This is a genomic window from Bacillus sp. ISL-7, assembly GCF_018613065.1.
Genome location: NZ_JAGGQW010000066.1, coordinates 1 through 57,671 on the forward strand (window position 1 = coordinate 1; position 57,671 = coordinate 57,671).

The 57,671-nt window shown below is 38.2% G+C and carries 66 protein-coding genes and 1 riboswitch (1 of these 67 running past the window's edge); of the genes, 14 read left to right on the forward strand and 52 right to left on the reverse strand.

Going from position 1 to position 57,671, the window contains the following annotated elements:
* On the forward strand, positions 1-147 hold a 147-nt coding region (locus J7E66_RS25205; RefSeq protein WP_215005232.1), incomplete at its 5' end, for an IS3 family transposase.
* Between the two features lie 46 nt (positions 148-193).
* Here the strand turns inward: J7E66_RS25205 and J7E66_RS25210 are convergent.
* From J7E66_RS25210 to J7E66_RS25225, 4 genes are read right to left on the reverse strand one after another with little or no spacing between them, the layout of a single operon-like run.
* The gene (locus tag J7E66_RS25210) at positions 194-907 is read right to left on the reverse strand and encodes a LysM peptidoglycan-binding domain-containing protein (RefSeq protein WP_215005009.1); all 714 of its coding nucleotides are present in this window, start codon (positions 905-907) and stop codon (positions 194-196) included.
* Complete coding sequence (locus J7E66_RS25215; RefSeq protein WP_215005012.1) at positions 904-1,509, reverse strand: CPBP family intramembrane glutamic endopeptidase; 606 nt, start codon at positions 1,507-1,509, stop codon at positions 904-906. Before J7E66_RS25215 ends, J7E66_RS25210 begins: the two co-directional genes overlap by 4 nt.
* Positions 1,506-3,020, reverse strand: coding sequence for a RecQ family ATP-dependent DNA helicase (locus J7E66_RS25220; protein WP_215005015.1), 1,515 nt, complete (start codon positions 3,018-3,020; stop codon positions 1,506-1,508). The genes J7E66_RS25215 and J7E66_RS25220 overlap by 4 nt, the downstream gene beginning before the upstream one ends.
* Positions 3,020-4,057, reverse strand: coding sequence for a YpbB family protein (locus J7E66_RS25225; RefSeq protein ID WP_215005017.1), 1,038 nt, complete (start codon positions 4,055-4,057; stop codon positions 3,020-3,022). Before J7E66_RS25225 ends, J7E66_RS25220 begins: the two co-directional genes overlap by 1 nt.
* Before the next feature lie 261 nt (positions 4,058-4,318).
* Here J7E66_RS25225 and J7E66_RS25230 point away from each other — a divergent pair, with 261 nt between their 5' ends.
* Positions 4,319-4,567: a ferredoxin gene (locus J7E66_RS25230; protein WP_024030326.1), complete on the forward strand. Its 249-nt coding sequence runs from the start codon at positions 4,319-4,321 to the stop codon at positions 4,565-4,567.
* Between the two features lie 114 nt (positions 4,568-4,681).
* Here J7E66_RS25230 and J7E66_RS25235 read toward each other — a convergent pair whose 3' ends face one another.
* From J7E66_RS25235 to J7E66_RS25320, 18 genes are all read right to left on the reverse strand, one after another.
* Entirely contained in the window at positions 4,682-5,266 is a 585-nt protein-coding gene (locus tag J7E66_RS25235) for an ECF transporter S component (RefSeq protein ID WP_214718958.1), read from the reverse strand.
* 166 nt (positions 5,267-5,432) lie between these two features.
* A riboswitch (FMN riboswitch) is annotated at positions 5,433-5,564 on the reverse strand.
* Between the two features lie 142 nt (positions 5,565-5,706).
* Positions 5,707-6,462 carry a peptidoglycan DD-metalloendopeptidase family protein gene (locus J7E66_RS25240; RefSeq protein WP_251033132.1) on the reverse strand — a complete coding sequence of 252 codons (756 nt, stop codon included), beginning with the start codon at positions 6,460-6,462 and terminating at the stop codon, positions 5,707-5,709.
* Positions 6,463-6,630: 168 nt separating this feature from the next.
* Positions 6,631-7,806 carry a negative regulator of sigma-X activity gene (locus J7E66_RS25245; RefSeq protein WP_215005019.1) on the reverse strand — a complete coding sequence of 392 codons (1,176 nt, stop codon included), beginning with the start codon at positions 7,804-7,806 and terminating at the stop codon, positions 6,631-6,633.
* Positions 7,781-8,332, reverse strand: a complete 552-nt coding sequence (gene sigX / locus J7E66_RS25250) for an RNA polymerase sigma factor SigX (protein ID WP_215005022.1) — start codon at positions 8,330-8,332, stop codon at positions 7,781-7,783. Before sigX ends, J7E66_RS25245 begins: the two co-directional genes overlap by 26 nt.
* Before the next feature lie 222 nt (positions 8,333-8,554).
* Positions 8,555-10,333, reverse strand: coding sequence for an ATP-binding protein (locus J7E66_RS25255; RefSeq protein WP_215005025.1), 1,779 nt, complete (start codon positions 10,331-10,333; stop codon positions 8,555-8,557).
* Complete coding sequence (locus J7E66_RS25260) at positions 10,330-11,046, reverse strand: response regulator transcription factor (RefSeq protein WP_088088835.1); 717 nt, start codon at positions 11,044-11,046, stop codon at positions 10,330-10,332. Before J7E66_RS25260 ends, J7E66_RS25255 begins: the two co-directional genes overlap by 4 nt.
* A gap of 186 nt (positions 11,047-11,232) precedes the next feature.
* Positions 11,233-12,417, reverse strand: coding sequence for a c-type cytochrome biogenesis protein CcsB (gene ccsB, locus J7E66_RS25265; RefSeq protein ID WP_215005028.1), 1,185 nt, complete (start codon positions 12,415-12,417; stop codon positions 11,233-11,235).
* The gene (gene resB, locus J7E66_RS25270; protein WP_215005031.1) at positions 12,418-14,052 is read right to left on the reverse strand and encodes a cytochrome c biogenesis protein ResB; all 1,635 of its coding nucleotides are present in this window, start codon (positions 14,050-14,052) and stop codon (positions 12,418-12,420) included.
* Positions 14,053-14,071: 19 nt separating this feature from the next.
* The gene (resA, locus tag J7E66_RS25275) at positions 14,072-14,596 is read right to left on the reverse strand and encodes a thiol-disulfide oxidoreductase ResA (RefSeq protein WP_214718946.1); all 525 of its coding nucleotides are present in this window, start codon (positions 14,594-14,596) and stop codon (positions 14,072-14,074) included.
* Between the two features lie 98 nt (positions 14,597-14,694).
* Positions 14,695-15,432, reverse strand: a complete 738-nt coding sequence (gene rluB, locus J7E66_RS25280) for a 23S rRNA pseudouridine(2605) synthase RluB (protein WP_088088839.1) — start codon at positions 15,430-15,432, stop codon at positions 14,695-14,697.
* Positions 15,433-15,652: 220 nt separating this feature from the next.
* Positions 15,653-16,189: a spore maturation protein gene (locus J7E66_RS25285; RefSeq protein WP_215005034.1), complete on the reverse strand. Its 537-nt coding sequence runs from the start codon at positions 16,187-16,189 to the stop codon at positions 15,653-15,655.
* Positions 16,190-16,195: 6 nt separating this feature from the next.
* Positions 16,196-16,783: a nucleoside recognition domain-containing protein gene (locus J7E66_RS25290; protein WP_215005037.1), complete on the reverse strand. Its 588-nt coding sequence runs from the start codon at positions 16,781-16,783 to the stop codon at positions 16,196-16,198.
* On the reverse strand, positions 16,776-17,921 hold the full coding sequence (locus J7E66_RS25295; RefSeq protein WP_215005040.1) for a D-alanyl-D-alanine carboxypeptidase family protein: 1,146 nt from the start codon (positions 17,919-17,921) through the stop codon (positions 16,776-16,778). Before J7E66_RS25295 ends, J7E66_RS25290 begins: the two co-directional genes overlap by 8 nt.
* 173 nt (positions 17,922-18,094) lie before the next feature.
* Positions 18,095-18,985 (reverse strand): superoxide dismutase, encoded by an 891-nt coding sequence (locus tag J7E66_RS25300; protein WP_215005043.1) that lies wholly within the window; start codon positions 18,983-18,985, stop codon positions 18,095-18,097.
* A 127-nt stretch (positions 18,986-19,112) separates the two neighbouring features.
* Positions 19,113-19,601 (reverse strand): YpuI family protein, encoded by a 489-nt coding sequence (locus J7E66_RS25305; RefSeq protein ID WP_215005046.1) that lies wholly within the window; start codon positions 19,599-19,601, stop codon positions 19,113-19,115.
* Between the two features lie 36 nt (positions 19,602-19,637).
* Positions 19,638-20,057, reverse strand: a complete 420-nt coding sequence (locus tag J7E66_RS25310; RefSeq protein ID WP_215005049.1) for a hypothetical protein — start codon at positions 20,055-20,057, stop codon at positions 19,638-19,640.
* Between the two features lie 121 nt (positions 20,058-20,178).
* Positions 20,179-20,766 carry an SMC-Scp complex subunit ScpB gene (gene scpB / locus J7E66_RS25315; RefSeq protein WP_088088847.1) on the reverse strand — a complete coding sequence of 196 codons (588 nt, stop codon included), beginning with the start codon at positions 20,764-20,766 and terminating at the stop codon, positions 20,179-20,181.
* Positions 20,753-21,523: a segregation/condensation protein A gene (locus J7E66_RS25320; RefSeq protein ID WP_215005052.1), complete on the reverse strand. Its 771-nt coding sequence runs from the start codon at positions 21,521-21,523 to the stop codon at positions 20,753-20,755. The genes scpB and J7E66_RS25320 overlap by 14 nt, the downstream gene beginning before the upstream one ends.
* A gap of 202 nt (positions 21,524-21,725) precedes the next feature.
* Between J7E66_RS25320 and J7E66_RS25325 the strand changes: the two genes are divergently transcribed.
* Together J7E66_RS25325 and J7E66_RS25330 are read left to right on the forward strand one after the other, a co-directional pair.
* On the forward strand, positions 21,726-21,818 hold the full coding sequence (locus J7E66_RS25325; RefSeq protein ID WP_215005055.1) for a YjcZ family sporulation protein: 93 nt from the start codon (positions 21,726-21,728) through the stop codon (positions 21,816-21,818).
* Positions 21,819-22,007: 189 nt separating this feature from the next.
* Positions 22,008-22,529 (forward strand): DUF309 domain-containing protein, encoded by a 522-nt coding sequence (locus J7E66_RS25330; RefSeq protein WP_168244963.1) that lies wholly within the window; start codon positions 22,008-22,010, stop codon positions 22,527-22,529.
* Between the two features lie 31 nt (positions 22,530-22,560).
* On the opposite strand, the gene J7E66_RS25335 is transcribed toward J7E66_RS25330, so the two are convergent.
* Positions 22,561-22,911 (reverse strand): GNAT family N-acetyltransferase, encoded by a 351-nt coding sequence (locus J7E66_RS25335; protein WP_168244964.1) that lies wholly within the window; start codon positions 22,909-22,911, stop codon positions 22,561-22,563.
* A gap of 509 nt (positions 22,912-23,420) precedes the next feature.
* Between J7E66_RS25335 and J7E66_RS25340 the strand changes: the two genes are divergently transcribed.
* Positions 23,421-24,284 carry a DUF1002 domain-containing protein gene (locus tag J7E66_RS25340; RefSeq protein ID WP_215005058.1) on the forward strand — a complete coding sequence of 288 codons (864 nt, stop codon included), beginning with the start codon at positions 23,421-23,423 and terminating at the stop codon, positions 24,282-24,284.
* Positions 24,285-24,329: 45 nt separating this feature from the next.
* Here J7E66_RS25340 and lysA read toward each other — a convergent pair whose 3' ends face one another.
* The 18 genes from lysA to J7E66_RS25430 all read right to left on the reverse strand — a co-directional run bounded on the left by lysA (position 24,330) and on the right by J7E66_RS25430 (position 40,053).
* Positions 24,330-25,634, reverse strand: a complete 1,305-nt coding sequence (lysA, locus tag J7E66_RS25345) for a diaminopimelate decarboxylase (protein WP_215005061.1) — start codon at positions 25,632-25,634, stop codon at positions 24,330-24,332.
* A 157-nt stretch (positions 25,635-25,791) separates the two neighbouring features.
* Complete coding sequence (locus tag J7E66_RS25350) at positions 25,792-27,282, reverse strand: spore germination protein (RefSeq protein WP_215005064.1); 1,491 nt, start codon at positions 27,280-27,282, stop codon at positions 25,792-25,794.
* Positions 27,269-27,838 carry a stage V sporulation protein SpoVABEA gene (spoVAEA, locus tag J7E66_RS25355; protein ID WP_308162587.1) on the reverse strand — a complete coding sequence of 190 codons (570 nt, stop codon included), beginning with the start codon at positions 27,836-27,838 and terminating at the stop codon, positions 27,269-27,271. The genes J7E66_RS25350 and spoVAEA overlap by 14 nt, the downstream gene beginning before the upstream one ends.
* 77 nt (positions 27,839-27,915) lie before the next feature.
* Positions 27,916-28,338, reverse strand: a complete 423-nt coding sequence (locus tag J7E66_RS25360; RefSeq protein ID WP_215005070.1) for a stage V sporulation protein AB — start codon at positions 28,336-28,338, stop codon at positions 27,916-27,918.
* Entirely contained in the window at positions 28,328-28,948 is a 621-nt protein-coding gene (locus tag J7E66_RS25365; protein ID WP_215005073.1) for a stage V sporulation protein AA, read from the reverse strand. Before J7E66_RS25365 ends, J7E66_RS25360 begins: the two co-directional genes overlap by 11 nt.
* A 113-nt stretch (positions 28,949-29,061) precedes the next feature.
* Complete coding sequence (sigF, locus tag J7E66_RS25370; RefSeq protein WP_215005076.1) at positions 29,062-29,820, reverse strand: RNA polymerase sporulation sigma factor SigF; 759 nt, start codon at positions 29,818-29,820, stop codon at positions 29,062-29,064.
* A gap of 12 nt (positions 29,821-29,832) precedes the next feature.
* Positions 29,833-30,273 (reverse strand): anti-sigma F factor, encoded by a 441-nt coding sequence (gene spoIIAB, locus J7E66_RS25375; RefSeq protein WP_088088858.1) that lies wholly within the window; start codon positions 30,271-30,273, stop codon positions 29,833-29,835.
* Entirely contained in the window at positions 30,274-30,624 is a 351-nt protein-coding gene (gene spoIIAA, locus J7E66_RS25380) for an anti-sigma F factor antagonist (protein ID WP_168244969.1), read from the reverse strand.
* A 143-nt stretch (positions 30,625-30,767) separates the two neighbouring features.
* Positions 30,768-31,958, reverse strand: coding sequence for a D-alanyl-D-alanine carboxypeptidase family protein (locus J7E66_RS25385; RefSeq protein WP_215005079.1), 1,191 nt, complete (start codon positions 31,956-31,958; stop codon positions 30,768-30,770).
* A 143-nt stretch (positions 31,959-32,101) separates the two neighbouring features.
* Positions 32,102-33,406: a pyrimidine-nucleoside phosphorylase gene (locus J7E66_RS25390; RefSeq protein WP_215005082.1), complete on the reverse strand. Its 1,305-nt coding sequence runs from the start codon at positions 33,404-33,406 to the stop codon at positions 32,102-32,104.
* A 76-nt stretch (positions 33,407-33,482) separates the two neighbouring features.
* A complete protein-coding gene (locus tag J7E66_RS25395) occupies positions 33,483-34,301 on the reverse strand; it encodes a purine-nucleoside phosphorylase (RefSeq protein WP_215005085.1) in 819 nt (272 codons plus the stop codon).
* A 2-nt stretch (positions 34,302-34,303) separates the two neighbouring features.
* Positions 34,304-35,500, reverse strand: a complete 1,197-nt coding sequence (gene deoB, locus J7E66_RS25400) for a phosphopentomutase (RefSeq protein ID WP_215005088.1) — start codon at positions 35,498-35,500, stop codon at positions 34,304-34,306.
* Between the two features lie 223 nt (positions 35,501-35,723).
* On the reverse strand, positions 35,724-36,611 hold the full coding sequence (xerD, locus tag J7E66_RS25405; RefSeq protein ID WP_215005091.1) for a site-specific tyrosine recombinase XerD: 888 nt from the start codon (positions 36,609-36,611) through the stop codon (positions 35,724-35,726).
* Between the two features lie 5 nt (positions 36,612-36,616).
* Positions 36,617-36,844 carry a YqzK family protein gene (locus J7E66_RS25410; RefSeq protein ID WP_215005094.1) on the reverse strand — a complete coding sequence of 76 codons (228 nt, stop codon included), beginning with the start codon at positions 36,842-36,844 and terminating at the stop codon, positions 36,617-36,619.
* A gap of 135 nt (positions 36,845-36,979) precedes the next feature.
* Positions 36,980-37,444: a ferric iron uptake transcriptional regulator gene (gene fur / locus J7E66_RS25415; RefSeq protein ID WP_215005097.1), complete on the reverse strand. Its 465-nt coding sequence runs from the start codon at positions 37,442-37,444 to the stop codon at positions 36,980-36,982.
* 118 nt (positions 37,445-37,562) lie between these two features.
* Positions 37,563-38,210 carry a stage II sporulation protein M gene (gene spoIIM / locus J7E66_RS25420; protein ID WP_214718897.1) on the reverse strand — a complete coding sequence of 216 codons (648 nt, stop codon included), beginning with the start codon at positions 38,208-38,210 and terminating at the stop codon, positions 37,563-37,565.
* A 128-nt stretch (positions 38,211-38,338) separates the two neighbouring features.
* Complete coding sequence (locus J7E66_RS25425; RefSeq protein WP_215005100.1) at positions 38,339-39,502, reverse strand: endonuclease Q family protein; 1,164 nt, start codon at positions 39,500-39,502, stop codon at positions 38,339-38,341.
* A complete protein-coding gene (locus J7E66_RS25430) occupies positions 39,499-40,053 on the reverse strand; it encodes an NUDIX hydrolase (protein WP_215005103.1) in 555 nt (184 codons plus the stop codon). Before J7E66_RS25430 ends, J7E66_RS25425 begins: the two co-directional genes overlap by 4 nt.
* 71 nt (positions 40,054-40,124) lie before the next feature.
* Here J7E66_RS25430 and mciZ point away from each other — a divergent pair, with 71 nt between their 5' ends.
* The gene (mciZ, locus tag J7E66_RS25435) at positions 40,125-40,256 is read left to right on the forward strand and encodes a Z-ring formation inhibitor MciZ (RefSeq protein ID WP_088088870.1); all 132 of its coding nucleotides are present in this window, start codon (positions 40,125-40,127) and stop codon (positions 40,254-40,256) included.
* Between the two features lie 65 nt (positions 40,257-40,321).
* A complete protein-coding gene (locus J7E66_RS25440) occupies positions 40,322-41,233 on the forward strand; it encodes an aldo/keto reductase (protein WP_215005106.1) in 912 nt (303 codons plus the stop codon).
* Positions 41,234-41,271: 38 nt separating this feature from the next.
* Here J7E66_RS25440 and J7E66_RS25445 read toward each other — a convergent pair whose 3' ends face one another.
* The 3 genes from J7E66_RS25445 to J7E66_RS25455 all read right to left on the reverse strand — a co-directional run bounded on the left by J7E66_RS25445 (position 41,272) and on the right by J7E66_RS25455 (position 43,024).
* Positions 41,272-41,526, reverse strand: coding sequence for a YqkE family protein (locus tag J7E66_RS25445; protein WP_215005109.1), 255 nt, complete (start codon positions 41,524-41,526; stop codon positions 41,272-41,274).
* A gap of 115 nt (positions 41,527-41,641) precedes the next feature.
* Positions 41,642-42,310 (reverse strand): 3-oxoacid CoA-transferase subunit B, encoded by a 669-nt coding sequence (locus tag J7E66_RS25450; protein ID WP_215005112.1) that lies wholly within the window; start codon positions 42,308-42,310, stop codon positions 41,642-41,644.
* Positions 42,311-42,334: 24 nt separating this feature from the next.
* Positions 42,335-43,024 carry a CoA transferase subunit A gene (locus tag J7E66_RS25455; protein WP_215005115.1) on the reverse strand — a complete coding sequence of 230 codons (690 nt, stop codon included), beginning with the start codon at positions 43,022-43,024 and terminating at the stop codon, positions 42,335-42,337.
* Between the two features lie 245 nt (positions 43,025-43,269).
* On the opposite strand from J7E66_RS25455, the gene J7E66_RS25460 reads away from it, so the two are divergent.
* Positions 43,270-43,410 carry a hypothetical protein gene (locus tag J7E66_RS25460; RefSeq protein ID WP_168244984.1) on the forward strand — a complete coding sequence of 47 codons (141 nt, stop codon included), beginning with the start codon at positions 43,270-43,272 and terminating at the stop codon, positions 43,408-43,410.
* 133 nt (positions 43,411-43,543) lie between these two features.
* The gene (locus J7E66_RS25465; RefSeq protein WP_215005237.1) at positions 43,544-44,464 is read left to right on the forward strand and encodes an alpha/beta hydrolase; all 921 of its coding nucleotides are present in this window, start codon (positions 43,544-43,546) and stop codon (positions 44,462-44,464) included.
* 21 nt (positions 44,465-44,485) lie between these two features.
* Here J7E66_RS25465 and J7E66_RS25470 read toward each other — a convergent pair whose 3' ends face one another.
* The 3 genes from J7E66_RS25470 to J7E66_RS25480 form a co-directional block, all read right to left on the reverse strand.
* Positions 44,486-44,818: an iron-sulfur cluster biosynthesis family protein gene (locus J7E66_RS25470; protein ID WP_088088875.1), complete on the reverse strand. Its 333-nt coding sequence runs from the start codon at positions 44,816-44,818 to the stop codon at positions 44,486-44,488.
* Between the two features lie 77 nt (positions 44,819-44,895).
* Complete coding sequence (locus J7E66_RS25475; protein WP_215005118.1) at positions 44,896-45,231, reverse strand: YolD-like family protein; 336 nt, start codon at positions 45,229-45,231, stop codon at positions 44,896-44,898.
* A gap of 84 nt (positions 45,232-45,315) precedes the next feature.
* A complete protein-coding gene (locus tag J7E66_RS25480) occupies positions 45,316-46,575 on the reverse strand; it encodes a Y-family DNA polymerase (RefSeq protein WP_215005121.1) in 1,260 nt (419 codons plus the stop codon).
* Positions 46,576-46,733: 158 nt separating this feature from the next.
* Between J7E66_RS25480 and J7E66_RS25485 the strand changes: the two genes are divergently transcribed.
* Complete coding sequence (locus tag J7E66_RS25485; RefSeq protein ID WP_215005125.1) at positions 46,734-46,925, forward strand: YqzH family protein; 192 nt, start codon at positions 46,734-46,736, stop codon at positions 46,923-46,925.
* 47 nt (positions 46,926-46,972) lie between these two features.
* On the opposite strand, the gene J7E66_RS25490 is transcribed toward J7E66_RS25485, so the two are convergent.
* On the reverse strand, positions 46,973-47,770 hold the full coding sequence (locus J7E66_RS25490) for an SDR family NAD(P)-dependent oxidoreductase (protein ID WP_215005128.1): 798 nt from the start codon (positions 47,768-47,770) through the stop codon (positions 46,973-46,975).
* Between the two features lie 33 nt (positions 47,771-47,803).
* A complete protein-coding gene (locus J7E66_RS25495; RefSeq protein ID WP_215005131.1) occupies positions 47,804-48,763 on the reverse strand; it encodes an MBL fold metallo-hydrolase in 960 nt (319 codons plus the stop codon).
* A 483-nt stretch (positions 48,764-49,246) separates the two neighbouring features.
* Between J7E66_RS25495 and proC the strand changes: the two genes are divergently transcribed.
* The 3 genes from proC to namA all read left to right on the forward strand — a co-directional run bounded on the left by proC (position 49,247) and on the right by namA (position 52,388).
* Complete coding sequence (proC, locus tag J7E66_RS25500) at positions 49,247-50,092, forward strand: pyrroline-5-carboxylate reductase (protein ID WP_215005134.1); 846 nt, start codon at positions 49,247-49,249, stop codon at positions 50,090-50,092.
* Positions 50,093-50,151: 59 nt separating this feature from the next.
* Positions 50,152-51,291, forward strand: a complete 1,140-nt coding sequence (locus J7E66_RS25505) for a glycosyltransferase family 2 protein (RefSeq protein WP_215005137.1) — start codon at positions 50,152-50,154, stop codon at positions 51,289-51,291.
* An 80-nt stretch (positions 51,292-51,371) separates the two neighbouring features.
* Complete coding sequence (gene namA, locus J7E66_RS25510; RefSeq protein ID WP_215005140.1) at positions 51,372-52,388, forward strand: NADPH dehydrogenase NamA; 1,017 nt, start codon at positions 51,372-51,374, stop codon at positions 52,386-52,388.
* Positions 52,389-52,513: 125 nt separating this feature from the next.
* Here namA and rnz read toward each other — a convergent pair whose 3' ends face one another.
* Complete coding sequence (gene rnz, locus J7E66_RS25515; RefSeq protein ID WP_215005142.1) at positions 52,514-53,440, reverse strand: ribonuclease Z; 927 nt, start codon at positions 53,438-53,440, stop codon at positions 52,514-52,516.
* Between the two features lie 271 nt (positions 53,441-53,711).
* Between rnz and zwf the strand changes: the two genes are divergently transcribed.
* A complete protein-coding gene (zwf, locus tag J7E66_RS25520; RefSeq protein ID WP_215005240.1) occupies positions 53,712-55,181 on the forward strand; it encodes a glucose-6-phosphate dehydrogenase in 1,470 nt (489 codons plus the stop codon).
* Positions 55,182-55,225: 44 nt separating this feature from the next.
* Here the strand turns inward: zwf and J7E66_RS25525 are convergent, their stop codons facing one another.
* Both J7E66_RS25525 and J7E66_RS25530 read right to left on the reverse strand, forming a co-directional pair.
* A complete protein-coding gene (locus J7E66_RS25525; protein ID WP_215005145.1) occupies positions 55,226-56,503 on the reverse strand; it encodes a DNA polymerase IV in 1,278 nt (425 codons plus the stop codon).
* Between the two features lie 80 nt (positions 56,504-56,583).
* Positions 56,584-57,671 carry the 3' portion of a tripeptidase T gene (locus J7E66_RS25530; protein WP_215005148.1) on the reverse strand. It continues 34 nt past the right edge of the window, so the window shows 1,088 of its 1,122 coding nt (coding positions 35-1,122); its start codon lies beyond the right edge, outside the window; the stop codon is at positions 56,584-56,586.

A 57,671-nucleotide genomic window follows, 5' to 3' on the forward strand; every position in this document is an offset into this window, starting at 1 on the left:
TTATATACACAAGAGTTTGAAGGTGTTGAACAATTTAAACAAGAATTAGCAATTTATATCGATTATTACAATAAAAAACGAATTAAGACAAAATTAAAAGGTTTGAGTCCGGTGCAATACCGTACTCAAACCCTAGAAGCTGCTTAATTAAATTACCTGTCTAACTTTTCGGGGTCACTTCATTTTGGATCGGTTAATTGTTTATTGGTATTTTCAAAACCTGCCCTGCATTTAGTTGGTTACTCGTTAGATGGTTTGCCTCCATAATAATTTCCATTCCCTTTGGGGACTGATAATACGTCATTGCTATCCTATAAAGGTTTTCATTTGGTTTAACCGTATGAGAAATGATTTTACTAGCTTCTGGTTCCGTCGATACTACGCTAGTTTCTGATTCTTTTTCTTTTTCACTATTAATATCTGATACCTGAGAATCCGTTTTGTTTTCATTTGTACTCTCGGGTTGAACAGATGTTTCCACAGCCGTTTCAGTTTGTTCTACTCCGGCGTTAGGTTCTTGGCTAGTTTCTTCTGCATCATTAGCTTCAGAAATTGCTTCCTTCGATTCATCAGGATTTTCTAGTGTTTCCTCGTCATCTTTAGAATTTTCCAAATTAATCGTTTCATACCCTACTGATTCAACTGATAGTTTTTCAACACCATTTATTTTTTTAGCACCGTTACTGTAAGAGATTACACTAAATATGATTATAGGCAGGAGGATAAAGAACAAAACTAATAGACGAATAAGTGGATATTTTAGCTTCCATTTTGTTTTTTTCTTCTTTGGGCGATGTATCTGCTCCCGTGGCGGCAAAACTTCCATGTCTTCGACTTTTTCATTAATTTTTTCTATTCGCTGTTTTAATCTTTCCGCTTGGTCCCTGAATGGTTCTTCATTATTCATGGAGCTACTCCTCCCTGTTCATCTTCTCTGATTGGTCGTATAAATTTTATATATACTCCTAATAAAAAATCAATGACAAAATGCATAACAATTGTGACTGCTAAATTGTCTGTCCACTGAAATATTAAACCAATAAAAAAACTTAATATAACAATATTTACAAACAAAAACCAATTAAAAAGGTATCGATAGTGGATGATTGCAAAAATAATACTTGCTAAAATGAGGCCTACTTTTGTTTGAATGATCCCTCTAAACAATAATTCTTCACTAAAAGCTACTAAAAGGGCAATGATAAGGATGTGAAACAAATTTCTATTTTTAAATATTCTTTCATTCAAACCGCCATCATCATAAAAGGACGAGGGCAGCGATTTCATTAAAAGTATATCGACCATTACCACTGTAATACCGGCAGGGAGTCCGATTGATATAATATGAAAGTCATTCAAAGAAATATTATTTAAATAGGAGAAATGGTCAAAAAATATAAAACCTAATATCAATGAGATTACACAGAGAATTCCCTGTGTCATGTACAGGTGAAAAAGCAAATCTTTATCCGTTAATTCATTAATTAATTCAAAATACTTTTTTTTCATTCCCTCAACTCACAATTGATTAGAATTTTAGCAAGATAGTCGTTCCAGTTTTTTTCATTTGTTTTTACTGAAGGAAAATGATTAGAATTAATATTTTGATAATCATTTATTTGAAGCCCGCAAATGTCGCAGCATGGATTTAGCTTGTTAGACAATATTTCATCAAAATAATGTAAAATATATTCACGTCTGCAAGAATTGGTTTCAATCCATTTTTTCATGCAATAAATATTATTTTTCTTAATGGATAATCTTTCCTTAACAAAATCATTAATTGTGCATTGTAATTTTTCAAGGCTAGCCATTTCTAGAAATGAATTATTTACAAAGTCCTCAACAATCCTCCATTGAATCTCGGTAAAACCGCCAAGCTCCATTAGTTTCGTATTTAGATTGACCTTTCCATCCTTCAGAAGATGGTCATGTTCTACCTTTTTAAACAACCAGTCTATTTGCTGTTCAGATGGCAATTCATTCTCTGCAAGCTGGATTGGAAGCTGTTCATCCCCTGGCGAATATAAAAGGATGGCAATACTCGGTTCGCCATCACGACCTGCCCTTCCGATTTCCTGTAGAAAAGATTCTATTTGCATTGGCATGTGATAGTGAATAATAAAACGGATATTTTCTTTATTAATACCCATGCCAAAAGCACTCGTAGCACATATTACATCTAATTGCCCATAGATAAACTGTTGTTGAATCAGTATTCTTGTATTTTGATCCAATCCGCCATGATAGGCCATTGACTGACAGATACCTTTTTCTGTTAGTAAGGTCGCCATCTGTTCAGCAGCTTTTTTACTTGAAAAATAAATAATTCCCGGTTTTTTCAATTTGGCAACAAACTCGAGGACACTGGCTTGTTTATCGCGATAATCAAATAGTTCTTTTACATAAAAGCCGATATTGGGTCGGTCGATGGTCGATTCTATTTTTACTATTTCCTCTAAATCAAGTGAAGCAACAATGTCCTGTCGTACCTTTATTGTAGCTGTCGCTGTCAGTGCAAGCGTTAGTGGATTACCGAATTTCTTTCGAATCTCACCTAGTTTTGAATAATCCGGGCGAAAATCAAAGCCCCATTGGGAAATACAATGGGCTTCATCTACAACAAACAATGCAATCGTAAGCTCTTGAAGTTTACGAAGGATAAAGGGAACTCTCAACATTTCAGGTGATATGAAGATAAATTTATATTGACTTAAATGATGAAGGGCCCTATTTCTTTCCTCTCCCGAAAGAAAGGAGTTTAAAGCAATGACTCTTTTTTCACCAAATCTTTTAAATTGTTCCACTTGATCCTGCATTAATGATAGAAGAGGAGAAATAATTAAAATGTGCCCATCTAAAATAATCCCAGGAAGTTGGTAACACAGGGATTTTCCAGTTCCAGTTGGGAGCATTGCCAGTGTATGCTGCCCAGCAAGAATGGAGGTGATTACCTCTTTTTGTCCAGTCTTAAACGTTTGATAACCAAAATGTTTTTTTAAAACCTTTTCTAATTCCATTATCTATCACCATATTTCGCTAAAACTAACCTTATTTGAAAATAAGTAGCAGCACCTACTTTTTCTTTTATCACTTTTAGCTGTTTGGTTACTTTTTGCCGCGAAACTTCCAAAATCTTATTTTGTAACGCACTATCGACGTATGTATCAATGGAAAAATCCTTTACATTTAAGGCTAATTCAACAAGATGATCTTCTATTGTACTTAACTTTAAGTGTCTAAGATTTGCAATCATATCAAGGCTATATCCTTGTAATAATAATGCCTGTGTTTTCCTTGAGGAAAGGGTTAATTCATCATCTTGCATTAGATCATGGATAAGATAAGGTAAAATTTTAAACTGATTACCGTCTTCCATTATTTTTTGAATCAAGTAATGAAGGGTATTAGTAAAACCAATCTGATAATCATGAAAATCTAACTTCAGCTTTTTTGCTACTTGAAGAGGGGTTAATCCAATCTGCTGAAAACCAGTTAACCGAAAGACTAAAAGTGATGGGTCCATGTCTTTCACTGTATTAAAACATTCATTTAACTCTGAATAGACAGCAGTCCCCATCTCCATCCTAGGTACGGTGATATCCTTTAGAGCAGCTTTTAACCAGATATGGACGTCTTTGTTTTTTTGAATGGGTATATATCTTGATTCCCTAAAAGCAAGATTGGATACTACCTGAATTAGTAGGGACAATCTTTCCCAAAATAGAGAGGATATTTGATGAAAGGTCCAGCCATTTATATATTTGGGCAATGGTTTGTTTTCTAGAAGTGTCATTCCAGAGGTCGTTACATCATATCGTTGTTCCCCTATATTTATTAACCAATTTTTTTCTACCATTGATTGATGTATTTCATCAAAGGAGTCCCTTGTTAATTGCTCATAAATCCCAAAAAATTTTTTTAATGAAAATAGGTGGGCGTCTTGGATAGTTTGTGATGATTTTTTTCCATTCAACAGGTGATAGACGGAGTAAATCGTCCGTTCCCTGTTTAATTGTTTGACACTATAAAGGATAATGGATTCAAGTTGCATCATACTAAGTCCCCCGCCGTTTTTCGTACATTATCGACAAAATATCCATTTTTCTTCTTTATTCTACCATGAAATAATGTAGATTGTTGCCCAAAAATGTGGAAGAATTAGAAATTCAACTATATAATCTACAGGTATATGGGTATTTTTCTATTGAAAAGTTATCGATACAGTTTTACAATAGATATGAGTTATCCGTTTTCAATTTGATAATGGAAAATGTGTAAGAATAATTTTGTTTATATTACTGGGAGGTTTTTTTTCATGGCAAAGTACACAATTGTGGATAAGGAAACTTGCATTGCATGTGGGGCTTGCGGCGCAGCAGCACCAGATATTTATGATTATGATGATGAAGGCATTGCATTTGTAACTCTTGATGATAATGAAGGAATTGTTGAAATTCCAGATGTATTAATCGATGATATGATGGATGCTTTTGAAGGCTGTCCTACTGATTCCATTAAGGTAGCTGATGAAGCTTTTGATGGTAATCCAACTAAATTTGAATAATATTTAGGTAAAACAAATGTTAAGCTACTACCTCTCTCCTTTTTAAGGTGAGAGGTTTTAATTTTTTACAAAAAAACAACAGGAGTAATGAGTCCATCCTGTTGTTTTTATTTATTAGACGCTTTTAATTGTTGTGTTCTTATTAATCCATGCCTGCATCCGAATGAACAGAAGCATAAAGATGGATGACATCATAACACCTTTTATTAAGTTAAAAGGTAAGATAGCAGGGACTACCAGATTACGCATATCAGGGAATCCCATAAGAGCAGTATAAGCCGGTAAAATGAAGAAGTAATTTAACAAACTCATCATTACCGCCATTATAGCTGTCCCGGCGATTAACGCTAATGTCATACCTTTTCTAGTTTTGAGTCTATTATATACGAAATATGTTGGCAGGATAAACACAATGCCAGCAGCAAAATTGGCTATATGGCCAACAGGAATTCCTGTAAAACTTCCTGTTTGAATATAATTAAGGACATTTTTAAAAAACTCAACTAATATTCCTGCAATTGGTCCAAAAATCAATGTGGCAATTAATGCTGGGATGTCGCTGAAATCGACAAACAAGAAATTTGGGAATAAAGGCAATGGAAATTGTATTAGCATTAACAGAAATGCAATACTGCTCAACATTCCAATTGACACATAAGCCCTTACATTCATTTTCCTCTGTTTCTTCATCTTCTTCATCTTCCTCTCTCCTTTTTTGATCCATCGCGTTTAGGAAGAGAGGTTCAGCAAACAGTCGAGACCTAAGTAAATAAAAACTCCCTCAAGAAAATATACTTGAGGGAGTTTACAAAGGCACGCTTAATAAACGTTCATTAAACATTAATTTTTTGAACGTCTGCAGAACCTCCATCTTCTCCCATCCAGACTATACTGTCGGCTTTGGAATCACACCAAATCCTGCCAAAACGGCTCGCGGGCTTATGAGTTTCACTCAAATACCGCCGATCGGGAATTTCACCCTGCCCCGAAGATAGATCGATATTTAATTACAATTATAATTATACTGCTTTCTGCATTTTTTGTTAAGTAAATGGTTTACGTTTTAACGCATTTGTAACTTTTAAAGTTGATTCTACAAAAAAGCCGCAGACAATTGAGTCCACGGGTTGTTTATTATCTCAATTTACATTTAATACTTGCTTAGGTTTAATAAGATCCGAGGACAGATGGTTAAGTTGTTTAATACGTGTTACCGTCATATTTCTTTTCCTCGAAATGGAGTACAATGTGTCGCCTTGTTTGACGATATATTGCTTTTTTCCCTTCTCAGTTTTGTCTTCCTTTTGAAGTTTTACATGGGAGCTTGCTTCTAATACATCGTCATTGATTCCAGCTATTCCACCCTGTACATTCTCGCCTGTGTCCGCTTTTCCTAAGAACTTTTCTGGATCCAATGCATATTTCTTATCATATCTCCACTCATGCTGGTGGGTTTCAAAATGAAGATGGGTCCCAGTAGCTTGTCCCGTTCTCCCCATTTTCCCTATTACGGTTCCCTGCTTAATACTTTGACCTTCTAATACAGTTCGCTTGTTTAAATGGGCATAGACCGTAACAAAATGACTTGGATGTTTTATAAATACTACATTTCCGTATGTATTCGAATAATAGGATTTAACTACTTGACCATCATCGACGGCAAGAACAGGGGTGTTCAATTTTCCAGCAATATCAATTCCCTTATGTTTACCCATTCTCGTTCCATATGTATCAGAAATAATACCGTCTGCAGGCCATATCCACCCATCCTTTATCTCTTTCTCATCCTTCATACTTGCTTCGGAATGTATTCCACCTAAAAATAACAAACTGACACATAGCGCCATAATTAGGGCAATAAGAACCCTTTTTATGTAGTCTCGCATTTTCTTCATTCAACCTCCTTAGTTCTTTTCCTCCTCCACACCATATGTTAGTTGTTTCACCTTTAGAACCATATACCTTGGTGGAGGAGCGATTAGACATACTTGTTATAATTTGGAGATTATAGTTATTTTATTCATGATAAAAAAAATCAACCACTAGGGTTGATTGAAAAATAATTATTGAAGCGTCTGTAGGTTTGGAGCACGCGGGACTTTATTTTCCTTTGATAGGTCAAATATTCCAATTTTTTTTATAGGCGAATTTTTTATAATGACCTTTTCTAAACCAAATTCTTTAGCTGTTAATAACAAGGACTCATAAGCGTTAATTGTAACTTGGTCTTCTCGTAGACTCGAATTTTCATCTATTGTAACAAGTAAAGTTTTTTCTTTAATGGATACATCCTTAATCGGCAGAGCTGGAAAAAGTGAACTTTTTAACCCTAATAAGGGCTGATCATTCTTCATTGCCTCCAAAGCCCTATTAATATCAGTATACGTCTCTATTGATGGAACTAAGTAGGGGATTTCACTATCTTTGGAAAAATAAAAAAAGAAGGCATGATTCTTCTTTTGGACGACTTCAATTTCCTCTTTCCTGCCAAGATTCCCTAGTTCAATTCCAGGCTCACCATTTGTTGAAAATCGGATTTTTTTTATGTTACTGTTCGAAGAAATATCTTTTTGTAATACATTCATAAAATTTGTTTCTGTTGTTGATCCTTGGCCGTACTGATGGGTTGACGGCACATCAACCAAAACAGTTTTATTTTTTTTATCAAGCCTCAGCGTAGCATTAAGTGGATAAAATTCGCTTAAACCCCATTCTTCTTCCTTTAAACTCACCATGTTTTCATTAAATATAGTTAGCCATGATTTATCATTTGAAGCATTTACTATAGTGGAAACAGGAACAAGTATTTGCGCTTGTGGATCTGGAATCCAATATGTTAAGACCCTTCCATTGCCTACTTCATCATCATAGACTGCTGTTTTCAAAAGTTCATTATTCTCAGCTGCTGAAAAGGTCTTTGCTTTTAAATTGTCATCTTCTTTTTTCAAAGCACTGGTGGAATCTTCATCCGCTGTTTGCATTTCCTGCCCAGATGAAGCATTTTTTTGACTTGATTTATCCTCTGAGTATTGGGTTCCGACCATTAATTTAGGAACTAAGATGAAAAAAATGAGCAATGCACATGCAGTAGCGAGGCCAGGCAGGAGCCATTGTTTTATTTTTGTCTTTTTTATAGAAAGATTCTGATAAATGTCACGAGGATTGCGATCATCTTGTATTTTGGGCATTTGCCTTAATAGTTCTTCGAGCTGCTTATCGCTCCACTCTGACTTTTTCACTAGCCGCTCCCTCCTTCTGATAAGACATTTCCATATGTTTCTTCAATACCTTTAACGAACGGTGCTGTGTCGTTTTCACCTTGCTTTCTGTCCAGCCTAATGCTTGGGCTGTTTCAACAATCGATAAATCTTGAATATATCGAAGAATAATAACAGCTCTTTGATCCATTGTGCAATATTCTAGACAGTTGTAAACCCACCTTATTTCTTCCTTTAGTACCGTGATTTCTTCTGGTATAGGATATCCATCTTTCAGCTGATCGGTGGACCAATCAAATTTTTCGAGTAAACGTTCTTTCCATCCCTTTTGTTTTCGGAAGAAGTCAATGGCTACATTTCTTGCAATCGAAAACAACCAGGTTTTCTCACTGCTTTTCCCTTCAAAACGGCGATAAGATTTAAAGACTCTTATATAGACTTCTTGGACAAGATCCTCGGCATGTTCTTTGTTCCTGACCATATAAAATAGAAATTGAAAAACGTCATGATGATATTTTTGGTAAAGTTCATCGAAAACGGAGTCCATCAATTCCCCTCCCCGTTCATAATATTAGTCGATTTATATGTATAAAAAGTTTCACCTTATAAATATAGACTTTTTTGTGACAAAAAGGAAGGTATAAATTGGAATTCATTTCCTAAAAAATTGATACAAAAAACTCATCCTGTTAAAGGATGAGCACATAGCTTTCTATTTTTATTGTTCCTCGTGAATCAAGAACAATCGGCAAAATACTTGTTCATTTTACTATTTTCGAGGCACTAAAAAGGAAAATGTCGTTCCTTGACCGAGTTTACTCTGAACAGAAATATGACCTCGATGTGCATCCATAATATTTTTAGCTATGGCTAGTCCAAGTCCTGTTCCTGCTCTTCCTCTCGTTCGAGCTTTATCAGCCTTATAAAACCGTTCAAACACAAAAGGTAAATCTTCTTCAGGAATACCCGACCCAGAATCTTTAACTCTAATCATTACGCCCTTATCTTCTGAAGTCACACTTAATTTAACAGAACCGCCTTTAGGTGTATGTCTTATGGCATTACCAATTAAATTTGTGAGAACCTGTTCGATTCGATCAGGATCAAAGGAAATGGAGGTGATTTCATTATCTATCTCTGCAAATAATTGAATTTCATTTTCTTTAGCTAATCCCTGGAACTTGTGGATAATTCGATTGATAAATGAAGAGATATTAGTTTCCTCCATTGTTAATTGAAGATGTCCGGCTTCCATTCGGGCTAAATCTAGCAATTCATTGACAAGCCGGCCCATACGCAAGGATTCATCATAAATGACCTTTGCCATTTCCTTTTTCTCTTCTTGGGATTCAGCAATATCATCAACAATTGCCTCACTATAGCCCTGCAACATCGATATTGGCGTTCTAAGCTCATGAGAAACGTTTGCAATAAAGTCTTGTCTCATTTTATCTAACTGTCTTTCCTCAGTCATATCCCTCAGAACGGCTACTGCACCGCGAATAAAACGGTTACTATATAATGGACTAACTAGGATGACCCAATGTCTGCCTTGGAATGAAATTTCACCCATTTGTTCTGTTTCAGTATCGACCGCTTTCTGAAATAAATCCATTACCTCTGGTGGAATGGCCTCGGAATCCGTACTAATTCCACCCATTTCATAATACCAATATTGAAGAAAGCGGTCTGCTGGAGGATTGGTGATTAGAATCGCCCCATCCCGATTAAAGGTAATAACACCATCTGCCATACTGCTTAGGATACTCGATAATTGCTCTTTTTCTTGGCTAAGTGCACTCATATTGAATTTTAATTGTCTTCCCATTTGATTAAATGCAGTCGCTAGTTCCCCAATTTCATCATGTGTAAGGATGGGTACTTTTGTATCGAATTTCCCTCTGGCCACTTCAAAGGCTGCTTCTCTCATCTTTCTTAAGGGAGCTGCAATTCTTGTGGACAAAAAGAAGGCAAAAATAGTTGTAAGGATAATAGCTACACCCGCAACAAGTAAAATAAATTTAGTTGTTTCATGGGTTGTTTCTTGCATTACTTCTAATGATTGATAAATAAAAACGGCACTTTTTTCTTCCCCGGGCAAATGCAAAGGTACACCAATAATTGAATACTTAGCATCCTTTTTATCTTCCTTAAAGGAAAGCGTGGAAATCTTTTCAACAGTCCTATCTTTTTTTAATACTTGTGATAATTTCGGGTCATTTTTAATATCAGTAAAGGATAACCTATTTGAAAGATTCGTGTTTGGGGAGTAATAGACTTCACTCTCATTTTTAACAATTACTACATTGTTGACATTATCAATAATTTCCCAAGATATCTCTAATCCAAGTGGTAATTTTTCATTAGGATGTTTTTCTAAAACATTCGCAATTTTCTCAGCTGTATTGGTCAAATCCTTTTTCATCTCAAGAGTATTGTAGTTTTGGAAAAATTCGAGAAGCATGATTGTTAAGATGAATAGCACAAAAGATACTAATAAAAGGATCGTTAACCATAGCTTTCCTACAACACTTCTTAATAATGTCATTCATTAATAACCTCAAATTTATAGCCTACGCCCCAAACTGTAACAATCATTCTTGCAGCTTGTTCAGAAACCTTGTTTAATTTTTCACGGAGACGCTTTACGTGCGTATCAACTGTACGCAGATCGCCAAAAAATTCATAATGCCAAACTTCTTTTAGTAACTGCTCACGGTCAAAAACCTTATCTGGTGCCTTCGCTAAGAAATAGAGCAATTCATATTCTTTTGGCGTTAAACTTACTTCTTTACCATCTGCTGCTACCCTATGTGCATCATTATCAATGGTTAAGTGTGGGAATACAATGACATCTTTCGTTGTCGTTTCCGTTTGCAGGTAACTTGTTTGTGAAGACCTTCTTAACAAGGCCTTGACACGCAGGACTACTTCCCTTGGACTAAATGGTTTGACTATATAGTCATCAGTGCCCACTTCAAAGCCTTGGACGCGATTAATTTCTTCCCCTTTAGCAGTAAGCATGATTACCGGTGTTGCCTTCTTTTCTCTTAATTCACGACAAACTTCAATTCCGTCTTTCCCTGGCATCATTAGGTCAAGAAGAATGACATCATAGTCATTAGCAAACGCTTTTGCTAATGCCTCGGTTCCATCTTCTGCTTCATCAATTGTATAGTCTTCACGCTCTAAATACATTTTTAATAAACGGCGAATCCTTTCCTCATCATCTACAACTAAAATTTTCACGTCTTTTTCCATTATTAATCCCCCCATGGAGTTTATTTTACAAAACGCTATTGTTTTATGCCATATTTTCGTGAAATAACTCCTATAAAAAGTGTCAATAATTTGACAACGCTAACAACACTTTTAAATTTTATAAAAAGCCTTCACTTTTTATAAGTGAAGGCTATAATAATTTACCCAAGTCCTAATTGTGAATGTTTACCCCGCATAGGAATGTAAGCCAGCAATAACGAGATTGACTGCAACAAGGTTAAACATAATTATGACAAAGCCGATTACTGCTAACCAAGCAGATTTTTCGCCATGCCACCCTTTGGATAGACGAAGATGTAAAAATGCTGCATAGAATAACCATGTGATTAAGGCCCAAACTTCTTTTGGGTCCCATCCCCAGAATCGTGACCAAGCCATTTGCGCCCAAATCATCGCAAAAATGAGTGCACCTAGAGTAAACACTGGAAAACCGATTAATACAGAGCGATAGCTAATTTCATCAACAAAGTCTAGTTTAATGTTTTTAACAAGCGGTTTTAGTGCTGCAGCAATTCGTTTTCGCAATATCAATCTAATTAGGCCATAAATAACGAGTCCGGCCATTAATGACCAAATGACTGTATTTAATTTTTTGGCATTAATAAAAGCTGGTACCTCGAACAAAGGCTTAAATCCGTCTTTTGTTAATAAGTCTCCTTCATGAGGACCAGAAATGGCAGGCATCGTATATTCAACAATAGCCTGGTTATCATGTTTATCAACCCAATTAAATTTCTCATGGTAACCCAACCCTGAAAATAGTGAAGATACGGCAACGAAACCAAGTACGGCAACAAGTGAAAACATGACTATTTCAAGCCAAAAGGTTTGTTTGTTGGATTTTGTTTGATCAATTGCCTTTACGAGATAAATAAGCCCTGCCGCAAAGCTAATTGCTAGAATAGCTTCCCCAATCGCCGCAGTAGTTACGTGAATATGCAGCCAATAACTTTGTAATGCGGGTATTAATGGCGTAATATCCCTTGGAAACATACTAGCATAAGCGATAACCAATAGGGCGACAGGCATTGTAAATAATCCTAGTAAGGTTGTTCGATAAATAAAATAAATGACAATAAAAGCACCTACAAGCGCCATTCCGAAGAATGTTGTGAACTCAAACATGTTACTAACTGGAGCGTGCCCCGCAGCTATCCATCTAGTGATAAAGTAACCCAATTGCGAAACAAAACCAACAATTGTTAACAGTACAGCAATCTTCCCCCATCTGTTGGTTCCTTCCTTTTCATTCGATTGCTTCTTTGATTTAATAGACCCTCCGAAAAATAGGGTTGCAACTAAATATATTATAAAAGAAATAAATAATAAATTACTACTTATTGTTGCCAACTAGACACTCTCCTTATCCTTAGGTTTATCAGTATCTTCCCTTTGAACTTGATCGTCTGGCATTTCAAGTTTCGTATCTGTCAAAACTGTTTCAATTTCTTTTTTTAGTCCATACCAATTTTTGTTTGTATGAGCTGCAATCCAAATTTGTCCATTTTTGTTTTGAATCCAAATTCGACGGTGGTTCCAATAGGCTCCTTGTATGACGCCAATCATAAATATGATTCCACCTAATATAATCGCCCATAATGTTGAATCCTTCCGAACAATAAATCCTGAAACATTCTTTGTTTCGATTCCTTTAAATGCCATTTTATATTGATTAGCCCCAAATGGCTCGATGGTTTGCTTGATGGCAACGAAACTTGTTTCCCCTTTTGGCTTTTCAGGGGATACCATCCGAAAGACAAAGGCAGGGTTGTTTGGAACACGTGATTTTGTTGTTGGCTCCCCATTTTCCGCAAATTCGAAATCTGGAAAGTAGTTTAGAATTTCAACAGAATACCCATTACCAAGATCATACTTCATCTTCGGATCTGTAAGATCAATTTTAAGATCGTTTATGGCTTTTTTCGTATTTTTATTTGTTAATGAAAATGACATCGTATTGAGTTCATTTCGGAATGAAGCTTGGAAGACAGAATAACCTTCAAAGGTGAGAGGGAGATTTACTCTTACCTTATATTCTGTTACTTTCTTGAGCTTTGGTTTCTCGCCAGGTAGGTTATTTCCAACACGCTTATAAAGAACAACATTCGATTGATAATTTTTCACAACATCCCCAGCCTGACTTATAGCCTTTTCAAATGTTTTGTCTTTATTTTTATCATAGTGTTCTAAAATGAATTTGTTATTTTGGAGATAGAACTGTCCCTCTGTCTCAGGAACAAGAGCTGTTTCTCCCTCTCTGACCCAAAGGTTCTCATTTACATACATTCCAGGTATAAAACGCAGCATCCCGCCGAGTAAGAAAATAATTAATCCAACATGGTTTACATACGGACCCCAGCGAGAAAAACGCCCTTTTTCAGCTAAGATATCTCCATTTTCTTCGCGGACATGGTAACGTCTTGCCTTTAAATGCTTCTTAATTATCGTAAGATCATTTTCATCTGCACTTTCGTTCACACCAAAAATGCGTTGACGTTTTAAAAAACCTTCGTGTCTTGTAACCCTTTGGGCCTTAAGGGCCTTATATAATGGAACCACCCGATCGAGACTACAAATGACCAAGGATATACCGATCATCGCAATTAATAATAAATACCACCAGGAACCATATAAATTATTAAAACCTAATTGGTAATATAATTTACCAACCCAACCATATTCTTGCTCGTAATAAACATCTGCAGGCAAGTCTATATACATTTCCTGCGGCAAAATCGTACCAAGTGATGAAGCAATTAAGGTAATAATAATCAGCCAAACGCCAACCTTTACTGATGAAAAAAAGTTCCATATTTTATCAATAAATGTTTTATTATATGTTTGTGAACGTCTTGCACTTCCTTCATAGCGCATATCGAGAAGTTCTGCAGGGTTAATTTTCTCATCCAGCACTTTTCCGCATGCCTCACATAAAACAGTTCCATGTGGATTTACATGCCCGCATTCACATTTAACATCTTTCATTGAAAAAACTCCCAACAACCTAAGGTTTTATTTTCTCCATAAATTCCCTGATTTTCTCTTCTGTTAACTCACCGGTGTAATATTTAACGACCTTGCCATTCTTATCAATCAAAAATGTAGCTGGCAGCGGATCAATTCCATAAGTATTCATTACTTCCTTATCTGTATCAATCATAATCGGAAAATCCAGCTTAAGACGGTCAGCAAATTGATTAACTGCAAGTTTAGATTCTTGAATATCTACTGTTAAAACTTGTACCCCTTTGTCCTTATACTGATGATACTGATTATTAATATACGGCATTTCCTTTTTACAAGGCGGGCACCATGTTCCCCAGAAATTTAAGAAAACCCCTTGGCCGCGATAATCTGAAAGCCGATGTTTATTTCCTTGCATATCAACTAATGCAAAATCAGGAGCTAAGCTATCAACCGCTACTTTTTGTTTATTATCTTGTGTAAAATTAGCATATAGCGTATAAACAACGGCAGCCCCTAGTAAAAGTAGTATGATAGTTCTTACAACTAATCGCCGCTTTTTCAATTAATTCCCCTCCAGTAAATCACATGACACAGTTTGTCTAATTATAGCATTTTACAACACAAATACCGTGTAAATGAAGAATAGCATTTGTGACGGTTTTATGAATTTTTTTTGGTTGAGCCTAACCCCAGTGCCCTTAGCTGCTTTACTTCATGCGGGGTTAGCTCTCTTGCATCGCCCGTTTTTAAACCATTTAGTGTTAAGAAGGCATATCGTTCACGCTTTAATTTCAATACATCATGACCAATTGCTTCAAACATCCTTCTAACTTGACGATTTCTACCTTCATGGATGGTTATTTCAACAATGGCCGATTGTTTTTTATTATCTGCTGAAAGCAATTTCACTCTAGCTGGAGCTGTTTTTCCATCTTCTAGACGGATTCCCTTTTCAAGCTTCCTTAGATTTTCCTTTGAGGGAATGCCTTTTATTTTTGCAACATAAACTTTGTCTATTTCACTTTTCGGATGCATGAGTAAATTAGCAAATTCTCCATCATTCGTTAACACTAATAATCCTGATGTATCATAATCAAGGCGGCCAACGGGATAAATCCTTTCTTTTAAATGCGGAAAGAAATCCGTCACTACCTTTCTGCCCTTCTCGTCGTTCACACTTGAAATAACTCCTCTTGGTTTATATAAAAGGAAATAAACAGGTTCTTCTTTCTCAATCTGTATTTCATTTACCTCTACCTTATCAGATGATGATACCTTCAGACCAAGCTCTGTAACAACCTTTCCGTTAACCTTTACACGCCCTTCTTTAATTAAATCCTCAGATTTCCTTCTTGAAGCAATGCCCGCTCGAGCAATTACTTTTTGCAATCTTTCCATTCATTCCACCTCGAATTTATCTGTATAAAAAATAAGATGGCTCCATAGAGCCATTGGTTTCTTTTCAGAAATAGTAATTTCCTTATTACTAGGGTAACGAACACAGAAACCTATCCTAATGAATTATGACATAATTTCTTCACTTTTCAAAGTCACGGGTATTATTACAGAAAAATATTAAAATAGCATGTTCAAATTGAACATGCTCATTCATTTTATATTATTTTGTTCCAAAAAACATCGATACTACTATAATTGCAGCGATAATTCCGACTACGTCGGCAAGTAGACCCACTTTTAGGGCATCCCCCATTTTTTTTATACCAACTGCGCCGAAATAGACAGTTAAAACATAAAAGGTTGTGTCTGTACTCCCTTGCAAAACAGAAGCCAGGCGGCCAATAAATGAGTCTGGCCCATAAACGCCAATTAAATCACTTGTCATTCCCAGTGCAGCATTTCCAGAAATAGGCCTGATAATCAATAATGGCACTATTTCCGCGGGTACTCCAATTGATTTCATCATCGGTCGAATCCAATTCATTAAAGCGTCTAATGCACCGGACGCTCGAAAAATTGAAATGGCCACAAGCATACCAACAAGGAAGGGGATAATTGAAAAGGCAATCTTAATGCCCTCTTTTCCACCTTCAACAAAACTTTCATAGGTTGGGACGCGTTTGAAGGTACCATATAATAGAATAAACCCAATTAGTAAGGGGATAAATGTTAACGAAATAATCGATATCATCTCCATGTTTTTTCATCCTTTTCTGCTTCTGCGATAATAGAAATAACGGTCAATTAAGATTGCACCTAACGCAGAGATAATGGTTGCTATAATCGTTGGAACGACTATCTCAGTAGGAGATGCAGAATGATAATTAATTCTTATCGCAATGACAGTTGTTGGAATAATGGTAATACTTGCAGTATTAATTGCTAAAAAGGTAACCATGGATCTGCTCGCTGAATCCTTTCCCCCATTTAACTTTTTTAGTTCTTCCATCGCTTTAATACCAAGAGGAGTGGCTGCATTTCCCAAACCGAACATATTAGAAATCATATTTGATAAAATATAGCCCATTGCTGGATGGCTAACAGGTACGTCAGGAAATAATCGTTTGACAAGCGGTCGAAACAGTTTAGATAGACGTTCTAAAAGGCCGGACTCCTCCGCGATCCGCATCATTCCAAGCCAAAAGACGAGAACGCTGATAAGTCCAATACAAAGGGTCACCGCTTCTTTCGCCCCATCAAATATTGCTTTATTCACTTCAGCCATCGTCCCATTGATTAGCGCGAAAATAAACCCAACAACAGTCATAAACACCCAGATATAATTAACCATTCGACTTTACACCAATAAAGATCAGAAAAATTTCCTTTACAAAATCCAACAACCCTTTTTTCTGCTCGGGCACATTCTGATAGTAGATCGGAGTTTCTTGAACAACTCTACCATCTAAGTAAACTGCTGCCTTTCCAACAATTTCTTCATTCTTCTTGTCATTTTCAAATTTTTTGACAGGCTTATTCAACTTATATTTAATAGAAAATAAGTCCATTTCCTCCTTCGTTACAGGATAAACAATTGTTTTCTTTACGTATAAATGATTCTTATAATACTTATTTTTTACATCCTCAATTTTACCCTCAGGTAATACTTCAGCCATATCAAACCCTTTAAATCCACTCTCATACATGGAAATATGATCATTCCAATCGTCTGGTCCGTCCAAGGTTACTGCAATTAGGCTCATATCTCCCTTTGTTGCAGATGTTACCAATGTCCTTTTGGCTCGTTTGGTATAACCTGTTTTCCCACCTGTTGTATATTTATACTTTGTTAGCAAGCGGTTTTTATTTTTCCAGACACGGTCCCAATCTTCTGTGGGGTTTGGTGCTCTATATACCTTTGTACCAGAGATTTTCTTAAAAGTTTTATCCTGCATGGCATAGCGCATTAACACGGCCATGTCATAGGCTGTTGAGTAATGGTCCTCACGGTCATCAAGTCCATGTGGATTGGCAAAATGGGTATTTAACATCCCGATTTCCTTTGCCTTTAGATTCATTAAATAGGAAAATCCCTCTACACTTCCCCCAACATATTCGGCGATTGCTACAGCCGTGTCATTTCCGGACCTTAGCATCAACCCATATACTAAGTCCTTAAGCTTAATTTTTTCGCCTGGCTTTAAATAGACTGACGATCCTTCTGCACGAGTCGCTTGTTCGCTAACTTTTACATATTGATTCATTTTCCCCGATTCGATTGCTAGTTTCGCAGTCATTATCTTCGTTATACTTGCGATTCTTCTTTTTGTGTAGGCGTCTTTCTCATAAAGGATACGACCTGATTTCTGCTCTATCAAAACCGCACTTGCTGCACTTACGGAAACTGAAGCATCCACCTTTTGAGGAATGTTAGCAATGAATATTGAGACTATGAGGGAAAACATAACTAGCTTCCAAATCATTCTCATTAGATTAACCTCGTCCCCTTGTAAAGTTATCTAGCTTCAGTGCCAAGGAAGGCACTTCTGCATTTCATTTTTCTTGTACAAGTTTATGCAGGACGAGGCTTGTTATGACAATTTGCAGAAGAAAAACAAAAGCAGACGACAATTTGCCGTCTGCTTATTGATTTTTTAATACCCTAAAATGCTGGCCATTTGATGTCCGCTGCTTTTTCAAACCGCATTTCTACATCATGCCAATTGACTAAGTTCCACCAATTGTCGACATAATCCGGCCTTTTGTTTTTATACTGAAGATAATAAGCATGCTCCCAAACATCTAATACTAATAGTGGTATGGTATCCCACTGGGTCAATAGCATATGTCGTTCAGATTGCAGTATCTCTAAATGCCTTGCTCGTGGGGACCAAACTAATATGGCCCAGCCTACTCCTTCTACTTGCTTAGCCGCTTCAGAAAATTGCTTTTTAAACGCAGCAAAACTTCCAAAGTAGTTCTCAATTTCACCTTTTAACAGTCCTTTTGGATGATCCCCACCATTGGGGCTCATGTTTTTCCAAAAAATTGTATGAAGATAATGGCCAGACCCATGAAAGGCAAGCTCTCGTGACCAATGTTTAATTAATGAAAAATCGTTAGTTTCCCTTGCTTTTTTAAGATTAATTTCTGCTTTATTTAATCCATCAACATATGCTCGGTGATGCTTATCGTGATGAAGCTTCATGATTTCCTCTGAAATATATGGTTCCAGTGCATTATATGGATAGGGAAGGTCAGGGAGTGTATGGCCCCCAGCGGGTACAACTTTTTCTGCAACCCAAATGACTCCGCCTTCTTGTTTTCTTTTAAAATAATTTTCCATTTGCTCATGGATATTCTCAGCCTTCGCTTGAAGAGTTAGTAGCTCTTCATTTGATAATTGTCTGCCTGTGTTTTCAATTAATTCAGTGAAATTATCAAGATGTTCCCATAAATCAGAATTCCCTCCCTCCTTTTCTGATTGAAGAAACTGTTTCATTTGCTCATTCCACTCAAACAGTTCATTTACATAACGACTAAAACGATCCATTCTATCCCTTCTTCCCGACAATAGGATGCTTTATAAGTAGCCTACCTAGATGGTATGAGGGTGAGAGCAAAAAAAGAACATGATAAAAGGCCGCCCTAATAATAGGACCGCCCTTTCAATGATAATCTTATTTTGATTGGATCATTTTTGTTCGATAATCTGTTTCATAATACTCAAGTTCTTCCCTAATCCTTTGAAACTCACCTTCTAAACTTTTGACCAACTGTACAATACTGTCAGAAATGTTTCGATAAAACTTGATAGAGTTTCTTCCCGTGTAAGCTGACCTGCTGTCTTCGAACCAGGCATCATTCTTCGGTGAGAAAAACTCTTCAATACATTGATGATAAATTTTATAAAGAGTTTTTTCTGCTGCTGCTTTTTGAAAAGGACTGCCTTGCAAAATTACGGAGCACGCATCTAAACTTTCTTCACTATAAACAATTAATTTCCGTAAATTTGCAAAGATCAATTTATTATAATTACGATCTTCTTCATTTTCCAAGTTTAGTTGCGAAATCGTTGCTTCATTTAAAAAATCCTCTAATGTTAAAATTGACTTCCCTAAAAAATTCTTTACATCATTTAATTGTGTTTTTACCAATGTATTACCCATTGTTAACCCCCTAAATTTTTACTTCGTAAACATTGCTTATTTTGGCTGCATAATGAACTCTAGAGGAGAACGAAGTTCATATTCTTTCTTTTGGTTAAGAGAAAGAAAAATTTCAGGTAATTTAATATAATTGATATCTTGAAAATAAGAAGCAAATTCCTGCTTTGAATTAATATAAAGTCGTTTTCGGCTGCGCAGGCCAGGATTTTTCATGAGACATACAAGCGCTACGATATCTTTAAACGAAACCTCATTGTTATCCTGAACCATAATCGGGTCTTGCTTGTACGGAGTGAATTCATGGATGAATTCATCGAAATACCTAACATATAAAACGTGCAGCGTTTTTTCCTCACCATCTTCAGAAAAAGTAACGATGCTTCTGTTAAAAAAGTCCTCAGAAGTATTTGATTGCTCCTTTTCCAATTCAAAGCCTTTACACTCTTTAATTAACAAATTAATCCCACTCCTTGGCCAATGACAATATCACAAGTAAAAATCTTTTTAACATGTCGTGAAAGAATTGAATAATTAACCTACATTTATTTTATCATAAAATTAAGTAAGGATTGGAAAATTAAGAATTAATCGTCTCCTGAAATTTTTCAAAAAATAGATCTGCCTCTTCCTGAATAAATTCATCTTCTGCCTTTTCGGGAAGCTGGGGTAGTTCTTCAATACTTTTCAGACCAAAGTAGTCCAGAAACTCTTTCGTTGTTCCATATAAGTAGGCTCTTCCAGTACCTTCTGCACGGCCAACTTCTTTTATTAACGCTTTTGCCATTAGTGTATGCAACGGTCTTTCTGTTTTCACACCACGAATTTCCTCAATTTCAGCTCGAGTGATTGGCTGTTTATAGGCAATGATGGCCAATGTTTCTAGCGCTGCCTGTGACAATGTGGAAGTATGGGGGGAATCAACAAGTTTCTTTAGATAAGTTGCATTTTCTTTCTTTGTTGCAAGTTGATAGGTACCAGCAAGCTGGACCATCATAATTCCCCTTTTGTTGTCCCGCTCATATTCTTTTTTCAGATCCTCAATTATTTCACTTGCCTTAAGTTCATTCACTTCTAGAACCTCTGCTAGCTGTTTCAGTGAAAGCCCTTCATCCCCTGCAGCAAACAAAAGGCTTTCTAGGATACTGTTCCAGTTAATGATTTCCAATCATTTCTGCCCCTTCCTTTACGGCTTTAACATAAATATCTCCAAAGTTCTCTTGTTGCTGGGCGTCAATCTCTTTTCGTTTAATAAGTTCCAAGACGGCCAAAAAGGTTACGACGATATGATCCTTAGCCGGATAGGGAAATAATTCATTAAAGTTTTTTTGTCCTTTAAGCTGCTTAAGTTCCACCATAATTTCTGTCATTCTGGTTTCAATAGATATTTCCTGACGAGTAATCTTCGTTGCCATTGGGCGCTGAAGTTTCTTTCGTCGCATTAATTTTTGAAGTGCAGCCAGCATATCATACAGAGAAACATTTAACTCTTCTTTTTCCGGCTGTTTCTCTTTCGCAAACTCAGAAAGATCACTTGGCGGCTTTGTATACATGAGCCCTCGTTCCACTTCCATGGATTTTAAGTCATGGGCTGCTTCTTTATATTTTCGATACTCTATTAGACGCTCAACAAGTTCGTCTCTTGGATCTTCTTCGAATAACAAGTCAGGATCCTCTACATTGAGAACTTCCTCATGCTTTGGTAAAAGCATTTTACTCTTAATTACGAGCAACGTCGCGGCCATAACTAAAAACTCGCTTGCAACATCGAGCTTGAGCTCATTCATTGTCTTTATATACATTAAGTATTGCTCGGTTATTTCGGCAACCGGAATATCATATATATCAATTTCTAAACCATTAATTAAATGGAGCAGCAAATCTAATGGTCCTTCAAATGCATCAATTTTCACCTTGTATGGCATTATAACTCACCAAAATTCTTTAAAATAAGTTCGTTGATCATTCACTTCGACTATTAATAGTATAGAGGATTAAATAAGGTTATCCAATAGAAAAATCAACTTGGCGAGGGAATATTATCAAAACATGATGATTGCCCATAACAATGGACAAATATCCTACATATGATGACAAGGAAAAGAACAAAACATTTTTTAGGAGGTAATGAATATGGCTGACGGATTCGGATCCGGATTTGCGTTAATTGTAGTTCTATTTATCTTGTTAATTATCGTTGGTGCTTCCTGGGTCTATTAATTAAACATTTGGAAGTGTACAGGATTAAACATATTACTGTGCACTCCGGCTGGCTACCAATATTAGTTAGAACTACTTGCCCGTCAATATTGACGGGCTTTTTTTATTGAAAAGTAAAATTCTAATATTTTAAAGGAACCATTTAACTGTGATAAACTATACTAAACATTTTGTAAGGGGGAGAATTGCTTGTACCCGAGCGAGTATATACATTTTTTAGCCCATTTTCATGGCGATCGTGATTATTTCGAGTGCCATGAACTACTTGAAGATTACTGGAAAAAGACCGATCCGAGAAACAAGGATTCCGTCTGGGTCGGTTTTATTTTATTGTCAGTATCTGCTTATCATCATCGTCGAAGTAATTTTAGCGGTGCTGAACGAACATTAAGAAAAGCAATAATGATACTTAAATTACAATCGGATTCGTTGACAAAACTCGGAATAAATAAAGTGGATTTTTACCACTTGTTAAATAGACAGATTTCCGCATTGCAAAAAGGAGAATCATATAGAAGCATTTCCTTACCCATTTGTGACCCCAACTTATTAGAATTTGCGAAAAAAGCATGTGAACAAAAAGGGTTTATTTGGGGAAATGAAAGTGATCTTACCAATAACTCCCTTGTCCACCGTCATAAATTACGTGACAGATCCAGTATAATAGATGAAAGAAATCGGTCATTAAAGACGCGGAAAAGCAGCGAATAAATTTATTATTCGCTGCTTTTTTGAATGTCATCTAGCAAAAATCACATTTTTCGATAAAAGCTGCTGTATTTTCATTTGCAGTAATTTCTTTTTCTGCATACATTTCTTTCAGTGCTTTAACCATTTTTTTACCGATTCCCTGAAAACGATGCGAAGGATTCACGGAGATATGAAGGATTTCTATAGAATTGGTATCATCGTGGTTCAAGACACCCAAAAGCCCTATTATATCTTCTTCTTTCCAAAGAAAAAGCTGCAAATGCTCTTCTGTTTCATATTCCTTCATGGTTTGTTGGAGCTTTTTTAAGTCTTTTTCGCTGGGCATAAAGGATAATAAACCCATTGCAATCTTTTCGAATGTTCTTTTATAACGAATTAACATTTAGATCCCTCATTATATTAAATAAACCGATAAAATATTTGGTTTAACAATAGTATATTTTTACCAAGAAAATCAATATTAAACATTATTCATTATATGTAGTCGCAGATATTATGTTTCATTAATCACCATGATACATAATAAATGGTCAATCATCAATAAAATTATTCTTAGTGTCTAGGTCCAATAAAAATCCAATAAATAATTCCCCATAGAACGGACAAGCCAATAAGAATACTAAATAAAACCCAGTTAGTTCTCTTCATGAAAAAAGCTTCCTCCAAAATAAGTTTTGAAGATGTTGTACACGACTTCCATTCTACACTAAATTACAAAAATAATCTATTCTGCTTATTTCTGCTTACAAATTTTGCATTTTTTATTAAGATTAACTATCTATGAAACTTCCGCGTGGATATTTACGTTATTATTATTGGATTCGGTTATATTAATTAATAAATGAGTCTCACCAATTCTTTACTACCTTTTAGAGTTACGAGGAGGAAACTATGAAGAAAATTCTTATTTACTTATTGTTAAGTTTGCTACTTATCAATCCAGTCCGCACTTTTGCTGATATAGCTGAAGGGGACATGATTGTTACATTAGGTGAAAATTTAACAAATGAGCAAAAAAATATTCTTTTAACGGAAATGGGTGCTCCAAATGATGTACAAATTGTAACTGTATCGAATCAGGAGGAACATCAATATTTAGGGAAATACGTATCAAAATCATTCATCGGCACAAAGGCCATATCATCATCTGCTATAACCATTCAACCTAAGGGGTCTGGGATTACCGTTGAAACCAAAAATATTAACTGGGTTACGGACGAGATGTATGTCAATGCCCTTATCACTGCGGGTGTTAAGGATGCAAAAATTTATATAACATCCCCGGTTACGGTTTCTGGAACAGCCGCGCTTACTGGTATCATAAAAGCCTATGAAATATCAGCTGATAAAACGATTCCTGAAGAAGTAAAACAAGCGGCAAACCAGGAAATGGTCGAAACCGCTAAACTAGGAGAATCCATTGGTGATAAGAACGCTGCTGCATTAATTGCGAAAGTGAAAGAAGAAATTGCTAAGAATAAACCAAAAAATGATGAAGAACTACAAAATATTATTGAACAAGCTGCAAATGAATTAAATGTTAAACTTACTGATGAAGAAATGAAACGTTTAATGGACTTTTTTAATAAGCTCAAAGATTTAAACATTGATTGGAACCAAGTTAGCGACCAACTTAATAAAGCTAAAGATCGTATTTCTAAATTTCTTCAATCAGAAGAAGGGCAAGGTTTCTTAGAAAAAATTAAACAATTTTTCATTTGGCTCATTGATGCCATTAAATCCATATTCTCCTAACTGAATCAGAAAAAGCTGCCACTTCAAACGAAGTGGCAGCTTTTTTTATTTCAGCGGCAAATCATGGCGTAGTAAGTCTTCGTAGGTCTCTCTTTTTACTACAAGTGTTGCTGTACCATTTTCTACAAAAACGACAGCCGGACGTGGGATTCGATTATAGTTATTTGACATTGAATAGCCGTAGGCACCCGTGCAAAAAACTGCGAGTATATCCTCTTCTCCAGTTTCTGGAAGCGGCAAATCCCAAATCAACATATCTCCAGATTCACAGCATTTCCCAGCGATTGAAACAGTTTTATTCGCTTTCTTTAATGGCTTATTTGCAAGAACAGCTTCATATTTGGCCTGATAGAGTGCAGGTCGAATATTGTCACTCATTCCGCCATCAACCGCTAAATACTTTCTAACACCAGGTACTTCTTTGGACGAACCCACTTTATAAAGGGTAATTCCTGCATCGCCAACAAGTGAACGACCTGGCTCTATCCAAATTTCTGGCATTTTTAAAGAGTAGCCCTCCGTTAACTTTTTTACTTCCCGTATAATTTCACTCACATATTGGAATGGTTGTAATGGTTCATCTTCTTTTGTATAGCGGATCCCGAAGCCCCCGCCCAAATTTAAAACCTTTGCTTCAAAGGAAAGTTCCTTTTTCCACGCTTCCATTTTTTGGACAATCTTTTTTGCAGCTAATAAAAAGCCAGTTGTTTCAAAAATTTGTGATCCAATATGGCAATGGAGTCCAAGTACCTCAAAGTTTTCAATTTCAAGCGCCATTTTTAATGCGTCTTCCGCTTGTCCATTTTGAAGATCAAACCCAAACTTCGAATCTTCCTGCCCAGTTAAAATGTAATCATGGGTATGGGCTTCAATTCCCGGAGTTACCCTTAGCAGGATATTTACATGGGCATTTTTTTCGATCGAAATTGCTTTCAATAGCGCAAGTTCCGAAAAATTATCCACAACAATACAGCCGATTTCCTGATCCAATGCCATTTCTAATTCTTCTCTGCTTTTATTATTTCCATGAAAATGAATTCTCTCGACTGGGAATCCTGCAGCCAAAGCAGTATACAATTCACCACCAGACACTACATCAAGTGATAAACCTTCTTCCTCGGCGAGCTGAATCATGGCAATGGTTGAAAAAGCTTTACTGGCATAGGCCACTTGTGCCTTAATATTTTGTTCTTCAAATTCCCGCTTAAAGGACCGTGCCCTCTCGCGCATTAATGCGACGTCATATACATAAAGGGGAGTTCCAAATTCTTTAGTCAACTCAACAGAATCAACTCCGCCAATTTCTAAATTTCCATTTTTATTTACCCCTGTTGTCCCGTAAAAATACATTCCCTTCCCTCTCTCTCAATCACTCACTATAGTTTATGCGGACAATCATAAAAGATAATAATAAATAGACAGAATCTGCAAAAGATACTGCCTATTTTCATACTTTATCCCTTTATTTAATTAAAAATACTTTAGCATAACTGCTAGAAAAGTGCAATTATTTCTCGTTCGCTTTAGGCGGCTGCCTGTATCGGTTTCTAGGATGAACAATACTAGGTCTGAGAACGGACCCTGGTATTGCTCGGCGCACAATTATTTGCAAAAATCCTTTGGGTTCAAAAGGAAGGAACGGCCATAAATAAGGTGTATTAAGGGCACGTATTTTAACAAGAAAGAGAAAGAATACTGTCGTCCCAATGACAAATCCAGGCAGATGAAAGATTGACACAAGAATCAACAGTGTTAATCGACCGATTTTGTTTGCGACGCTTAATTCATAACTTGGAGTTGTAAAAGAGCCTATCCCTGCAACGGCGACATACAAGATTACCTCAGGAACAAATAAACCAACACTAATCGCAATCTGGCCAATTAATACTGCAGCAATTAAACCCATTGCAGTTGAAAGTGGAGTAGGTGTATGAATGGCCGCCAATCGTAAAAATTCAATCCCAAAATCCGCTAAAAATATTTGAACGATAATTGGAATATTGGTTTGTTCATTTGGTCCAATAAACGAAAGCTTTTCAGGTAATAATGAAGGTTCTAATACAAACAACATCCATAATGGAAGTAGTAAAATAGATGTCAATATCCCTAAAAAACGCGTCCAACGCAGGAATGTTCCCATTGCAGGTGATTCACGGAATTCCTCTGCATGCTGCACATGATGGAAAAATGTAGCAGGTGCAATAATAACACTAGGGGAAGTGTCGACATAAATAACAACATGCCCTTCGAGAATATGTGTAGCAGCAATATCAGCACGCTCCGTATATCTGACGAGCGGATATGGATTCCATCCCTGTTTCAAGATAAATTCTTCTATCGTTTTATCAGCCATTGGAATTCCATCTGTTTCAATTGCTTTTATTTCTTTACGAATAATATTTAACAAATCTGGATCTGCAACATCTTCTAAGTAACCTAAAGCCACATCTGACTTTGACCGTTCGCCTACCTTTAGCATTTCGAAGCGCAGTCGTTCATCTCGAATTCTTCGTCTTGTTAAAGCTGTATTCAAAATAATGTTTTCAACAAATCCATCACGTGATCCTCTAACTACCTTTTCTGTATCGGGCTCTTGAGGCTGCCTGCCTGGATAGCTTCTAACATCAATGGCAAAAGCAGTATTTTCCCCTTCCATTACAACAACAATCAATCCAGATAAAACCTTGTCGACAATGATATCCAACTGGTTAATCTGTTCAACAGATTGATTAACTAGTCTATTTTCAACAATCTTAAAGAGGTCTGTCGATAATTTTTCATGATAATTGATTTCTACTAATTCTTTAATCAATTGAATAATGTAAATGGTATCACATAACCCATTAACATAGTAAATATGGACGTCTTTTTTAAGGACTTTTAATTTCCTTACTCCAAAATCAAAGCTTACCCCAAGGCCCACCCGCTGTTTCATATAATTTTCTATTTCATTTACCGATTCCGGGATTGGCCATTTTTGTTCGTTACTTCTTGACATGAAAGCCACTCCTTTCAAGTATAAGCTCCACTGCTTTTTTCGTTATCGGGGAACCCTGCTTGTAGGAGTCACGTCTTGCCATTTTGCCAATATCCCCAACGCCTACGATGATAGGTACCTTCAATTCATCGAGGCAGTAAACAGTGTCACCATTTATTCTCCCTATTTCAAACTCTGGTATACCAAATTTATCTACCCCATATGGTGTTAAATTCCCATCTCGATCGATACTAATGTCCACCCTGGCCCATTCTTCATGTCTTGATTTTGCTGCGACAGCAATGATGCCCAGAACTTCAATTTCTTTATGTTGAGCAACAAATTTCAATGCATTTTCACCTGCGCCTTCTCCAACTATGCCACTATCATCAAACATCACTAATACAGGATCGTGAGGAGTTTTTTTTATTAACTTGACTATTTCAAGTCCAGTTAATGTTGACGGATTTCCTTGGGAACTGGATATACACCTGCCGCCAATTTCTCTAGCAACATGTTCTACAGCCCTCTTAGCATATTCATCACCATCAGTTATTAAAATAACACGCCTCCGAATGCTCATTCTGTGATGTCCTTTCATCAGAAAAGCGTAAGCGCCTGTTAAGCACTAGTGCTAGACTGTTTTCAAAAGTTTTAATGATGAACAAAATAAACCCATTGGAAGATAGATCCAAAAATCTTTCCTAATACGATGGCCATAATTAATATGGTAATTTCTCCATCTAATCGGATTCTTTTGGCGAGAATGGGGAAGACATTTAATACCTCTGTAAGAGCGGCAGCCAACATTCCATAAAAAGTCCCACCGGTCAATCCTAGAAAAATTAATGGGAAGGAAGGAATGTTTAAAACGGGATCCCTTAGGCTCGCTCCTACCCCCGTGAGTGCTCCTAAGAATACTGCCCATTCATAGTGTTGAATCATTTTAATTGTTTTACTAAGTTGTGTTAGTCTCGGGATAACTCCGAGCACCGTAAGAAAAGCTACAAAACCAGAACCTACCGCCAGTCCGCTTGCTACACCTAAAAAGATAATCGCTAAAATACTAATCATCATTAATTTTTTTTATACTTTCTTTATTTTCATGGATAATTACGTAATTATCTAAATCCATTTGGTAATTAAACATTTCTACTTCTAGAGGACTGGGTTCTTCATTAATACGTTTCTTAAAAAAATGGTTAAAAAATAGGATCATTCCTAAGCCTAAACCAATAGAATAGGGGATTTGAAACAGTAATGGTTTTGTTTCTTTTTTTCCAGTAATGATGGTATATATTTTTTCTTGGACACTCTTCATACTTACATCATCATGAAAATTCATGATCGCCATGGCTGAACCAAAAAATAAGAGAAACCATATTAAAAGAAAATAAGGAATGGAAACTCCCTTTTTCTTATACGTGACTTCAATGATGGTTTGCGCAGGACCAATGGTTTGAACTTCCACTTCTCCAAATTCTCTCTTTAATAAGTGGATTACTTTCATGACATCTATGATGACTATATTCTGGTCCGCATCTGTTAATTGATGGATCATCATAGTTTGTAAATGTGAAAGAACTTCATCCGGGGCAATGACTTGGGCAATATCCTTTAACAATACTTTTTCTTCAGGCGGTGTTTGGACACGATTCCGCATGCGGATGTATATTGTTTCTTCCAAAACATTCACTTCCCACACAATGATTTCCTCGTATAAATAGTATGAGTAATAAGCATTTTTTTCATGAAATCCAAAAACTTCCAAAGTTATTCAACAAATAAAAACCGTATGAATCAGAGATCCATACGGCCTTTCATTTGCTGCAATATTTTTTTTTCAAGTCGCGATACTTGTACCTGAGAAATCCCGAGCCGAATGGCAACTTCAGATTGTGTTTGATCCTTATAATATCTTAAATAGACAATAAGTCTTTCCCGTTCATCCAATTCACGGATAGCTTCCTTTAAGGCAATTTTATCAAACCATTTTCCATCATTACCGTCATCAATTTGGTCAAGTAATGTAATCGGGTCCCCGTCATTTTCATAAACGGTTTCATGAATGGAAGAAGGTGTCCTGCTTGCTTCTTGAGCAAGGATTACATCCTCCGGTGTCAGCTCAAGATGGGCTGATATCTCGTTAACGGTCGGAATTCTTCCCAGCGTTTTCGATAAATCATCCTTCGCTTTTCTGATTTTGTTTCCCATTTCTTTCAGTGAGCGGCTAACCTTAACGGTTCCATCGTCACGGATAAATCGCTGGATTTCACCAATAATCATTGGAACTGCATATGTCGAAAACTTTACATCATATGAAAGGTCAAATTTATCAACTGATTTTAATAATCCGATACAACCAATCTGGAATAGGTCATCAGGGTCATAGCCCCGATTAAGAAACCGTTGGACAACAGACCAGACCAGACGCATATTCTTTTCAACAATTAAATCCCTTGATACTTGGTCTCCGTCTTGGCTCTTTTTGATGAGCTCTTTTACTTCATGGTCCTTTAAATATGTTTGACCTTTATTGTTCTTAACCTCCACATCCATTGGCAAGTCTCCTTAATTGCAAAGCATTTTGCGGTTTTGTAAATGCTTTCGTAATCTAACCTCGGTTCCTCGACCTGGCTGTGAATGAACCTCTACCTCATCCATGAAATTCTCCATGATAGTAAAACCCATACCGGAACGTTCTAAGTCCGGCTTTGTTGTAAATAATGGCTGACGAGCTTCTTCCACATCTACAATTCCCATTCCAACATCTTTTATTGTCAGATCAATTAAACTATCTTCAATGATTACTTGAATATAGACAATTCCATTTGGATCATTTTCATAACCATGTATAATTGCATTGGTCACGGCTTCTGAAACGACTGTTTTAATTTCTGTCAACTCATCCATATTAGGATCTAGTTGTGCTATAAAAGCTGCAACAGTTACACGGGCAAAGGACTCATTTTGACTTAATGCACTGAATTGAAGATTCATTTCATTCTTCACTCAGGCCACCCCCAATCTTTGCAATGCAAATTCTTCTGTCGGTTCCATTTTTATGATTTTGAATAAACCAGACATATCGAATAATCTTTGTATTGCAGGGGAAATTGCACAAACCACCATTTCACCGTGCACCTGTTTAATTTGTTTGTATCTGCCTAATATAACTCCTAAGCCTGAACTGTCCATAAATGCAAGATGTTCCAGATTTAAGACAATATGACGAATATCATTTTTTTCAATAACTGCTATCGCTTTTTCGCGAAGTTCATCCGCGGTGTGGTGATCTAATTCACCGCTTAAACGAATACATAGAACGTCATGTTTTGTTTCCATATTAATATTAAGACTCACTATCCACGTCCTCCTTAATCTGGTATAGTGAGTCAATTCTCTTTACGGGTGTTAATATCCTTCTCCAAATACAAAACAAGTTGTTTTTCGCTAAAAGAAGTGACATATCTAGTTATTTCGACATCGAAAACCCGGAAGTGTCTTTATTTACCCGCCTTTGTAAACATACCGAAGGAACGTTTATATAGGGTCCACCATCCGGCTTCTTTTACATTTTTATTTGCTAATAAAGGACTTTCTAGAAACACTTCTCCGTCCTTAATCAACTTTATGGTTCCTACTTTATCACCTTTATGAATTGGGGCATTAAGATTTTTATTGATAATCACCTTACTTTTTACATCCGCTGTTTTTTCGCCCTTTTTAGTCAGCAAGGAAATTGGCTCACTTGTTACAGCCTCCACAGACTTTTCCTGTCCTTTGCTTATTCTCACTTGGGCAATTGTCTGGTTACGTTTATACATAGGATGTGTTTGATATTGGTTGAAAGCATAGTTAAGCATTTTAGTTACTTGGGCATTTCTTTCCTTGGATGTGGGCGCGCCAAACACCACTGCAATTACGCGCATGCCGTTCTTTTGAGCTGTTGCCGTTAAGCAGTACTTCGCTTCTGCAGTAAAGCCGGTTTTGAGTCCGTCCACACCAGGATAAAAGCGCACCAATTTATTGGTATTAACAAGCCAGAATTTTTTGTCTGTATTTTCACGAAGATATGCTTCATACATCCCGGTGAATTTCGTAATGTCTTCATATTTTAATAGTTCCTTCGCCATAATAGCCATATCACTTGCAGTGCTGAAATGACCACTGACCGGTAGTCCCGTCGTATTTTTAAAGTAAGTATGTTTTAAGCCAAGTTCTTTGGCCTTATCATTCATCATATCAACAAATGCTTCTTCTGACCCTGCAATTCTCTCAGCCATAGCAACAGAAGCATCATTTCCAGAACCAATAGCAATTCCTCTTAACATTTCCTTGGTGGTCATTTCTTCGCCAGCTTCAAGAAAAATTTGTGAACCGCCCATCGAGGCAGCATACTCACTTGCTCTGACTTTTTCATTCCAAGTAAGTTTTCCTTGATCGATTGACTCCATAATTAAAAGCATCGTCATAATTTTGGTCATACTTGCAGGCGGAAGCTCTTCATTACTGTTTTTCTCATAAAGCACTTTACCTGTATCACGTTCAATTAAAATAGCGGATTTTACATTGTTGACGATATCAGCATTCTTCTTTTCTTCAGCATTCTTTTTTTCTTCAGCTGCAAAAGCAGATGTACTCATTAAACTTGTAAGTAAAAAAAATGTCACTATCGCAGAGACAAATCGTTTCATTCGCATAACCCTCCATTCTTTATAGCATCCATTTTTTCCAAAATTAATAACTTTATACAATTATTCCCTCCTAAAGAAAATAAAAATAGGTGTCAGGCACCATGTGAATTTTTCACATGGTGCCTGACACCCTTTAACCTGTTTTATTCTGTTATTTCTTCATGGACAAGGATTGGTGCGTTTATTTTTGTTGCTGAAATTTTAATATTATGATATAGCCTTGTTTTTACTTCTTCTACATTTTCGAAGTTGCTGTAAATCGTTACTAATGACTCGCCTTTTTTGACTTGGTCACCAATTTTCTTTCTTAAGACAAGGCCCACTGCTAAATCAATAACAGATTCCTTCGTTGCTCGTCCAGCTCCAAGGATCATCGCCGCTGTACCAACTTCATCTGCAACAATTTCGGATACATAACCCTCTTCTTTGGCTTCAAGTTCAAAGGTATACTTTGCTTGAGGCATTTTTGAAGGGTCATCAACAATTGATGCATCCCCACCTTGTGAGCTTAAAAATACTTTTAATTTTTCAAGTGCTGATCCGTCCTTTATGACACCTTCAAGCAGGGTGCGTGCTTCTGCTAATGAACCAGCCTTTTCTGCTAAGTAAACCATGTGGCTGCCTAGGGTTAAACAAAGCTCTGTTAAGTCTTCAGGACCTTCCCCTTTTAAAGTATCAATCGCTTCTTTTACTTCAAGGGCGTTACCAATCGCAAAACCAAGTGGTTGACTCATGTCAGAAATAACAGCCATTGTTCTTCTGCCAACATTGTTCCCAATTCGCACCATTGCTTTTGCCAATTCCCGAGAATCATCAAGTGTCTTCATAAATGCACCCGCGCCGGTTTTGACATCAAGAACTATGGCATCTGCACCCGCTGCTATCTTTTTACTCATAATAGAACTTGCGATTAGTGGAATGCTATCAACAGTTGCTGTAACATCACGTAAAGCATAAAGTTTCTTATCCGCAGGAGTTAAATTTCCACTTTGACCAATGACAGCAATCTTATTTTTATTAACAAGGCCGATAAATTCTTCATTTTCAATTTCAACATGGAAGCCTTTTACTGCTTCTAATTTATCAATTGTTCCTCCGGTATGGCCTAAGCCGCGCCCCGACATTTTTGCCACAGGTACCCCAAGTGCAGCAACCAGCGGTCCAAGAACTAGGGTAGTTGTGTCGCCTACACCGCCAGTAGAATGTTTATCAACTTTAATTCCCTCAATTTGTGATAAATCAATTTGATCTCCTGATTCAACCATGGCCATGGTTAAATCGGCTCTTTCCTGTTCCGTCATCCCTTTGAAAAAGATAGCCATCGTTAAGGCGCTAACTTGGTAATCTGGGATCGAACCATCGGTATATCCTTTAATAATAAAATTTATTTCTTCAGTTGATAGTTCCTGTCCATCTCTTTTCTTCTCTATTAAGTCAACCATTCTCATTATAATCACCACTTTACGAAATTTTCCTATAACAGAATTTATATCACACCGCTAACCGGGCGCTTCCGCTTTGTTATTAAGCGATCGTTTTTACAATTTCTTTTATATATTGAAGAAAGTCAGCTTTCACTCTTTCTGTTGTTTCAATAACTTCATCATGGGTAAGTGGTTGATCAAGAATTCCTGCTGCCATGTTCGAAATACAAGAAATTCCAAGAACCTTCATACCACTGTGACGGGCAACAATTACTTCTGGTACAGTCGACATTCCGACGGCATCTCCGCCCAAAGTGCGCACCATTCGTATTTCAGCAGGCGTTTCATAAACAGGCCCAGGGTTTCCGAAATAGACGCCCTCTTTTACCTTGATATTTAAGCGGTCGGCAATTTCCCTTGCTACAGCACGTAATTCTTTCGTATATGCCTCAGACATATCAGGGAAGCGGACACCAAACTTGGAATCATTCGGTCCGATTAATGGATTTGTTCCCATATAATTAATGTGATCGGATATTATCATTAAATCCCCTGCAGAGAAGGTTTCATTCACTCCGCCCGCTGCATTGGTTACGATTAACATTTCAACTCCAAGTTCTTTCATGACGCGCACGGGAAAGGTTACTTTTTCCATACTATATCCTTCATAGAAATGGAATCTTCCTTGCATGGCAACAACCTCTACGCCACTTAATAAACCAAACACTAATTGTCCAGCGTGACCTTCAACTGTAGAAATTGGGAAGTCAGGTATCTGATTATATGGAATTTTTACAGGGGTCTCAATTTCATCCGCTAGGACACCGAGGCCAGATCCTAAAATAAGACCAATTCTGGGCGTATTCTCATATTTTTGTTTTAAAAATCCTGTAGCATTTTGAATTTTATCAGCATTCATTTTTATACCCCTTTTGAATTTAATTCGTTTAAAAAACTTTTTCCGAAGTTAGGTAGTTTCACATTGAAGTTTTCAGCAACAGTTGCCCCAAGGTCCGCAAAGGTCTCTCTAATTGGGAGCTCTTTCGCTTCGTTCATACGCTTTGAATAAACAAGTAATGGTACGTATTCACGAGTATGGTCAGTTCCTGGTGCAACAGGGTCATTTCCATGGTCTGCGGTAATCATTAATAGGTCGTCTTCTTTCATTTTTGCAAACACTTCTGGCAGGCGTGCATCATATTCTTCCAGTGCTTTTCCATAGCCTTCTGGGTCACGGCGGTGTCCGTATAATGCATCAAAGTCAACTAAATTTAAGAAACTAATACCTGTAAAATCCATATCCAATGTTTCTACTAGTTTATCCATTCCATCCATATTAGAAACTGTTCTAAGTGATTGAGTTACGCCTTCTCCATCATATATATCGGAAATTTTTCCGATCGCAATAACATCAAGACCAGCATCTTTTAATTCACTCATTACTGTACGGTCAAAAGGTTTTAATGCATAGTCATGACGGTTAGAAGTACGTTTAAAATTTCCAGGTTCCCCCAAGAAAGGTCTAGCAATGACACGGCCAACCATATACTTCTCATCAAGAGTCAATTCACGAGCGATTTTACAGATCTTATATTGCTCTTCAATTGGGATAATTTCTTCATGGGCAGCAATCTGAAGGACAGAATCCGCAGAAGTATAGACGATCAATGCTCCTGTTTTCATATGCTCTTCGCCCAACTCAACGAGGATTTCAGTTCCGCTAGCGGGCTTATTGCCAATAATTTTTCTGCCTGTGCGTTTTTCTAACTCTGAAAGAAGCTCATTCGGAAAACCCTCTGGGAATACACGAAAAGGGGTTTGAATATTCAGGCCCATAATTTCCCAGTGACCTGTCATGGTATCTTTTCCGTTAGAGGCCTCCATCATTTTTGTATAATATGCTAATGGTTTTTCTGCTTTTTCAATTCCTTTAATTTCACGGATATTGCTTAAACCCAACTTGCCCATATTTGGCATGTTCAGACCATTCATTCTTTCCGCTATATGACCAAAAGTATCTGCACCCTTGTCACCAAACTTTTCCGCATCCGGGGCTTCGCCAATACCAACCGAGTCCATTACGATAATAAAAATACGTTTATATGTATTTGCAGCCATTCAATTCTTCCTCCTTTTTCCGTAGAAAACGTTTGCAAATATTAACATTACACAAGAATAAGTTGCCCTCTTTAGTTTAGTATTATTAAATCTAATCCAAATCTATTCGTCAGAAGTCTGACATCTCTATTGTACTAAATGTTTTAAAAATTACAAGGAAAAAGCCACCGAATTTCAGGCAGCTTTTTGACAATTATATGATTTTTATAGAACTCTCATTCTATTAAGCTCGAGGATGAAATTTACTATAGACGTCTTTTAACTTTGTTTTTGAAACATGTGTATATATTTGTGTGGTTGAGATATCTGCATGACCTAACATTTCTTGGACTGCTCGTAAATCAGCACCATTTTCTAACAAATGCGTTGCAAAAGAATGGCGAAGGGTATGTGGTGTTAGTTCTTTATCTATTCCGGCTTCTCTAGCAAGCTTTTTCAATATTTTCCAAAACCCTTGGCGTGTTAGCTGCTTCCCTTGATGGTTTAAAAACAAAGCATGATCTTGTTGCTTTGCGGATGTAAACCGAGGTCTTCCATCTTCCAGGTAATGTTTTATGGCATCAGCTGCAGCACGTCCAATGGGAATAATTCGTTCTTTATTCCCGTTACAACGAACAAACCCCATCGTTAACTGAATATTATCAATCTCAAGACCTATTAGTTCACTAACACGGATACCTGTAGCATATAGCAGTTCAAGCATCGCCTTGTCCCTTATTCCAAAATGATCTTGTGTATTAGGTGTGTCCAGCAGGATTTCTACTTCTTGTAAACTCAATACATTGGGCAGTGATCTTTCAAGTCTGGGTGTTTCTATTTGAACAGATGGGTCTTGATCTGTTGCCTTGGCCCTTAATAAAAATTGATGAAATGCACGGACAGAGGCGATGTGCCGTGCCAATGTTTTCTTGGATTTCCCCTGTTCTTTTAGAAATCTTAAAAAGTGGACAATATGTACACGTTGTACATCATTTAAAGAATGGACGGATTCGACATTTATCAAATAATGAAGATAGCTTTTTAAATCTCGCTCATACGCCATAATTGTGTTTTGGGCTGAACCTTTTTCAACGATTAAATAATCCATAAAATCCTTTAATTGCTCGTCCATCGTATTTACTCCCCATTTAAATAAAACAACATCAGCCGATCTAACAAGGAAGAATCCTCCTCATTCACTGCGTTCGAAACTTTTAGCGCAGCTCCTTCCGGTTCATCATAGCGATGATAATTTTGATATTCTTCATTCACAAACATGATACCATAATAGAAAAGAATCGTGCACCCTGTGAATATGATAAAGACCTTTAAGGTTTTTAATGCTGCTTTTAAAAATAAGATCATCCCGCTTCTCCCACTTTCCAATCATCTAGTAAAATGTATGCCAAAATAGATAAATTTTATACCTAGTCATTGGTAATATAGGGGAAGTTCTTTTCACTAAAAAGAAAAAAGCCCTTTTCAAGGAGCTTTCATTGGTTAATCAGCTTTTTCTTCCTCTTTATCTTTATCCTGGCATCGGTAACAGATCCCATGAAAAGTGAGGCGATGATCTTTTATTTTAAAATTCCATTTGCGTTCCACAATTGCTTCTACATCTTCAAGTAAATCCTCTTGAATTTCATCAACGGCACCACATTCAATACAAACAAGATGATGATGAAAATGGGCTGCACCTTCCTGGCGAAGGTCATAGCGAGAAACCCCATCCCCAAAATTTATTTTATCAACAACTTTTAATTCCGTTAATAATTCCAACGTCCGATAAACAGTTGCTAAACCAATTTCAGGCGATTTTTCTTTCACGAGGAGGTATACATCTTCCGCACTTAAATGATCCTCTTCATTTTCCAATAAAACTCGAACGGTTGCCTCACGCTGAGGTGTTAGTTTATAGCTTGCTGAATGCAACTGTTTCTTAATTCTTTCAATTCTAGTTTCCATCCTGCAGTCCCTCCCTCGCCACTGTTAATTCTCATTATAACAGATGACAATTGAGAATCAAAATAAAATTATTATAAACTACAATAAACAATACGCTATATTAAGTATTATATAATAATTACTTTAAAATGGTTGAACTAATGATGGTTTTCATTAACCAAGGCGAAAGATAGGCCTCTATCCCAGATGCTGCAGCTATAAATATTACCGCTACAATCAAGGTTAAAATATAACTTTTAAAAAAAGGAAGGATTGGCTGGGCATATTTTTTCATAAACTGCTTTTTGATCATTCGAAGTGAGAAAATCACTGATAATGCTGCCATCATTATGAATACAGGAATAATAATCAGATTCTGAGGCAAAATCGAAACAAAGGCGAGCATAAAGCCCTGCCAGCCCATTTGACTGACTAGAAAACCCACGGTAAACCCAACTACCATTCCTTTAATAAATAATAGAATAAGTATCACTGGAAGACCGATGATTGAAATTCCTAGTATCCACATGAGCCCAATAAACTTACTATTATGGAAAAGGCTTTGCAGGAATAAATCATTGTCTTCTGCTTCTTTTCCGCTTGAGACTTGACCAAAAAATTGTGATAAATAATAGAATAAATCTTCCTTCTGAGTAATGCTCATACTGTTTACAACAATTGCCCCAAAGATTACTCCCATTAAAAATAAGACAACAATAAACAAAAAAATTGAGGAATGCTCACGGAAATAACTAGCGGCATCGGACTGGTACAATCGTTTTTTCATTTGCGTATCCTCCTACTATTCTCAGTTCAGTTAATACATTGTATGCCAGTCTAGTATATCTATTCCCACATTTTAATAGATTACATAATAAAACCCGATAGCTTTATGCTACCGGGGTTCATCTTTTTTTAGTCTGAAATTTTTCCGTATTTCCCACCGCCGCCGGCTGCTAAATTTACTTTACCCGCTCTTGCTTTTAGGATAAGGTCAGCGATCCTTTCCGGGACAACCTCTTTCAATCCTTCATAGGGTACATCATGCAAAATCGCCATTTCACTCCCAAAATGATCAACCAGCTTCTCAAGTAAGCGAGGTCCTAAGCCGGGGATAAATTCCAGCGGGACTTGATGGATATAGGGCGGACGGTCTTCTGGACCTTGTTCAGCCGTTTTCAGTTCAAGGATTCTGTCAGCTACACCTTTAACAATTTTCTTATTTCCACATTGCGTACATATTTGATCCTCATCAGCAGCAGGATGATGGCATTCTGCACAAACTGTTTTATGGTATTTACCGAGCAATGGATCAAGACCATAATTTGCGATAATTTTACGTCCATCTTCCTTCTTTAATGCTTTCTGCAACTCTAAAAATGTTGGTTCCTTCATGGCAATGACTTGGTATTCACGGGCTATTTTTGCAAGCGAATGGGCATCAGAATTCGTAACAAATGTATAGTCATGTAATTCCTTTATTTGATCCGCCATAGTCGTATCAGAACTTAATCCAAGCTCAATTGCGTCAATCAATTCCGGGTCCAATACCTCAGTAAGTGACTGATTGACTCCTTTTCCATACAAACTTTTAAAAGGCGTGAAAACATGAGCAGGAATGAAGATTCCACCTAACTCTTTTACCTTCTTTTGTAAAACAAGACCCGTGGCATAGATCCGTTGTGAGCTCAGTTGAATATTTTTCAAGTGACCTGACAGCCACGAGGAGAACTCTCTCATGATGGAAAGACTAGGAAAAAACATAAGCAGGTGGATTGGGCCGTTAGATTGTTCGTCATAAATCTCCAATTCAGAACCGGGAATAACCGTTAAATCACCAAACACTAACCCACCGTCCGGATGTTCCACTACGTCTCCACTTTGGATAAGACTTTCCATTTCAAGGATGACTTCAGGCGAATGGCTATCGATGATCCCAACCATATTAAGTCCCTTTTCGTGTCGTGCATGCTCAATGATATTCGTAAACGTTAGAGACTTGGCACCGGTGATTTTTACCGGCTTCCCTGTCCAGGTACGTCCAATGTGTATATGTAAATCTACATAGTAGCGATTCATTTATTTTTCAACGCCTCTTGCAATTGTAAGTATTGAACAGCAAAAGTCGTTTTGGCATCATATATTTTTTGTTCTTTTACATATTGAGCTGCTTCTTCCAGAGTTAATTCCTCTAGATTAACAAACTCGTCCTCATCAAGTGCTGCTGCATTTTCTTTTTTGCTTAGTCCTGTCGCAACATAGACATGAACGATTTCATCGGCAAATCCTGGCGAGGTGTAAAAAGAAGTAAGCCATTCAAGGCTCTTGCACTCATAGCCTGTCTCTTCCTCCAGTTCACGGCGAGCACAAAGCTCAGGCTCTTCCCCTTTTTCCAGCTTTCCGGCGGGAATTTCAACAATGGTTCGTTCCAGTGCTTTCCGATATTGTTCAACCATTACTACTTTCTTGTTGTCGGTAATGGCTAAAATAGCGACAGCCCCGGGATGTTTAATGATCTCGCGTTTCGATTGTTTCCCGTTCGGAAGCTCTACATCTTGTAAATGAAGACTGATTACTTTTCCTGAGAAAATTTCTTCACTATGAAGTGTTTTTTCTTCGAGATTGCTCATATGGGTCACTCCTGTTCTATTCCTTTAATCTGCTCATACATTTTACCATACTTTATTTGGAGGGGGATGGAATGAAGGTGTACGTTCATGATAAAGGAATCATTCTTGTTGGAAAAGGATGGGAAATACTTCAGAAACTAAAAGAATACAACAAAGATTATTTCACCGTTTCCGAATGGATTGAAAAGGTGAATCAAAAATAAAGTCTTTCGATTGTAGTCTGTCCTTTTCTTTTATAAAATTGTAGAAAAAAGGACGGTGTGAGTTTTTGAAAAAGAGAAGACTAGGAAATTCGGATTTGTATGTATCGGAACTAGGACTTGGTTGTATGTCGATTGGAACCGAGGAGAAAACCGCTAGAAAGATTATTGAAGCCTCACTTGAGGAAGGGATCAATTATTTTGATACGGCTGATTTATATGATTTTGGTGAAAATGAAAAAATAGTTGGGACAGCATTGAAGGAAGTCCGTGAAAATGTCATTATTGCAACAAAGGTTGGGAATCGCTGGAGTCAAGATCAGAAGGGATGGTCATGGGATCCCTCGAAGTCCTATATAAAGGAAGAAGTCAAACAAAGTCTTAACCGGCTGGGTACCGACTATATCGATCTTTATCAGCTGCACGGCGGGACCATCAATGATCCAATTGAGGAAACAATAGAAGCGTTCGAAGAATTAAAAGCAGAAGGCTATATTCGCTACTATGGCATTTCCTCTATTCGCCCAAATGTAATACGGGAATATGTTAACAAGTCTAGTATCGTATCTGTGATGATGCAATACAGTATCTTAGACCGCCGCCCTGAGGAAGAAGCCTTGCCACTTCTTCAGGAACATGGGCTTAGCGTTGTGACCCGCGGACCGCTCGCAAAAGGTCTTTTAAGTGATAAAATGATTGAGAAGGTAACTGAGAAGGGGTATCAAGACTACAGCTTAGCCGAGTTGAATGACGTCTTGCCGTTGTTAAAGGAAAAGGTAGCAGCCACACGCTCTTTTACAGAGATAGCCCTTCAGTATAATCTGGCCCATCCTGTTGTAGCCTCTGTTGTAGCCGGGGCCAGTAGTCCTGAACAAATTAGGAGTAATGCGAAAGCAGTCAGAAGTCAGCCGCTTTCTGAGGAGGAAGTTTCAGTAATTAGAGAGTTAACGAAGGCTGGCATTTATAAGGAACATCGTTAAAAGGAGAGCGTTCGTACGCCCTCCTTTTTATATTATATTTATTTAAACTCCTTCCAGTTCATGCCGCTCTCATTTAATAGTTCTGCAAAAGATTTGTTTTTTTCTTTTAATCGTCTTTCTTCTCTCTTTCTTAGCTCTTCGTCTTCTTTTCTTTTTTCTTCTGCTGCTTTAAGCTGTTCTTGTTGTTCTTTTAGTTGCTTGAATAAATTAGGGTTGATCATATCGCCAAGCGTTACCGCTGAATCATCTTTTTTGGGTTTCGATTGCTTTTTTTGTTTAGATTGCTTTTTCATTCAGAACGCCTCCATCATCAAAATTTCATTTATATTATACCATGTCACCAAGCATCGCCCATATAAAAAAGCAGGCTATGCTTAATCATAGTCAGCCTGCTCTTACTTGTTATTTTTAATAAGCTTCAAGTACCACGTTTTCGTCCACAAACAATGTGGCTTCAGTAGAATTGACAACATCCTCAATCGTATACCCTTTAGCAACTTCTACAAGCCTCAGCCCTGAATCTTTTACATCCATAACAGCGCGCTCAGTGATAATTCGGTTGACTACCCCTTTACCCGTTAAAGGAAGCGTGCACTGTTTCAATATTTTGGATTCACCCTTTTTATTCACATGCTCCATAATAACAATTATTTTTTGGGCACCATGAACGAGATCCATCGCGCCACCCATTCCTTTTATCATCTTTCCAGGGATCATCCAGTTAGCTAAGTCACCGGTTTCAGATACTTCCATTCCACCGAGTATCGCTAAGTTGACATGCCCGCCGCGAATCATCGCAAACGATTCGGCGCTATCGAAATAGGCTGCACCACTAATTGCCGTAACGGTCTCTTTACCGGCATTGATTAAATCGGGGTCCACATCATCCGCATCTGGGTAGGGTCCGATGCCAAGAAGACCATTTTCAGACTGCAAGACAACCTGTTTATTTGCTGACATAAAATTAGCAACAAGGGTTGGCATACCTATGCCTAGATTTACATAAAATCCGTTTTCTATTTCCTTCTCAGCCCTTATCGCAATTCTCTCTCTAACGGAGACAATTTCATTCACCATTACGCTCTCTCCCTTCTCCCAACACTATTTTCTCACTGTCAATCTCTCAATTCGTTTTTCCTGTGTTCCTTCGATAATTGTTTGTACATAGATACTAGGGGTATGAATAAAATTAGCATCTAATTCGCCAATTTCACAAAGTGCTTCCACTTCAGCAATCGTTACTTTTCCAGCAGCTGCAATCATCGGATTGAAGTTTCGCGCTGTTTTGTGGTAAACGAGATTTCCCATTTTGTCGCCCTTCCATGCCCTAACAAGACTAAAGTCGGCAGTTAGCGCCTCTTCCAAAAGGTATTCTCTCCCGTTAAAAACCTTCGTTTCCTTCCCTTCAGCAATCGGCGTTCCAACTCCGGCTGGTGTATAAAATGCTGGGATTCCGGCCCCGCCTGCCCTGATTTTTTCAGCCAATGTACCTTGTGGCGTTAATTCTACTTCGAGTTCTCCAGTTAAAACCTGTCTCTCAAACTCTTTATTTTCACCAACATAGGATCCAATCATTTTTTTGATTTGTTTATTATTTAATAGAAGTCCTAACCCCCACTCATCTATCCCGCAGTTATTTGAAATAACTGTTAAATCCTTTACGCTTTTTTCTGCCAATGCAAGTATCAGGTTTTCCGGTATGCCGCACAAACCAAACCCACCAACCATTAATGTAGCCCCATCATTAATTCCGGCAACTGCATCCTGGAAGGATGTACATATTTTTTTCATCCTGATTTCTCCCCCTAATCCCCATTTTCCCTTTACTATTTCTAGTAAAAATACAGAAAATCCTCTTATTTTGTCAAAATTTCCATTATTCCCGCTTTTTTGAAATTACACCACTACTATGAAAATATGATTATCAGAGGGGGAAAATGAATGCCAAACTGTCTAAATTAAATTTTTCATGAATAATCAGTCTTCGACTAATGCATCTTATTAATTGAGACTAGCTTGAAGGGGGACAGATTATTTTGAGCCAAAAACGTGATAAAGGTTCCAGTCAAAAAGGAAAAAACTATGCTGACACAGCAGGTGGAGGCAAGCGGGTGATTGCCGCTGAAGAAATCGAAAAAGCCATCCATCCTACCAAAAGACAAAACGCAGAGCAGTAAATCATTCTGTAAACTCGGAAACCGCTTATTGGTGTCAGCGGTTTTCTTTGTGTTAAAATTAAAACGGCTAATTTATGGGCGCTTGGTACTTATTTTACATATGTTATATTAATTCCTACGGGAGGTGCCAATGGTGAGGAAGGCATTTCGAACTTTGTTTGTTTTGTTGTTTTTCTGGTTATCTCTTGGTTTGTATTTTACAAACCGTCTCATGTATATGAAAAAGAAGGATGAGGAATTAATTTTAAGGCGTGAAAAAGAAGCTGGCCGGTATAATCCCGATGAATTTGATTCTCTCCCAAAACGGGAGGTTGATATTTCTTCGCCTTTTGGATACACAATTAAAGCCCAGCTCGTGGAACCGCACCAGACCAATCGTTATATCATTATTTCTCATGGTGTGACCGAAACGAAAATTAATTCCATTAAATATGCAAATATGTTCTTAGAGCGTGGGTTTAATACGTTAATTTATGACCATCGTCGCCACGGGGAATCTGGCGGTAAAACAACTAGTTTTGGTCATTATGAAAAATTTGATTTGAAGACAGTCGTCGATTGGCTCAAAAAAGAAAAAGGACCTCAACTTGAACTAGGGATTCACGGCGAATCGATGGGCGCAGCTACCATGCTGTTATATGCTGGACTCCTTGAGGATGGGGCAGATTTTTATATTGCCGATTGCCCGTTTTCTGATTTTAAGGAGCAGTTGGCTTATTTGATTAAAAAGGATTTCAAGCTCATCCCTGGTCTTTTGCTACCGCTTGGGGATGCCCTTTTACGCCTTCGGGACAAATATTCGATCCGAAATGTTTCCCCAATTTCGGTTATTGAAAATATCAAACATCCGATTTTGTTTATTCACAGCCAAAAGGATGATTTTATCCTTCCTACCATGACAAAGGATTTATTTGAGCATAAAAAGGGTCCTAAAATGCTTTTTTTAGCGGCTAACGGCCGCCATGCCCAGTCCTTTAATGAAAACCGGGCTGATTACGAACGGGTGATTGATGAATTTTTACAAAAATATGTTGATCATCCATTGCCAAACTAAAAACAGACTATCCATTATGGATCAGTCTGTTTTTTCTTTAATTATAAGGCTCATACGGCCATTTAGGATTTGTTGCGGACTCTTTAGTTGAAAGCAATTGCACGCTTTAGAAAAGTCAATTTTCATTTGCTCATCGAAAAAGACCATTTTTGATTTTTCTGCATAAACCGTCCGGTCATTTGTTTCAATAGCTATGTCATCATTATCTAATTCTGGTATAAACCACAAAGCCACTACCCCGTTTACGGCACAGCCACAGCCGTCTGTATCGTATTTTAGCTTTAAGTAGCCTTCTCGACCGTCAATTCGCTCATTTATTTTGTTAGCTGCCTCTGCAGTAATAGTTATCTCCAAGTTTATTGCCCCTCTCATTTAGCATATGGTGATTGTACCACATGTTACGAGAGGTTGATTCATCTTTGCTCATAGATTTAGATCTCCGTCATCCGAATGTCAGCAATAGCATCCATCGGAATCCGGTGCACCTCATCAAAGCAATCTATCACATGAAGCCTTTGCGTCAGTTCATCCCAGTAATGGATTTTGCCAATCACGATTTCATAGTTCCGATTCCGGTAATGGGTAATCGTCACGTACTGATCATATTCAATCGCTTCGGACAAGATCCCGTTCATGAGCTCCAGATGCTGTTCATCCATTTCTCGTTTCTGTTCGTACCGATCTTCTTTCACCCAATCCCTGAGCAATTTCACATGCTCAGGAAGCATCATCGACGTCCATTTGATCCTTCCACGGTCGCGAATCATCCGCCTCTCCTTCTTTCTCAGTATTCAGTCTTAATTATTTGACTACTGTCTAGCTTTAACGCCGCTAAACAGGCGCTTCTACATTTATCTTTTATGTCCACCAACAAGTGTAGCCCGATGCTTAGCCGTTCCAGCAGCTGTATAGGAAACCGCACGCAACAAGGAACCTGAACCAAAGCGTCTGCGAACCGTATCCACCACATAGCCGAGCTCTCGCCTCTTATAGGCACCCATGTCGAACAGATCAAGCTGCAGCTCACGGTCATCAACAATATTGCTGATGGCAATCGAGATCTGCCGTACCGTCTTTCCAGTGTAATGCTCATGAAATAATTCCAGACACACACGGTACAGTTCCATCGTCACATTCGTTGGCTGGCCGATGCTTCTAGAGCGATGAAAACCGCCGCCAAATTCATCCTGGCTGTAGCCGACTCCGAGACTTATCGTTCTCCCTGCTTTTCGATGCGTCCTTGCCCGCCTTGCTACTTCCTCACACATTTCTAAAATGACCGTCTTAATTTCCGCTTCCTCTTTATAGTCCCTTAACAGAATTTGACTTTTTCCAAAGCTGATTTGTCCTTGGATAAGCGGTGCACCCAAATCAGAAAGGTCAACTCCCCAGGCATGATGATAAAGCTGGTTTCCCATGATACCAAATTTCTTTTCTAGCTTTTCTAAATCATAACGGGCTAGCTGACCGACAGTGAAAATCCCCATCCCATTTAATGTTTTTTCGACACGTCTGCCGATCCCCCACATTTCCCTGAGCGGTGACACATTCCAAAGCTTTGTCTGAACATCTTCATATGTCCACTCGGCCACTCCGCTTTTCTTGGCATCAAGATCAAGACATAGCTTTGCCAGTAACATGTTAGGGCCAATTCCAACGGCACACGGCAGTTGAAACTCCCGCTCAATATCATCCTTTATTTTTTTGGCAATCGTTTGGGCATCCCCCCACAAATGAATGGCACCATCCACTTTAATAAAACTTTCATCGACGCTATAGACATGAATCGCTTCTTTCGGAACATAGCGGTTAAAGACACGAGAAATTTCGGTAGCAATCCGCAAATACGTTGCCATTTTTGGCTCAACAATTTGAATCCTGGGGTCTTGTGGAATCTCAAACATCCGGGAACCCGTTTTGATGCCGAATTCTTTTTTCATACGCGGCGAAGCAGCAAGGACAATACTTCCCTGCCGCTCTTTTTGACCAACCACCGCTAAATAACACTCCATAGGGTCAAGGCCCCACATAACAGCTGAACAGCTGGCATAAAAGCTCTTCATGTCCACACATAAAATTTTATTTTGCGGCAGTGCGCTGTAGTCCACCATGGCATTCCCTCACAATCAGAATATCGAACATTCGTTCCTTTTTATTATATTCATTATCATAAGCGAATATGCGTTCGTATTCAATGGAAATTTTTGAACACCGTTCTTTTATGGAAGTCGAGGAAAACATAGTATAATGGATAGTGAGGTGCATGTTTATGGATAAAAAATTGGTGGCAAAGATGATCAAAAATTGTTTTAAACAGTATTATGAGACGGGGACAATGCCTATTGGAGACAACGATTTGGAGAAGCTAAGCAAACAGATCCTTCAAACGAAAGCAGAGGAACCAACTGCAGATTTATACGAGATTGTGAATGATACGGTATATGAGTATTTAACAGGATGACAGCAAAACAAAAAGCCTCTAAAAATGAGGCCTAATTTACTTATAAACTATTTCTGATTAAAAGCACGTCTGCCAATCCGCTCAAACAGCCGTGGGAAGAGGACGTACACAACGCTCCCCATGTTCATCCAGCGCGGTAAATTAATCTCCCTTGTTTTCGACAGCATGCTGTCAACGACCTTCTGAGCGACGTACTCAGGCTTAAGCATAAATCTCTGCACATTTTTAACATACGTGCCTTTTTCATCGGCTATATTAAAAAAATTAGTGGCAATTGGCCCAGGGTTCACTGAAGTCACTTGTACATTATAATCGGAAAGCTCCATCCGCAGTGAGTTTGTGTATCCAAGTACGGCATGCTTTGAAGCAGAATAGACACTTGATTTGGGCGTGGCAATCTTACCAGCCTGTGAAGCAATATTGATAATATGACCAAAACGCCGTTCCCGCATTTTCGGCAGCACCATGCTTGTGCAGGCCATAAGCCCGACGACATTGACATCAAACATTCCCTTGATTTCGTCCAATGTCGCCAAATGAGCTTCACGGAAAATTCCAAAGCCGGCATTATTGACAAGGATATCAATCTCTCCGATTTTATCGAAAATCCGTTGAAAAACCTCCTGCACCTGAGCTGTATCCGAGACATCCAGCTTGAAAACATCCACTTTTACTTGATACTTTTGCTGTAGTTCCGTTTGCAGCTGCTCGAGTTTACCAATGCTTCTTGCAAGCAGAACAAGATTGGCACCGCTTGCCGCACATAGCTTGGCGATTTCCGCTCCGATTCCTCCGGAGGCACCCGTAATCACGATATTTTTACCTTTTAAATGTTCCCTAACCATTTCTACACCTCATCTGAGTTAACCCAATGCATATTACTTAGCTTGATAAAGCACGGGCTTAGTATTCTTACTAATAATCTCCCCGATAGATGATAAATAGTCAAGTTGTGCGACGGTTTCCGAAAGGGTCAGCATCAGTTCGCGCTGATAAACAGATGGAAACAGGCGTTTACAGATTTCAAAAACGGTGAGCTGCTCTTCTTTTAACCAGCTATGAACCGTCATTGCCCGCTCGTGTTGGCGTATCAATCGTTTTTCAATCAACTCTGCTAACTGGTAGACTTCCTCGCCGTGACCAGTGTAGACACATTGGACCGGATACAATAGCAGCTTCTTCATGGAGTCATTATGTTGCAGCAGTGGCTTCGCTCTTTCTGTTTCACCTGGGGCAGGCGGCTCGAGCAATGGATTTGGCGAAATGTGCGCTAAGATTAAATCTCCACCAATCAAAATTCCATCCTTTTCCCGGAAAAGCGCAATTTGACTTTGGGCATGACCCGGTGTTTCAATGACCTGCCACTCACTTAGCCCTGGAGGTCTCATTCCCTCAACAAGATGTCCAGTTAGTGATCGGTTACATGAATATTTCAATGTTTTTCTTAACTTAGAAAGTAACGAAAAATATTCCTCGGGCAGCCCGAATTCTAGAAAATGCACACGGAAGAATTCCTCTTGTTCTTGAAAAAAGGCTTCTGTTTGGTGAATCCATCGTTCATTCAAATAATGACCATATACTTCTAACGAATCCGGAAAAAAATCTAGCATTCCAACATGATCGGGGTGATGATGTGTTAGAATCACCTGCTCAATATCAGCAGGACTTAAGCCTAAATCCCCCATTTGCTCCTTAAGTGACATCCAGGACTGTTCCGTTTTTACGCCCGCGTCTACAAGCGTTAATCGCTCGCCTTTAATCAAATAGACATTGACATCTCCGACCGCAAAAGGAGTCGGCACCGTAATTTTCGCTATTCCGTCTTTCCATTTTGTCATTACTAAATCCCCTTAACATTATTGTCAAATAAAGAACCCAACGATATAGATATGAACATTATGTGACATTTATTGTATATACTAAAGTGTAGCGACTTTTTAACCAATTGTCATTATTTCTGCATAATTTTTTAGAAAAAATAAAAAATTCAATAAACTTATCTATTGACAGATGGGTTGTTTATCTTGCATAATCTAGTAAAATTTAATTCGTTAAAGCGATGAATAAGGCCAGTAAATGAGAAATGGCGAAAGAGAGTGAAGTTCGACGGCTGAAAGACTTCACCGCCCTCTTAATCATTGAACCTACCTTAGGAGCACTTAGGAAAACCTAACGCATTTCCGGCGTTATCGGAGTCGAGTGAACCCTTCTTGCAATTTAAGCAAGGGTAAATGAAGGTGGTACCACGGAAGCTAGACCTTTCGTCCTTTACGGATGAGAGGTCTTTTTGTTTTCTTAAGAATCGAAATGGAGGAATATTAATGGGAAAAATAGCAATTATTGGTGCAGGTTCGATGGCTGAGGCATTCATTTCAGGAATTCTTGAAAATGGGCTAATTAATAAAAAAAATATCTGGATTACAAACAATTCTAATCAAGAAAGATTAACTAATTTAGAAACTCGTTATGGAATTCGAACGACTTATAATTTGAATGAACTGTTTGATCAAGCGGACATTGTGATGTTAGCAATGAAACCAAAGGATGTCGCGACAGCCGTCCAATCCATTCGGGAACACTTAACGGAACAAATGCTCGTCGTCTCAGTCTTAGCTGGTGTTTCCATGATGACAATTGAAACATTGGCAAAATTACCACTTGCGATTGTAAGGTCGATGCCAAACACTTCGGCTGCTGTTGGAAAATCGGCCACCGCTGTTGCCGTGAATCAACGTGTTACCGAGCAGCAGTTAGAAACAACCAAGAACTTGTTTGGAACAGTTGGCTTGGCTTCTTTTGTAGAAGAAGAGCAGTTAGATGCCGTTACGGGGCTATCAGGAAGTGGGCCAGCCTATATTTATTATCTTATCGAAGCCATGGAAAAAAGTGCAGTAGAAGTAGGACTAGACAAAGAAATGGCCAGTGAACTGATTGTTCAAACACTACTTGGGGCAGCAGAGATGGTGAAAAAATCAAGCAAATCATCTACTCAACTGCGTATGGAAGTAACAAGCCCTGGCGGAACAACAGAAGCTGGCATTAGAGTTCTTGAAGGACACGGCGTCCAGCAAGCATTTATTTCATGTATTAAAGCAGCAACTGCGCAATCCAAAAAAATGGGGGAAGAATTAAGTTCTAGGCTTCAGACTGCAGACCAAACTTCCTAAATTGGACTTTTGCCTAGTTTACATTACACTAGTGAAAAAAGGCTAGGGAAGTGTCGTGGATGCTAACGATCTTATTTTCTTTAGGTATGCTAGTCTGGACTATTTTTCTTTTAGACGGACTGATTGGTTTACGAAAAATAGATCCGCTGGAAAAAGAAGCAGGCATGGAGCTTGGACCGCTATTATCTGTAGTAGTTGCCGCTCGTAATGAGGAAAAACAAATCGAAGCAAGTATCCTTAGTCAGCTGGAGCAAACCTACAAAAATGTGGAATGGATACTTGTCAATGATCGGTCAACTGACATGACTGGAACCATTATGGAAGAATTAACAAAAATAGACCCGCGCCTAAAAGTCATCCATGTTGATCAATTGCCTGAGGGCTGGCTTGGGAAGAATAACGCTTTGTACACGGGCGCACTTCAAGCTTCAGGGAAATGGCTATTGTTTACCGATGCTGACGTAAAATTTGAAAAACAAGCCTTCGCAAAAGCGCTCCACTATTTTGAAAGACACGAGCTTGACCATCTAACCGCTGCACCAAACTTAAGCGCTAACCGATTTTGGTTAAAATCATTTGTTGCCTTTTTCCTGTTTGGTTTTTCTTATTTTAAACGTCCTTGGTTGGCAAATAACCCAAAATCAAAAATCGGAACAGGGATTGGTGCGTTTATTCTTGTTTTAAAAAAATCTTATGAATCGTTTGGAACACATGAGAAGATAAAAATGCGGCCGGACGATGACCTGCAACTTGGGATGAAAATGAAAAAAGCAGGCTACCGACAAAGAATTGTGACTGCACTTCATCTAATCGAAGTGGAATGGTATGGAAGTTTAAAAGAAGCATTAGTTGGACTAGAGAAAAATACATTTGCCGGATTGCACTATCGTATCAGCATGGTGATCTTTGCAATCCTCGGGGTTTTTATCACCAACGTTCTGCCTTTTGTGATGATTTTTTCAGGGAATACAACAGTTGCTCTATTAAGCTTTGGAAATATTGTTCTTTGCGGAATTCTTTATGTGGTTGTCATAAAAAAATTAACCTTATTCTCCCCTATGATGTTTTTGGTCTTTCCAATCACTGCCTTACTGTTTATTTATTCGATTATTCGGGCGAGCCTTCTTACCTTTAAGCGCGGCGGTATTGTTTGGAGAGGAACCACCTATCGGTTAAGTGAACTGCGAGAAAAAGATTAGAAGCTTGATTTTTTCATTAAAAAGATCCTTTTGCTATACTAGAAAAGGATAATTCAGATTGAATTCAGGAGGCTTCTGAAATGGCAGTAAAACTATTTTCACCCTATACAATAAAGGGTGTTACACTTAAAAATCGAATAGTAATGTCACCGATGTGCATGTATTCCAGTCATGAAGATGGCCATGTTCAAAACTGGCATCGAACCCACTACACAAGCAGGGCGGTCGGTCAGGTTGGTCTAATTATTGTTGAAGCAACATCAGTAACACCTCAAGGCAGGATATCCCCTAGAGATTTAGGAATCTGGAGCGATGAGCATATAGAGGGCTTTTCTGAGCTTGTTGGTCTTATGAAGGAGCATGGTGCCAAGACTGGGATTCAACTCGCTCATGCCGGCAGAAAAGCCGTATTAGAAGGTGAAATTCTTGCCCCTTCTGCACTTGCTTTTAAAGAAAACATGAAAACACCAAAGGAAATGTCCAAAACGGATATTGAAGAAACAGTAGAAGCATTTAAAAAAGGCGCGGAGCGTGCAGCAAAAGCCGGTTTCGATGTGATTGAAATCCATGGTGCTCATGGGTATCTTATCAATGAATTCCTTTCACCACTTTCCAATAAAAGAACCGATGAATACGGCGGTTCGGCTGAAAACCGCTACCGAATCCTCCGAGAAGTGATTGATGCAGTGAAAACCGTTTGGGAAGGTCCATTATTTGTGAGAGTATCTGCTCATGATTACCACGCAGAAGGATTAACCGCTGAAGATTACATAACGTTCGCCCAATGGATGAAAGAACAAGGTGTTGATTTAATTGATGTTAGCTCAGGTGCCGTTGTACCTGCCCATATTCACGTTTATCCTGGATATCAAGTGAAATTCTCAGAGACCATAAAGACTGGCGCCGATATCTCAACAGGTGCGGTGGGATTAATCACTTCCGGGATCCAGGGCGAGGAAATTTTACAAAATGACAGAGCTGATTTAGTCTTCCTAGCTCGTGAATTACTTCGCGACCCATATTGGGCCCGGACAGCAGCAAAAGAATTAGGGGTTCCAATTGAGGGACCTAAACAATACGAGCGCGGCTGGTTATAAATCAAAAAGAGGGTGTCTTCTAAATGGACATCCTCTTCTTATGTCTATCATCAGCAGGCAATTTATTTTATTTGCGAAAAACCCGGTTTTATTTGCGAATCAAAAAAATTAGCGAATGTCCCTATTTAATTTCGAAGAGGAATATTTATTTCTTTAAAATCCTCAGCTATATCTGTATTCGGAAAAACTTCCTTTGCCTCATCCACCAATTCCCGCCAAGCATTTCGATCATAACGGGAGCTTAAATGGGTTAGACACAGTTGCTTACAACCGGCCTTCTTAGCAACTTCTGCTGCCTGATGTGTGGTTGAATGAAAATAGTCGTGGGCAAGTTTTTCTTCATCCGCTGAAAAAGTCGCTTCATGCACCAAAAGATCTGCATTTTCAGCCAATGAAATCGCATTTTCGCAGTACCGTGTGTCCCCTAGAACCGTGACAATTCTCCCCTTCTGTTCAGGACCTAGAAACTTACTCGGATCAATTGTCCTGCCGTCTTCAAGGGTAACTGTTTCACCATTTTTAATTTGTCTAAAAATGGGCCCTGGCTGTACTCCCGCTTCCTTTAGCTTATCAGCAAGTAATGTTCCAGGCCGATTCTTTTCGACAATTCGATACCCATATGAAGGGATGCCATGATCTAACCTGAGGGCTTCCACTGTAAACTGCTCATCTTCAAAAAGAATCCCCTCGTCAATTTCAATAACAGTTAGCGGGTATTTCAAATAGGTCTGGCTTAATGAAAGGCTGACATGAATATAGTCCTTAATCCCTTTTGGTCCATAAACCGTTACCTCGGATTCTCCGCCTTGAAAAGAGCGGCTTGATAATAATCCAGGCAGACCATAGATATGATCACCATGAAGGTGAGTAATAAAGATTTTTTCAATTCTACGAGGTTTTAACGATGTATGTAAAATTTGATGCTGGGTCGCCTCACCGGCATCAAATAACCAAACGGCCCCCCGCTCTTCTAACAATTTCAGTGCAATTGACGTCACATTGCGGAGTTTTGCCGGCATCCCCGCCCCTGTTCCTAAGAAAAATATATCCACTAATAATAGCTCCTCTCAATCCGTTCCTTTTATCCAATATTGTTAATATAGCACAAAAAGAAATCAATTTCTCCCTAGGGGACCTTTAATTAATAAGTGAATAGCACGGACTATTATGTGAAAAATAATTGAGACTTGAATGTTTTATTTTTGCGAAGTCTAACGGAATGCTATAAAATCAAGAAATGTGATATTTGTTGATTTTACAATTTACATAAATAGAAAAGAGGTTTTTATTTTGACGCAAACTGGAAACGTGACTTCATTAATTATGATTTTTGGTGCGACTGGTGATTTAGCAAAACGGAAGTTGTTTCCTTCCCTTTACCGGTTATTTGAGAAAGGCAAATTAAATAAATTTGCGGTTATTGGGGTGGCCAGAAGGTCCCTTTCTAACGATGAGTTTCAACATTCCGTTAAAGACTCCGTATTATCTGCATTAGGAAACAAAGACAAGATTGATGAATTTATCTCCCATTTTTACTATCAATCACATGATGTCGCTGATTCCAATTCATATGCAATATTAAAAAATTTAGCAGATGAGATTGATGGAAATTATCATTTAGAAGGGAATCGCATTTTTTATCTCGCCATGGCTCCAGAATTTTTCGGAACCATCGCCTTGCATTTAAAATCAGATAAACTGACGGATGTAAAAGGCTACAAACGACTTGTGATTGAGAAGCCATTCGGACATGACTTAGCCTCTGCAATCGAGCTTAATAAACAAATCAGAAGTGCGTTTAAGGAAAAAGAAGTTTATCGTATCGACCACTATTTAGGCAAAGAAATGGTCCGGAACATCGAAGTAATACGTTTCGCCAATGCTATTTTTGAACCGCTTTGGAATAACCGCTATATCTCAAATATTCAAATCACCTCAAGTGAAATACTCGGTGTCGAAGAGCGCGGCCGTTATTATGAAACAAGCGGGGCCCTTAGAGATATGCTTCAAAACCATATGATGCAAATGGTAGCCTTGCTTGCGATGGAACCACCTATTAACCTTACAACCGACGAAATCCGTTCCGAAAAGGTTCGTGTATTTCGAGCACTTCGAACCGTTGAGGGCGAACAAGTAAATAATTATTTTGTTCGCGGACAATACGGTGAGGGCACGGTTGAGGATGTCCAGGTTCCTGCCTATCGTGATGAACCAACGGTGGACAAAGAATCGAATACAGAAACCTTTGTCGCAGGGAAAATTATGATCGATAATTTCCGCTGGGCTGGTGTTCCTTTTTACATCCGTACTGGGAAAAGAATGTCGACAAAATCAACAAAAATTGTCGTTCAATTTAAAGATATTCCAATGAATTTATATTACCAAACTGACAAAATGTTAAATCCGAACCTCCTTGTGATTCATATTCAACCAGAGGAGGGAATTACCCTGCACCTAAACGCCAAGAAAGCGGGCGGACATTTGGATGCGCAAGAAGTAAAACTTAGCTTTGCCAATACTGGAATCCATGCGATGAACACTCCTGAAGGCTATGAAAAACTTCTTTTGGATTGTATGCGAGGGGATGCTACAAATTTCACGCATTGGGATGAAGTCGCCTATTCCTGGAGCTTTGTTGATAAAATTTCGGCGGTTTGGGAAAACACGAAGGCTGATTACTTCCCCAATTATCAGTCAGGGACAATGGGTCCCAAAGAGGTGGATGAACTCTTAGAAAAAGACGGCTACTTCTGGTGGCCTGTAACAGGTCTAGACGTCGATATTTGTAAGTAAATAATCAAAAGCACCACTTTGTTATAACAGCAAAGTGGTGCTTTTTAGTCTAGATCATTATTTTTATTAGGAAAGGTCCGCAGAAAATCTTTATTAAAGCTTGTTCCAGTCCCGATATTGTGAGAACCATCCATTTGGTGCGACCCCGCATTTTCAATGATACTTTTCCCGTACTTTTCACGAAGACTAGATAAGGTATTAAGTAACGGCTCTTTTTTCGCATCCTTTTCATAGGAAAATAAATCTAACTGTTTATAGGCATGATCATGATCCACTAAATCATTGCCTGTGATCCCTAACAATCGAATAGCATCTCCATTCCAAGCTTTTAGAAAAATCTGCTGCGCAAAGGAAGAAATGTCATCTTTATGACTGATGGGGTTGGGAAGCTTTTTACTTCTGGTAATTGTCTTCCGATCCTTATAGCGAATTGTAATTCCAAGAGTTCCGGCAAGGACATTCTTTCTCTTCAGCCTGATAGAGACCGTTTCGGCTAATGATGTTAACACACGAAAAAGTTCATGCTGATTACTAACATCCTTAGGCAGTGTTGTTGAATTACCGATACTCTTAAATTCTTCAATCGATTCCGGGTCAACAAGGCGATGATCAATCCCATTGGCTCTTTCTTTTAATCGAAGGCCATTAATGCCTAGAAGCGTTTTAAGTTGAATCTCATTGCCTTTTGCTAATTCACCAATGGTGTGAATCCCAATTGTCTGTAACTTTTCCGCTGTCTTCTTCCCGACACCATGCATTTCGTTCGTGTTCAAGGGCCAAAGAACGTTTGGTATATCACGCTTACGAAGAATCGTAATTCCCATTGGCTTTTTCATATCTGAAGCCGTTTTTGCTAAAAATTTATTTGGAGCTATACCTATGCTGCAAGGTATATCTAGTTGTTCCAGAATCCTTTTTTGAATGCTTTCAGCGATTTCTATCGGGCTGCCGTATTCAAAGCTTTCCGTTATATCTAAGTATCCCTCGTCAATCGAAACGGGCTCTACAAGCTCTGTATAGTGCCTGAGAATTTCAAACATACCAATGGAAACGGCCCGATAACGCTCAAAATTAGGTTTCATGACGATTAACTGCGGACAAAGTTTTCTCGCTTCCCAAAGCGGCATCGTCGTTTTCACACCAAATTTTCTTGCATCGTAATTGCAGGTTACAATGATCCCTCTGCGCTCCTCGACATTTCCAGCAATTGCGAGCGGTTTACCCTTCAGTTTGGGATCATAGGCCATTTCAACCGACGCATAAAAGCTATTCATATCAACATGTAAAATGACTTTTCCGTTTTTCGGATACATTTCCTTCATGCTGGCACTTCCTTACCACATTTTCTTCCCTAATTATATCAAAAAGGAGAACCATCAGTTAGGTTCTCCTTACAACTACATTATTGATTTGCCACTTCATCGATAATCGCAAGTGTCATTTCTGCAAGCTTATACAATTCTTCAACCGGCATGCGTTCGTTTGTTGTATGGATTTCTTCATAGCCGACTGCAAGATTGACCGTTGGAATATTAAACCCAGCAAAAACGTTGGCATCACTGCCTCCGCCGCTATGCTGCAGTTCACAACTGCGGCCAATTTTTGCCGCTGCCTTGCGTGCAACTTCTACAACATGATCGCCTTCGCCAAATTTAAAGCCTGGATACATGATTTCCACATCTACCTCTGCTCTGCCACCCATTTGTGCTGCAACTGTTTCAAATGCATCCTTCATTTTGCTTACCTGAGCCTGCATTTTTTCAGGGATAAGCGAACGTGCCTCTGCTAAAATATCAACACGGTCACAAACGATGTTAGTTGCCTGACCGCCTTCAAACCGGCCAATGTTTGCTGTGGTTTCGTGATCTATTCTTCCTAATGGCATCTTCGCAATCGATTTTGCGGCAATTGTAATCGCTGAAACTCCTTTTTCAGGTGCCACACCGGCATGAGCCGTTTTACCGTAAATAACTGTTTTTACCTTTGCTTGTGTCGGAGCAGCAACAACTATGTTACCAACTAAGCCATCACTATCCAGTGCGTAGCCAAATTTTGCTTTCATCAATGAAGAATCAAGTGCTTTTGCACCTACAAGACCTGATTCTTCTCCGACAGTGATGACAAATTGAATCAAACCATGAGGTAGATTTTGTTCTTTTAATTGACGAATGGTTTCAAGCATGACAGAAATACCTGTTTTATCATCTGCCCCTAAGATCGTGGTGCCATCTGTAACCACATAACCCTCTTTAATCGATGGTTTCACACCTTTAGCCGGTGTAACAGTATCCATATGACAGGTAAAATAAATCGGGTCAACACCCTCTTTAGTTGCCGCAAGCGTGCAAACTAGATTCCCTGCACCATGGCCTGTTACAGCGGTGGTATCATCTTCAAATACATCGAGTCCTAACTCAGTAAATTTTTGTTTTAATACCTTTGCAATTTCAGCCTCGAATTTTGTTTCTGAGTCAATTTGCACAAGTTCTA

Bases quoted from the DNA above. Each gene is read 5' to 3' on its own strand.
- J7E66_RS25210 (WP_215005009.1), bottom strand. From the start codon at position 907: ATGAATAATGAAGAACCATTCAGGGACCAAGCGGAAAGATTAAAACAG.
- J7E66_RS25215 (WP_215005012.1), bottom strand. From the start codon at position 1,509: ATGAAAAAAAAGTATTTTGAATTAATTAATGAATTAACGGATAAAGAT.
- J7E66_RS25220 (WP_215005015.1), bottom strand. From the start codon at position 3,020: ATGGAATTAGAAAAGGTTTTAAAAAAACATTTTGGTTATCAAACGTTT.
- J7E66_RS25225 (WP_215005017.1), bottom strand. From the start codon at position 4,057: ATGATGCAACTTGAATCCATTATCCTTTATAGTGTCAAACAATTAAAC.
- J7E66_RS25230 (WP_024030326.1), top strand. From the start codon at position 4,319: ATGGCAAAGTACACAATTGTGGATAAGGAAACTTGCATTGCATGTGGG.
- J7E66_RS25235 (WP_214718958.1), bottom strand. From the start codon at position 5,266: ATGAAGAAGATGAAGAAACAGAGGAAAATGAATGTAAGGGCTTATGTG.
- J7E66_RS25240 (WP_251033132.1), bottom strand. From the start codon at position 6,462: ATGAAGAAAATGCGAGACTACATAAAAAGGGTTCTTATTGCCCTAATT.
- sigX (WP_215005022.1), bottom strand. From the start codon at position 8,332: ATGGACTCCGTTTTCGATGAACTTTACCAAAAATATCATCATGACGTT.
- J7E66_RS25255 (WP_215005025.1), bottom strand. From the start codon at position 10,333: ATGACATTATTAAGAAGTGTTGTAGGAAAGCTATGGTTAACGATCCTT.
- J7E66_RS25260 (WP_088088835.1), bottom strand. From the start codon at position 11,046: ATGGAAAAAGACGTGAAAATTTTAGTTGTAGATGATGAGGAAAGGATT.
- resB (WP_215005031.1), bottom strand. From the start codon at position 14,052: ATGAAAGATGTTAAATGTGAATGCGGGCATGTAAATCCACATGGAACT.
- rluB (WP_088088839.1), bottom strand. From the start codon at position 15,432: ATGGAAAGATTGCAAAAAGTAATTGCTCGAGCGGGCATTGCTTCAAGA.
- J7E66_RS25285 (WP_215005034.1), bottom strand. From the start codon at position 16,189: ATGGAGATGATATCGATTATTTCGTTAACATTTATCCCCTTACTAATT.
- J7E66_RS25290 (WP_215005037.1), bottom strand. From the start codon at position 16,783: ATGGTTAATTATATCTGGGTGTTTATGACTGTTGTTGGGTTTATTTTC.
- J7E66_RS25295 (WP_215005040.1), bottom strand. From the start codon at position 17,921: ATGAGAATGATTTGGAAGCTAGTTATGTTTTCCCTCATAGTCTCAATA.
- J7E66_RS25300 (WP_215005043.1), bottom strand. From the start codon at position 18,985: ATGGATCGTTTTAGTCGTTATGTAAATGAACTGTTTGAGTGGAATGAG.
- J7E66_RS25305 (WP_215005046.1), bottom strand. From the start codon at position 19,601: ATGGGTAATACATTGGTAAAAACACAATTAAATGATGTAAAGAATTTT.
- J7E66_RS25320 (WP_215005052.1), bottom strand. From the start codon at position 21,523: ATGCCATACAAGGTGAAAATTGATGCATTTGAAGGACCATTAGATTTG.
- J7E66_RS25325 (WP_215005055.1), top strand. From the start codon at position 21,726: ATGAATATGGCTGACGGATTCGGATCCGGATTTGCGTTAATTGTAGTT.
- J7E66_RS25335 (WP_168244964.1), bottom strand. From the start codon at position 22,911: ATGTTAATTCGTTATAAAAGAACATTCGAAAAGATTGCAATGGGTTTA.
- J7E66_RS25340 (WP_215005058.1), top strand. From the start codon at position 23,421: ATGAAGAAAATTCTTATTTACTTATTGTTAAGTTTGCTACTTATCAAT.
- lysA (WP_215005061.1), bottom strand. From the start codon at position 25,634: ATGTATTTTTACGGGACAACAGGGGTAAATAAAAATGGAAATTTAGAA.
- J7E66_RS25350 (WP_215005064.1), bottom strand. From the start codon at position 27,282: ATGTCAAGAAGTAACGAACAAAAATGGCCAATCCCGGAATCGGTAAAT.
- J7E66_RS25360 (WP_215005070.1), bottom strand. From the start codon at position 28,338: ATGATGATTAGTATTTTAGCGATTATCTTTTTAGGTGTAGCAAGCGGA.
- sigF (WP_215005076.1), bottom strand. From the start codon at position 29,820: ATGGATGTGGAGGTTAAGAACAATAAAGGTCAAACATATTTAAAGGAC.
- J7E66_RS25385 (WP_215005079.1), bottom strand. From the start codon at position 31,958: ATGAAACGATTTGTCTCTGCGATAGTGACATTTTTTTTACTTACAAGT.
- J7E66_RS25390 (WP_215005082.1), bottom strand. From the start codon at position 33,406: ATGAGAATGGTTGACTTAATAGAGAAGAAAAGAGATGGACAGGAACTA.
- J7E66_RS25395 (WP_215005085.1), bottom strand. From the start codon at position 34,301: ATGAATGCTGATAAAATTCAAAATGCTACAGGATTTTTAAAACAAAAA.
- deoB (WP_215005088.1), bottom strand. From the start codon at position 35,500: ATGGCTGCAAATACATATAAACGTATTTTTATTATCGTAATGGACTCG.
- xerD (WP_215005091.1), bottom strand. From the start codon at position 36,611: ATGGACGAGCAATTAAAGGATTTTATGGATTATTTAATCGTTGAAAAA.
- J7E66_RS25410 (WP_215005094.1), bottom strand. From the start codon at position 36,844: ATGATCTTATTTTTAAAAGCAGCATTAAAAACCTTAAAGGTCTTTATC.
- fur (WP_215005097.1), bottom strand. From the start codon at position 37,444: ATGGAAACTAGAATTGAAAGAATTAAGAAACAGTTGCATTCAGCAAGC.
- spoIIM (WP_214718897.1), bottom strand. From the start codon at position 38,210: ATGAAAAAACGATTGTACCAGTCCGATGCCGCTAGTTATTTCCGTGAG.
- J7E66_RS25425 (WP_215005100.1), bottom strand. From the start codon at position 39,502: ATGAATCGCTACTATGTAGATTTACATATACACATTGGACGTACCTGG.
- J7E66_RS25430 (WP_215005103.1), bottom strand. From the start codon at position 40,053: ATGAGCAATCTCGAAGAAAAAACACTTCATAGTGAAGAAATTTTCTCA.
- mciZ (WP_088088870.1), top strand. From the start codon at position 40,125: ATGAAGGTGTACGTTCATGATAAAGGAATCATTCTTGTTGGAAAAGGA.
- J7E66_RS25445 (WP_215005109.1), bottom strand. From the start codon at position 41,526: ATGAAAAAGCAATCTAAACAAAAAAAGCAATCGAAACCCAAAAAAGAT.
- J7E66_RS25450 (WP_215005112.1), bottom strand. From the start codon at position 42,310: ATGGTGAATGAAATTGTCTCCGTTAGAGAGAGAATTGCGATAAGGGCT.
- J7E66_RS25455 (WP_215005115.1), bottom strand. From the start codon at position 43,024: ATGAAAAAAATATGTACATCCTTCCAGGATGCAGTTGCCGGAATTAAT.
- J7E66_RS25475 (WP_215005118.1), bottom strand. From the start codon at position 45,231: ATGATTCGCGACCGTGGAAGGATCAAATGGACGTCGATGATGCTTCCT.
- J7E66_RS25480 (WP_215005121.1), bottom strand. From the start codon at position 46,575: ATGGTGGACTACAGCGCACTGCCGCAAAATAAAATTTTATGTGTGGAC.
- J7E66_RS25485 (WP_215005125.1), top strand. From the start codon at position 46,734: ATGGATAAAAAATTGGTGGCAAAGATGATCAAAAATTGTTTTAAACAG.
- J7E66_RS25490 (WP_215005128.1), bottom strand. From the start codon at position 47,770: ATGGTTAGGGAACATTTAAAAGGTAAAAATATCGTGATTACGGGTGCC.
- J7E66_RS25495 (WP_215005131.1), bottom strand. From the start codon at position 48,763: ATGACAAAATGGAAAGACGGAATAGCGAAAATTACGGTGCCGACTCCT.
- proC (WP_215005134.1), top strand. From the start codon at position 49,247: ATGGGAAAAATAGCAATTATTGGTGCAGGTTCGATGGCTGAGGCATTC.
- J7E66_RS25505 (WP_215005137.1), top strand. From the start codon at position 50,152: ATGCTAACGATCTTATTTTCTTTAGGTATGCTAGTCTGGACTATTTTT.
- namA (WP_215005140.1), top strand. From the start codon at position 51,372: ATGGCAGTAAAACTATTTTCACCCTATACAATAAAGGGTGTTACACTT.
- zwf (WP_215005240.1), top strand. From the start codon at position 53,712: ATGATTTTTGGTGCGACTGGTGATTTAGCAAAACGGAAGTTGTTTCCT.
- J7E66_RS25525 (WP_215005145.1), bottom strand. From the start codon at position 56,503: ATGAAGGAAATGTATCCGAAAAACGGAAAAGTCATTTTACATGTTGAT.